This window comes from Chromohalobacter sp. 296-RDG (genome assembly GCF_029889885.1).
Lineage (GTDB): Bacteria > Pseudomonadota > Gammaproteobacteria > Pseudomonadales > Halomonadaceae > Chromohalobacter.
On record NZ_JARANY010000002.1, the window covers coordinates 57,430 to 115,100 of the forward strand.

Sequence of the window (57,671 nt, forward strand, 5' to 3'; positions counted from 1 at the left end):
GTCGCCCTTGGCATGACGTTGTTCATCGCGGGTGGAGGATTTTTCTCCTCGCCGCCGGGCGGCGCTTGACCGAAGATATTAAATCGCGTTTTATAAGCGTATTGTTTCGTTTCGGAAGATATATCTTTCGTGAATAAGGATGATATGCCCAAACGCGATACTGCCCAGCGTCGCCATGCCATGCTGGCCTACGTGAATGAGCAGGGTGAAACCAGCGTCGACACGCTCGCCCGCCACTTCGTAACCTCCGAAGTCACCGTGCGTAAGGATCTCGCTACTCTGGAGAAGAGTGGCCTGCTATTGCGCCGCTTCGGTGGTGCCGTACCCCTGCCCAGCGAGATATTGACCGAGGCCAATTCTCCGCTTTCGCCTCGAAAGATAGCGATCGCGCGGGCGGCGAGTGCGCGTATCCGTGCTCACAATCGCATCATCATCGACAGCGGTACCACCACCTCAGCGATGATCCCCGAACTGGGCGGACGCGAGGGGCTGGTCGTGATGACCAATGCGCTGTCGGTCGCCAATGCCCTGCGCGAGGTGGAGCCCGAGCCGGCGATCCTGATGACCGGCGGTACCTGGGACCCGCACTCCGAATCCTTCCAGGGTCAGGTCGCCGAGCAGGTGTTGCGTTTCTACGATTTCGATCAATTGTTCATCGGTGCCGATGGTATCGACCTGGGGCGCGGAACCACCACCTACAACGAATTGCTGGGGCTATCGCGGGTGATGGCCGAAGTCGCGCGCGAAGTCGTGGTGCTCGTCGAATCCGACAAGATCGGTCGGCGCATCCCCAATCTGGAACTACCGTGGGAACGGATTCATACCCTGATCACCGACGAGGGACTCGATGCGGATGCCTGTCGACACATCGAGGCACAGGGCATCGCCGTCATCCGCGCCGCGGTCAACGAATGAAGACAAGGAGTTCAATATGTGTGGAATCGTAGGGGCCGTCGCCGAGCGTCATGTGCAGGAAATCCTGCTTGAAGGTTTGCGTCGTCTCGAGTATCGCGGCTACGACTCGGCGGGCATGTCCGTGCTTTCCGACGATGCGCGCCTCAATCGTCAGCGTGCGGTGGGCAAGGTAGCGGCCCTGGAAGAGAAACTCGCCGACACGGCGCTCAAGGGGACCCTAGGTGTCGCCCACACGCGCTGGGCCACGCACGGTCGTCCCAGCGAGCAGAACGCGCATCCGCATCAATCCGGCGATAGCCTGGCAGTAGTGCATAACGGCATCATCGAGAACCACGAGGCGCTTAAAGCCGAGCTCGAAGCCCAGGGTTACGTCTTCACCTCCGAGACCGACACCGAAGTGATCGCGCACCTGTTGTCGCGTGAGTTCACCCTTTCTCAGGACTTGCTGCAGGCCGTGCAACGCAGCGTGGCACTGCTGGAAGGCGCCTACGCCCTGGCGGTGGTGCACCGTGCCGAGCCCGATGCAATCGTCGGTGCACGCAAGGGCAGCCCTCTCGTGGTAGGCGTGGGTATCGGCGAGGCGTTCCTGGCTTCCGACCCGCTAGCGTTATTGCAGGTCACCGACCGTTTCATCTACATGATGGAAGGCGATGTGGTGCGCCTGGCTCGGGGCGGTGAGATCGAGCTCTTCGAGGCGAGCGGCGATCGAGCCGAGCGTCCGGTGACCATCTTCGAGCATGGCGACAGCGTGACCAGCAAGGGCGGCTATCGTCACTTCATGCTCAAGGAAATCCACGAGCAGTCCCAGGTGATCGCGGCCACGCTGGAAGGACGTCTCGGCGATCATCAGGTGCTGGTCAACAGTTTCGGGGCGGAAGCCGCGTCGCTGTTCGAGGGCGTGCGCCAGGTGCATATCATCGCCTGCGGCACCAGCTACCATGCGGGCATGGTGGCGCGCTACTGGATCGAGAAACTGGCCGGCGTGCCCACTCAGGTCGAAGTGGCCTCGGAGTATCGCTACCGCGAGGTCGTAGTGCCCGAAGGCACGCTGTTCGTGACGCTGTCCCAGTCCGGCGAGACCGCTGATACTCTGGCGGCGCTGCGCTTCGCCAAGCAGCGTGACTATCTCGGCAGTCTGGCGATCTGTAACGTGCCGGGCAGTTCGCTGGTGCGGGAGTCGGATCTTACTCTGATGACGCAGGCAGGCCCCGAGATCGGCGTCGCCTCGACCAAGGCCTTCACCACCCAACTGGTGGCGCTGATGCTGTTGGCCCTGGCGCTGGGCCGTGTGCGGGGCGCCAATGGCGAGCATGCACCGCTGGTCCAGGGACTTCGCGAGCTACCTGGAGTGATCAACCAGGTGCTGGCCCTGGATGGCGAGATCGAGCAGTTGTCGATGGCGTTCGCCGAAAAGCACCATGCGCTGTTCCTAGGACGCGGCGCGCATTTCCCGATCGCCCTGGAAGGGGCGCTAAAGCTCAAGGAAATCTCCTATATTCATGCCGAGGCCTATCCAGCGGGCGAACTGAAACACGGTCCCCTGGCGCTGGTCGATAGCGAGATGCCGGTGATCGCCGTGGCGCCCAACGACGAATTGCTCGAGAAGCTGAAATCCAACTTGCAGGAAGTTCGCGCGCGCGGTGGCGAGTTGTTCGTGTTCGCCGATGAGGGCATTCGCCTCGAAACATCCGAGCATCTGCATGTACTGCGTGTGCCGGCGGTCAGCGAGGCGTTGGCACCCCTCGTCTACACGATTCCGCTGCAATTGCTGGCTTATCATGTCGCCGTGCTCAAGGGCACCGACGTCGATCAGCCGCGCAACCTGGCGAAGTCGGTGACGGTGGAATGATGCGACATTTTGTCGGCTGGGCTATTGTGAGATGAAAACCTGAATTCAACTAATAAGTGCAGCACCTGCGGTATCCAGGGCCCCTGAGTATTCCCCCAGGAAAACCTGTGCCGGTGTCCGATAGCCGAGCTGTTTTCGGGGACGATCATTCAGCTTATTGACGGTTCTTCTCAGCTCGACTAGCGTGACCAATCTGGACTGCTTGTGTCCCTTGAGCACCGTATCGCCTTCCCAGTGGCCAATCGTGAGTCGATCATCCACCTCAGCGCAGCGGTGCTCGATACCGACTCGGTTCGGAATCTTGCCGAGTCCGGCGCTCTTGGTCTGTGCACGGTACTTGCTCCGCCGCTTGGGCTGTCGCAGGCATCGCCACAGGTCGTCACCCCGCGCCTTGTCATCCCAGATCAACGAATAGATCCACTGATGACTCACATAAGCGCCGTTGGCGTTGGCCATGAAGCCACTGATTTGCTGAGGGCTCCATTCGTTAGCCAGTTGATCAGTCACCCAGCGCATGAGGCTGGGGAGTCGCTTTGTCACTTTCCAGGTAGTGCGCCGCCGCCGATCACTGAGGCCCTGAGCCTGGCGGGGATCGTAGCCATCGGGAGAGGCATTACGGCGCAATTCGCGACTGACGGTGCTGTTGTGAATGCCAAGCGCTCTGGCGATCTGCCGCTGGCTCATACTGACACCTTGTTGGGCGTGAATCTGGTATCGTTGGGTCTGGGTCAGCTGTCGGTATCCCATGCTCTGCTTCACTTTGGTAGGTAAGGTCGAGAAGGGTACCGGCGCTGACCCTCCTTTCTCTACCTGGCGGTCCAAAGTGCTGCGGTTATTCTATGAATCCAGGTCGCGAAGCCTACAGGTACACACCAAACTCTCCCGCCATTTCCGCAAGCTTGTTGTGCAATGCCGCTAGCAGTTCGGCCTTAGCCGAGCCGGCACGATGGATCATGCCGATCTGTCTGAAGACCTGGGGCTCGCCAAAAGGCAGGGTCAGCATGTCGCGACCGTTCTCGCGCACCGCGATATCCGGCACGATGCTGGCGCCGAGCCCGGCCGCTACGCATTCTACGAGGGCAGGTACCGTATCGATCTCGGCGATATCCTGAATGGCAATGCCGAGACGAGCTAGCTCGTTATTGATAAGCGCTCCGAGCGGTACGTTGCTGCCGAAGCGCACGAAGGGCAGGGTTTCCAGCAGCTGTTTGACCGGCATCGGCGGCGTGCTAGGTGGCGCGATCACTACCAGCGGCTCGCGAATAAACGGCGACCATAGCAGGTCGCGTGAGACCCCCGAGTGCTCAGCGACCACCGCCAGGTCCAGCCGGTCGGCGTTGACATCGCTGATCAGCGTCGACGACATCCCCACCCGCAGGTTCACGTTCAGCTCCGGAAACTCTTGGCGTAGCGCCACGATGGCCTTTGGCAGCAGCCCGATGGTGCTGGTGCGCACCGAGCCAATATTGAGGGTACCGGTCATCTTTTTTCCGGATAGCACACCCCGGGTCTCATCCACCAAAGCCCGCACCTGTCGAGCTGTCTCCAGCATCTTCAGCCCCTGCAGATTGAGCGTCGGTGGGCGCGACTCTCGATTGAACAGCTTGGTGTCGAGCTCCTGCTCCAGTGCATAGACCTGCTGGCTGACTGCGGAGGGCGTCAGGTTCACCACCGCGGCCGCTCGCGCGAATGTGCCGTGTTCGGCGATCGCGATGAAGGTACGAAGCTGGCGAGTATCCATGCATTTTACCGATATATGAAGTTATTCTTCACATAAGAGCAAAATATATTCGCTTTTGTAAACCTATCTTTCCTGTAACATAAAAACAGTTCAAAAAAAGATAGCAACCAGCGATGCCACGCCGAGCTACTCCCGGTGCGGCTCGACGCTGATTAGGGAGGATCTAACTTGGCGACGAACCCGACGATTCTGGTAACAGGCCCTTACCTTGCCAAGAGTGCGAAGGACATGGCCGAAGCCGCGGGATTTACCGTGGTCCATACCCCCTCGTATCCCTCCGAGGATATGCTTGTTGCATTTATTGAGCGTCACGATCCGCTCGGCATCGTCTCTCGTATGGGGCAGTTCACCGCTGGCGCCATAGCGGCAGGCCAATCCTTGCGCGTGATCTCGAAGCACGGGGCCGGTGTCGACAATATTGACGTCGATGCGGCTACCCGGCACGGCGTTCAGGTCATCCGCGCCGCTGGCGGGAACGCCGTATCTGTCGCCGAACACGCTGTCGCGTTGATCTTCGCCACCGTCAAGCGATTGATGCCGCTGGACAAAGGCATGCGTGCGGGGCGCTGGGAGAAGGCCGAATTCCTCGGTCGCGAGTTGTCCGGTATGCGCCTGGGCCTGATCGGCGGCGGTGCCATCGCCGCCGCCGCGGCTAAGCTAGTGGAGGGCATGGGCCTAGATGTGATGGTCTACGACCCCTACGCATCCGCGGACGCCATCGAGTCCATGGGTGCCTGCAGCATCGAGCGTCTCGAAGACATGCTTCGCCAGTCCGACATCGTCAGCCTGCACTGCCCGCTGACCGAGGACAACACACACCTGCTCAACGCCGAGACCCTCGCCCTGATGCCGGTCGGCAGCTATGTCGTCAACACCTCTCGCGGTGGCCTGATCGACGAGGCTGCGCTTCTGTCCGCTCTGGAAAGCGGCCACCTCGCGGGCGCGGGACTCGATACCTTCGAGCAAGAACCCCCCTCCGGCGTGAGTTCCTTGGCTTCCTGCGAACAAGTCATCCTCACACCGCATATCGCTGGCGTCACCGAGGAAGGGGGAACCCGCGTCGGAGAGCTGGCTATCAAGGGTATTGTCGACTTCCTCGCCGGCAATGTTCTTTCAAAAGCGCGCCAGGTCAATGCTCTGGTAGCCGCTACCGGATCCTAGGCAGCCCAATCAACACAAGAAACCCTCTTCAGGTGTTCATCTCTCGGAGGAGTGATGCAATGACAGTCGGAAATAGAATTCTTCAGCGCACGCGTCGTGTCAACGTCGAAATCGTGAAAGCTTTCTCGGAACTACCCGTTGCAGTGGTTAGTGATAGCATGTCCCGCGTATTCGCTGGCGGCTCAGGCCTTCGTCCCATGCATCGCGATGGAAACTTAGCCGGAGTCGCGCTTACGGTCCGTACTCGCCCCGGTGATAACCTGATGCTGCATAAGGCGATCGACATGGCGGAACCCGGTGACGTCATCGTCTGCGATGCTGGCGGAGACACCACGAATGCCTTGATGGGCGAGCTGATGCTTGCTTACGCGGTCAAGAAGGGTGTGGCAGGTTTCGTTCTTAATGGCGCGCTTCGCGACCTGGACGGTTTCCGCGAGACCAATCTACCTACCTTCGCCTCTGGAGTGACTCATCGTGGCCCTTACAAGAACGGCCCTGGTGAGGTCAATACACCGATCAACCTGGGGGGCATGGTCATCGAACCGGGTGACCTGATTCTCGGCGACGCCGATGGCGTAGTGGCGGTGCCCTACGACGCCGCCGCGACAGTGCTCAAAGCCGCACAAGCGAAGCAAGCCGCCGAAGATAAGCAGATGGCTGTTATCCAAGCGGGCCAAAACGATCGCTCCTGGGTCGACAAGGCTCTCGAAGCTACTGGCTGTAACCTAGGGGGCTAAAATTGCGCCTGCCGAAAGCCGCAATACCGCTGATCAATGCTCGCCTTCGTATGTACCTCGTGGGCAACGCGGCTTCGGCAGTTGGCACCTGGGCACAACGTGTGGTTTTGCTATGGCTCGCTTGGGACATCACACAATCCAGCTTCATGCTGGGGTTAATGGCGATGGCCGATCTTCTACCATCGGTTATCGTAGCCCCCTTTGCAGGTTCTCTAGTCGATCGACAAGATCGAATTCATCTAGCACGTCGACTACAACTCCTATCGACGGCTCCCTCTTGTATAATGCTGATGGCAACAATGGCCGGGCTTGTCAGCCCGGCATTATTGCTTTTGGCAGCAGGGTTGACTGGAATTCTGAACGGCTTCGACCACCCAACACGCATGGTCGTCGTCGGCAGCATCGTTACCAAGGAAGATGTGCCAGGTGCGGTGGCGATCAACTCGATGGTGTTCAACCTTGCGCGAATGCTGGGGCCGGCAGCAGCTGGTCTAGCCCTGACATGGGGAGCACTCTGGTCGATCTTCATATTCAATGTTATTAGTTACCTTCTTTTCTCACTGATACTGTCACGGCTTGCCTGTCAGAAACCCTCTGGAAACGGGCAAGAGGACAACGTTCCGGACAACCCGGCTGGTGACAATCCCCAAAGTTCGTATTGGTCGGCGATTCGTCATGGCCTGACGGGACAGCATAAGCTCTTGTTGTTGTTCTTCGCACTCATGGCGTTGATCTACCGGCCCATCTTCGAACTGTTACCCGCGTTTGCCGATCATGTCGCCGTAGGGGACGCCAGCGCAAGGGCCTTTTCTTGGATGACTTCGGCTCAAGGACTGGGGGCGATGATCGGAGCGCTGTTGACCTCAATACTCCTGACAAGAGGCACGCCACTTTCATTGACCATAGGTTTCGGCCTCTCGGCAGCCCTGGCATGCGGACTCTTTTTGATGAGTAACGTGCTGTGGACAGCATTATTGAGCCTTACCTTATTGTCGGGAGCTATCCTTGCGAATGGAATCTGCACTCAAGTTGTTCTGCAAACGCAAGTTCCAGATTCGATTAGAGGCAAGGTGCTGTCACTTTACACAATGATTTTTCGTGGCCTACCAGGCTTGGGAGCTATGGCAGTCGGGGTTTTCTCCGACGAGTCATCTGAACGAATCATCTTTGCCTTGGGCAGCCTACCGATACTGATAATGTTGCTGATCCTCCTCTCGGCTCTTCGGAAAGAAAGCAGAAGAACATCACGTTGCCATCCCCACGACAATTTCAGGCATTAGAAAAAGCTTTACAGTAAGGAGAAAAGAATAAATCAGTTGACAGTCCATGGAGCATCTTCATGCACAGGAAAAGCTAAGACCCTGAGATAAATCAAACTAGCTGCGGCCAGCGAAACCCTGCCTTAGGCGCATACTCTTGGTAGCCCATTCCGGGATGCGAGGCTTAAATTCCACTCAGGTGATACCCGCCTCATGGCCCAACTACCAACAGACATCTCTAACACATCTCCTCGCTTTAAAGCTTCAGCCAGATCACAAGCTCACAAAGAAAGACTAAAGTCGCATATACAAAATCGACAAAAACCGTTCCGCGAATAAAGAATTCCTGCATCTTTCTTCAAGAAAATCGCGCTTTATACAGAATGTCTTTTCATGTTCAATTATTTACAGAGCACGCTTGCCGGCGTTGCAAAGGCCCGCAGCACGCGGCTTTCCGGTCTTCGACCAACGTCTAGTGATCCGTCAAAGCGTGAATCCAACGTCACATCCTGCTGTAACGCCAACCCTTCGAACGACAGCCACATCAACAACGATTAATGAGATAGGGACATGAAAAACGTCACGCACACTCTGGCCTCAAGCCTGATCATCATGAGCGCCGCCGCGGCAGGCAGTGCCCAGGCCGCCGACTGGACGGGCTACACCTACTCCTCGGTCTCCACCACGGCAGCCGTGCAAGGCATGGAGCGCATCACCGAGCGCGTCGATTCCGAGACCGACGACCTGTCGATCACGCTGCACCTGGGCAAGACGCTGCAGATCGCCTCCAGCGACATCACCCAGGCGGTGGGCGACGGCTTCATCGACTTCTCGGCCGACCTGTTCTTCTCCGGCAACGTTCCCATCGCCCGAATCCTCAATCTGCCGATGCTGATCGAGAACGACGAGGAGTGGGACAAGGCCTACGCGGCTATGACGCCCTACCTGGAGGAAGGCTTCGAGGAGCAGGGAGTCACCTATCTGGGCGCCTACCGCTACCCGCAGCAGGTCATCTTCACCTCGTTCGAGATCGACTCCCTCGACGACCTGGAGAACCACAAAATCCGTGTGACCTCCCCCGAGCAGGGCGCCTTCGTCGAGGCCTTCGGCGGCTCGCCGATCACCCTGTCCGGCTCCGAGGTGCCGACTGCGCTCGAGCGCGGCGTGATCGACGGCGTGCTGACCGCCAGCGCCGGCGGCGCCAAGAACTGGCACGAGTTCCTCGACTACAACTATCGCCTGCCGGTGAACTACGCCTACAGCGCCGTGATCGCCAACACCGATGCCTACGAGTCGCTGAGCGAGGCCGACCAGGAGACCCTGGCCACCATCGTCAGCGAAGAGACCGCCAACATCACCGAGGCCTTCCTGATCAACGAGCAGGCCCAGAAGGAATCCCAGGCGGAAGCGGGCATGACCATCATCGAGCCCAGCGATGCAGACATCGACAAGGCTCAGGACGCCCTTGCCTCCTTCTGGGAGCAGTGGGCCAACGACGCCGGCCCGGAGCATGAGCAGGCGCTGCAGGACGTGCTCAACGCACTCGACAAGTGATCGAACCGTCAGAGGACCGCAACGTGTCTGACTCCCCGCATGAAACAAGACAAGGGCCGACCTCCGCCGGCCCCGTCTTTGACGCCCTTGCCGCTTTAGTGCGCCTTCTTGCCGGCCTGGGGCTGATAACCCTCACCACCCTGATTGTCGCCGAGATCGGCTCGCGGCTGTTCTTCAGCAGCTCCCTTCAGGTGGTGGAAGAACTCTCGGGTTACCTGGTCATCGCCACCACACTGTTCGGCTCCAGCCTAGCGATCCGCAACGACGCGCTGTTCCAGGTCAGCTTCCTGTACGGCGTCCTGCAGCCTCGGGTTAGGCAAGTGCTCGGCCTTCTCTACATCGCGCTCGCCATCGGCATCTGCGGCGTGCTGATCTGGTACTCCTCCCAACTGGTGATGAGCTCGTTCTCCCGCGGCAACGTGGCCCCCACCGCCCTGATGACACCGCTGTGGATGCCGCAGCTGCTGCTGCCGGTGGGCCTGTCCGTGATGACCCTGTTCCTGTTCGAACGCGCCCTGCTCCAGCTCGGCATCGGAGGAAAACGCTGATGGAAGCGATAATCACCTTTTCCGCCCTGCTGCTGCTGATCATCGGCGGCTTGTGGGTGCAGTTCGCCGTCGGGGCCGCGGCCCTCGGCTACCTGTGGCTGATGAAGGGCTTCGCCGGCTGGAAGGCCCTCGGGCTCGTCAGCTGGGGCGCGGCCAACAGCTTCACCCTGGCCGCCATCCCGCTGTTCATCCTGATGGCCGAGATCCTGCTCGGTAGCGGCCTCAGCGGCCGGCTCTACAACGGCATCGCCCCCTTCATGCGGCGCCTGCCGGGCGGGCTTCTGCACACCAACATCATGGGCAGCGGCATCTTCGCCGCCGTGGCAGGCGGCAGCGCCCCAACCGCCGCGGCCATGTCGACCGTGGCCCTGCCGGCGCTGTCCGCACGCGGCTATCAGAAGCGCATCATCGCGGGCTCGCTGGCCGCCGGTGGCACCCTGGGCATCTTGATTCCGCCCTCGATCACCATGATCATCTACGCCACCTTCACCGAGACCTCGATCGCCAAGCTGTTTGCGGCCGGGCTGGTGCCGGGCATCCTGCTGGCGGCCTGCTACAGCCTTTTCATCGCCGCCCGCTCGCTGGCCAATCCCTCGCTGGTGCCGCGCGACACCACCAAACTGGCGCTCGGCGACTACCTGAAGGCGGCGCTCGACGTGGTGCCGTTCATGATCCTGATCGGCTTCGTGCTGGGCAGCATCTACGCTGGCATCGCCACCCCGACCGAGGCCGGCGCCGTTGGCGTGGTCGGCGCGATCATCATCGCCGCGGCCTACCGCCGCCTGAACCTGGCCATGCTGCGCAAGGCCGTCTCCCGCACCCTGGTGATGAGCGGCAACGTGCTGTTCATCGTCTTCATCTCGATGATCTTCGCCTATGCCACGGCGCTGTCCGGCGTCGGCGAGGATCTGGTCAGCTGGGTGGCCGAGACGGACATGTCGCCGTTCATGTTCCTGATCCTGCTGATGGTGACCTTCGCCATTCTAGGCTGCTTCATGGAAGGCCTGGGCATGATCGCGATCATCGTGCCGGTCATCTTCCCGGTGCTGATGGCGATGAACATCGACCCGGTGTGGTTCGGCGTGTTCGTGGTGATCCTGGTCGAGCTCGGCCAGCTGACCCCGCCGCTGGGCATCATCCTGTTCGTAGTCGCGAGCTCGGACTCCACCGTCAAGGTCGAGGACGTGGTCATGGGCGTGCTGCCCTTCTTCCTGATCATCCTAGCCTTCTTGGTGCTGCTGATCTGGTTCCCCGACATCGCCCTGTGGTTCCCCACCCTGACCTCTGGAGGTTGAACATGGCATTTCCCCATCCCGACCCGGCCCTGATTGAGGCCGAGGTCTTCACCGAGTTGCCCACGACGCTGAGACGCACCGGCCAGCGCTCCTACTGGGCGGATCGCAACCGGCGCGGGGCGGTGGTCGACAGCTTTATCGAGGGCCCGTCCTTCGATCTCGCGGGCAACCTTTGGTTCATCGACATTCCCTTCGGGCGGATCTTCCGCGCCGCCCCGGACGGATCCGTCGAGCAGATCGCCGAGTACGACGGCCAGCCCAATGGCCTCAAGATCGACGCCGCTGGGCGCATCTACATCGCCGACTTCCGCAACGGCATCATGCGGCTGAACCCGGACATCGGCGAGGTGACCACAGCGCTGGGCGATGCCGACACCGAGGGCTTCAAGGGCTGCAACGACCTGCACTTCGGCCCCGACGGAGCGCTGTACTTCACCGACCAGGGCCAAACCGGTCTGCAGGACCCCAGTGGCCGCGTCTACCGTTGGCACCCTGACAGCGGGCGGCTGGACTGCCTGATCGACAGGGTGCCGAGCCCCAATGGGCTGGTGCTCGACAAGACTGGCCACGCGCTCTACGTAGCGGTGACCCGGGCCAATGCCGTGTGGCGCCTGCCGATCTCGGACAGCGGACGCGTGATCAAGGCCGGGCTCTTCCTGCAGTTCTCCGGCGGCCGCGCGGGGCCGGACGGCCTGGCGCTGACCGAGGACGGCGGCGTCATCGTCTGCCAGACGGGCATGGGCTTGGTGTGGGTGCACGATGCGCTCGGCGTGCCGATCGCGGTGGTGAAATCGCCCCGCGGGCTCGGCACTACGAACTGCGCCTTCGGCGGCCCGGACAACCGCACGCTGTTCATCACCGAGTCCGACTCTGGCACCATTCTACGCGCCGAGCTGCCCGTCGCCGGCTTCCCCATGGCCTCCGGCTGGGGCCAGTGATTTCCCGGAGCCACGCGAGCTCGCCACCATGATTCTGAATCTCGACGACTACGAGGCCGCCGCCCGGCGGCGGCTTCCCCGTCCGCTGTTCCAGTACGTCGCCGGCGCCGCCGAGACCTCGGCGGCCTTCGCCGACAATTGCGACGCCTTCGATGCGTTGAAGCTGGTGCCGCGGACGCTGCGCGGAGTGGAAGGACGCAACACCCGGCGGCGCCTGTTCGGCCACGAGTGGTCGGCGCCGTTCGGCATCGCGCCGATGGGCATAAGCGCGCTGATGGCACTCGACGGCGACAACGTCGCCGCCAGGGTCGCCGGGCACGAGGGCATCCCCTACGTGCTGAGCGGCTCCTCGCTGACCCGTATGGAGGAGGTCGCCACGACCAATCCCCGGGCCTGGTTCCAGGCCTACGTGCCCGGTGAGGAGGAGCGCATCGCGGCGCTGATCGAGCGCGTCGCGGCCGCGGGCTACAAGACGCTGGTGCTCACCGCGGACACCGCCGTGCTGGCCAACCGCGAGAACAACCTGCGCGCCGGCTTCTCGACGCCGCTGCGCTTCACCCCGCGCATGCTGTGGGATTTCGGCACCAAACCGCGCTGGGTGGCCGGCACCTTCCTGCGCACGCTCCAGCAGCGCGGCATGCCCCACTTCGAGAACTCCGACGCCCGGCGCGGTGCGCCCATCGTCTCGCGCCAAGCCGCCCGGGACTTCGGCCGCAAGGATCATCTCAACTGGGAGCATGTGCGGCGGATTCGCGACCAGTGGAAGGGCCGGCTGGTGCTTAAGGGGCTGCTGTCCCACCACGACGTTGCCATGGCACGCACGCTCGGCTGCGACGGCGTGGTGCTCTCCAACCACGGTGGGCGACAGCTCGACCACGCCATCTCCGCGATGCGTGCCTTGCCGCTGGCGAAGGCCGAGGCCGGCGACATGGCAATCATGCTCGACGGCGGCATTCGCCGCGGCACCGATGTGGTGAAGGCCCTGGCGCTGGGCGCCGACTTCGTCTTCATCGGCCGCCCCTTTCTGTTCGCCTCCACGGTCGGCGGTGAGCAGGCACTTGGCCAGGCGGTCCAGATCATGCAGAGCGAGATCCACCGCAACCTGGGCCTGCTGGGGCTGCGCTCGCCGGATGAGCTCGATGCCTCGGCCGTGCTCGACCCGGCTTGCGAGCCCTGGCCCCCTCACTCCTCGACGACGGGAGACGCTCGTGTTGCCCCGACATGACCACCAGGATGGCACAGACGCTGCCGACGAGCGGCCCTGGCGCCAGCGCCCCGACGTGGCCACGCCGAACCCGCCACCGCGGCCGGACTGGCTCGCCCGAGTCAGTGAGCCCTCGCTGGTCCCGGAGCAGGAGATTGTCGATGCCCACCACCACCTGTGGGACCGGCGGGGCTTTCGCTATCTGCTCGAGGAGTTCGCCGAAGACATCGGCGACAGCGGTCATCGGGTGACCGCCTCGGTCTACGTGCAGTGTCGGACGATGTACCGCGCCGGCGGCCCGGAGGCCTATCGCCCGGTCGGTGAAGTCGAATTCGTGCGCGGGATCTCCGCCCAGGCGCGCAGCGGTCACTACGGCCCCACCGACGTAGCCGCAGGTATCGTCGGCCATGCCGACCTGCTGCTGGGCGCTGACGTCGCGCCGGTGCTAGAGGCACTGATGGAGGCCGGCGGCGGGCGCTTTCGCGGCGTGCGCGTGCCGGTCGCCGCGCATCCCGACCCGGCCGTGCGCTCCAACCCCGTGCCGGCGCCGGAGGGGCTGATGGTCAGCACAGCCTTCATTCAGGGCGCGCGGGAACTGGCCCGTCGCGGCCTGTCGCTGGACGTATGGCCCTACCAAACCCAGCTCGACGAAGTGGCCACCCTGGCGCAGCGCGTGCCGGAACTGACGATCGTGGTCAATCACGCCGGCGGACCGCTGGGCGTCGGGCCCTATGCCGCTCGCAGCGGCCATGAGCCGCCCCATCGCCAGGCTTGGCGCGACGGCCTGGCAAGGCTGGCCGAGCACCCCAAGGTGATGCTGAAGATCGGCGGCTTCGGCATGCCGATCATGGGCTTTGGCTTTGACACCGGCGCTGAGCCACCGGACTCGCGGCAGCTCGCCGAGGCCATCGCCCCGGACGTGGACGCCTGTATCGAACGCTTCACACCGCAGCGCTGCATGCTGGAGAGCAACTTTCCCGTCGACAAGGGTGGCTTCTCCTACGGCGTGCTGTGGAACGCCTATCACCGCCTCACCGGCTCCTGGAGCCAGCAGGAGCGCGACGCCGTGTTCCGCGATACGGCCACCCGGATCTACCGGCTGCCCGCCGGCCCCGAACACCTTCGATGACCGCCACCGGTACAGCCATCGTTACAACGATCTCAACAACAACCGAAACAACAACAATGGAGTACGCCAAGATGACACAACGACTACTCAAGCTGTCCCTCGCCGCTCTTGCCTCGTCCTCGCTGCTGGCCGGTGCCAGCCTGGCCCAGGCCGACTACCCCGAGAAGCCAATCAGTCTTGTGGTCGGCTATTCCGCCGGCGGCGGCACGGACGTCATGGCCCGCACCGTCGCCAATCATCTGGAGGAGTATCTGGGTGACGACGCCACGGTGGTGGTCAAGAACATGCCCGGCGCTGGCGGCCAGATCGGCTTCTCGGCCCTGGCTTCGGCCAACCCGGACGGCTACACCATCGGCACCATGAACCTGCCGGCAGCCATGGCGCTGACCTACGACCGCGATGCCGACTACGACCTGAACAGCTTCACCTGGCTGGCCAACGTGGTCGCCGACCCCAACACCCTGGTGGTGCCAAAGGACTCGGGCATCACCTCGGTGGAGGAATTGATCGCCGCGGCCCGGGATATCGACGGCAAGATGCCGGTGGGGTTATCCGCGCTGGGCGGCAATGATCACTTCTCCGCCATCCAGTTCGCCGAGGCGGCCGACATCGAGCTGAACTATGTGCCCTTCAACGGCGCCGCCCAGGCCCGCAGCGCGTTGATGGGCGGCCATGTGGCCATGGGCACCATGGCCTTCAGCCAGACCGTGGGCTTCGAGGATGGGCTGCGTGTGCTGGCCGTGCTGTCCGACAAGCGCCTGGAACAGGCTCCGAACATACCGACGGCCAGCGAGCTCGGTTTCGACATCGAGATGGGCTCGTTCCGCGGCCTGGCCGCGCCGGCCGACCTGCCCGACGATGTCCGCGCCACGCTGCTGGGTGCCCTCGATGAGATGGCCGAAGACGCTGACTTCCGCACCGACATGGCCAAGCAGGGCAACCCGCTGAGTGTCATCTACGGCGACGACTACCACGACCTAGCGGAGGTCCAGGACGAAGTGGCGCGGCGTACCTGGGAAGAAACACCCTGGAAATAAGACGGCTCGACAGATAGAGGGCGGGCCCCGCCCTCCTCTTGCTCGATGTTCGGCTGCTTCTTTTCCCTCCGCTGGCGAGCGCTTTTCTTTCGCGCTTTTCTCTAGCCCTCTTCTCTCACCCGGTCGCTCATCTGCTTCGACACCCTGTTTTGTCCTTCGCTCGCGCCAACCGGCAGGGCTCCTGAGCGGCAGATACGCCTTCCATGCTCCCGGAACACCCCCAGACCATAGTCGTAAAGGCCGATATGGCGGCCTATGACGCCGCCAACAGCAAAGCCCGCTGTCATGGGGCTGACGCCGATCCCTCTCCATTAATACAGATAAACTTACGACAAAGTGAAAAACTATTCGCTTTGATCCAGTCATTCTGTACGGTTCACTGCGCCAAACAGGCCTACCGGCCTTCTCGACCATCCGTGAACGTCAACGGGAGTACAACAATGAATGCCAAGCTCACAAGCCTCGCCGCCGCCCTCTGTCTTGCCAGCGTCACCTCGACCCAGGCGCTCGCCGACTACCCCGAGAAAAAGATTGACCTGATCGTCGGCTATGCCGCCGGCGGCGGTACCGACGTCATGGCCCGCACCGTGGCTCCCTTCCTCGAGGAGTACCTCGGCAACGACGCCACGGTGGTAGTCAAGAACATGCCCGGCGCCAGCGGCCAGATCGGCGTGACCGCCGTGGCCCAGGCCGATCCCGACGGCTACACCATCGGCACCTACAACCTGCCCGGCATGATGGCGCGCACCCTCGACCGCGACGCCGACTACAGCGCCGACAGCTTCAGCTATCTGGCCAATGTGGTGAACGATCCCAACGTAATCGTCACGCCCAAGGGCAGCGACATCGACACTATGGATGAGCTGGTCGACGCCGCCCAGGAACGGGACGGAGCCGTCACCGTCAGCATGTCGAGCCTCGGTGGCGATGACCACTTCTTCCTGATCCGCCTCTCCGAAGCGACCGATGCCGAGTACACCATCGTGCCGTTCTCCGGCTCCGCACCGGCACGCAGCGCGCTGATGGGTGGCCACGTCACCATGGGCATCATCAACCTGTCCGAGGTGGTCAACTTCCGTGACGAGTTCAACGTGCTGGGCATCGCCACCGAAGAACGCTCCGATCTGCTGAAAGGCGTGCCGACCTTCAGCGAGCAGGGCTATGACCTGATCAACGGTTCGCTGCGCGGCTTCATCGCTCCCGCTGGCCTGCCGGAGGACGTCGAGTCCAGCCTGATCACCGCCTTCGAGAAGACCTACGAGGATCCGGAGTTTCAAGAGGCCATGCTCAAATCAGGCAACCCGGTCAATCTAACCACCGGGGAAGGCTTCGAAGCGCTCAACGCCGAGCAGTTGGAGCTGGCCGAGCGCGTCTGGAACACCTCTCCCTGGAAATAAGATGGCCGACCGGGGCCTTTCACTGCCCCGGCCTTGCAGGCTACGTCGCCACAATGCGTGACGCGACAAGACGGCCTCCTCGACGTGTCGACTCGCTCCATGGAGCAGGGCGAACACTCTGTGAGCAAGACAGATAGGATCCATTATGAAACCGACAGCTTCCAAGCGTGCGCCACATCCCGACCTCATCGCCGGTATTGCCATCATGGCCGTTTCAGGTTTTCTGCTGTTACGCACGCCCGACATGCCGACCATGAGCTCGGTGCTGCCGATCACTATGCTGATCGGGCTGATCGGGCTCGCTGCGCTGCTGATCCTGCGGGTCTTCGTCGCCCATCGCAGCGAGCGCATGAAGGCACCACGCCACCGGATCTTCGATTCCAGGCCACGCTTTCTCGGCATCATCGCGTCCATCGGACTCTATGTGGGCAGCGTGAGCCTGATCGGCTTCTACACCACTACCGCGGTCATGGTGCCCATTGTGGCGTGGTGCTTCGGCTATCGCGACATCAAGCGGCTGCTGCTGGCCGACCTGATCTTTACCGGTGGCCTCGCGGTGATATTCGTCCTGCTGATGGGCCAGGACCTTCCCACTGAATTCTTCATCCGCTGACGGAGGGCTGACACATGTATGGAAGTTTGATTGATGCACTCCCGGCGGTGCTGTCACTCGGAAATTTTGCTGCGGTCGTGATCGGCGTCATCGCCGGCATCTGCATCGGCGCCCTGCCCGGGCTCAGCGCCACCATGGCGGTCTCGGTGCTGATTCCCTTCACCTTCGGCATGGACCCGCTGATCGCGCTTGGCATGATGGCCGGCATCTACAACGGCGCCATGTATGGCGGCTCGATTCCCGCGGTGCTGCTGCGCATTCCCGGCACTCCGGCCGCCGTGGCCACCAGCTTCGACGGCTACCCCATGGCCCAGCAGGGCAAGGGCGGCTACGCCCTGCAGGTCTCCGTGGTGTCCTCCGCCATTGGCGGCATCGCCTCGGCCATCGTGCTGATGCTGCTGGCCCCGCCGCTGGCCAAGGTGACGCTTCTTTTCGGCCCCTCCGAGGTCTTCTGGGTGGCCGTCTTCGGCCTGTCGGCCATCGTCTTCCTGCTTGGCGGTGACGTTCTCAAGGGTTTGATGAGCGCCTGCTTCGGTGTCTTCGTCTCGCTGATCGGCCTGGACACCATCTCCGGCTTTGACCGCTACACTTTCGGCCACCTGGAACTGCTCGACGGCATCAACATCGTGGTGCTGCTGGTCGGCCTGTACGCCCTGCCGCCAGCGATCGCCCTGCTGGAGGAGGTCATAGACGTCGACACCTCCACCGCTGGCAAGCTCAACACCGTCAGCATCTGGAAGGCCATTCCCAGCATGCTACGGTTCTGGAAGACTTGGCTGCGTTCCGCAGTGATTGGCGTGTTCGTCGGCATCCTGCCGGGCGCCGGCGGCTCGATGGGAGCCTTCCTCAGCTACAACGAGGCGAGGCGCGCCTCCCACAACCCTGACAACTGGGGCAAGGGCGAACCCGAGGGCGTAGCAGCCTCTGAAACCTCCAACAACGCCGATACCGCCTCGGCGCTGATCCCCGCCCTGACGCTCGGCATCCCCGGCACCGCAGTGGCGGCGGTGATGCTCGGCGGCCTGCTGATCCACGGCCTGCAGCCCGGCCCGATGTTGTTCCGCGACAACCCCGACATCGTGTTCGGCTTCATGTGGCAGTTCCTGTTCGCCGCCATCCTGCTGATCATACTCGGTGGCGCCCTGGCCACCAACAGCTTCGCCCAGGTGCTGCGCCTGCCGCGCCCGCTGCTCGGCGCCTTTATCATCACCTTGGTGCTGGTGGGTGTGTACTCGATCAACGGCCGCATGTTCGATGTCTACCTGATGCTAGGCTTTGGCCTGATCGGCTACTTCATGGATAAGTTGAAGTTTCCGTTACCGCCGGTGGTGCTGGGCCTGATCCTCGGCAGCTTAGCCGAGCAAAACCTGCGCCTGGCGCTGCGCATCGGCGGCGGCGAGTGGGGCGTGCTGACTGCCAGTACGACTTCCCAGGTCATCATCGCTATGATCCTGCTGGTGGTACTGATGCCGCTGATCTCCCGCGTACTGCGTCGCAATAAGCCGCAGCCTTCAACCTCCTGACGCCCGCCGGTAACCGCTGGCGATACAAGAGAGTGCGGTGACACCTGGTGCCCCATGCTCTTTTCCGCTTGGGAATGGGGCCATTTTCATTGAGTAAGTTACTCTGATCGTGGACAGGCAACCGCGAGAGGGTGCGAACTCATGACACTGCTAGAATTTGCAGACTTTGGAATGCTTGCAAAGCGACCGCTCCTACATGGCCGCTATGAGTGGCGATATCATCGCCTACCTGCGTGGGGACTACTCCTTGACCATTCCAGACCACTTTTCTTTCGCCGAAGCTCTGAGATTCGCGCCAAACTCGTCCCATCAGAACAAAACGACGCTGTTTGTGATGAGGTGGAGGCTTGATTACAAAAGGACTCCTTCTGCTCATGAGAAAGATATGCCCGAGACAGTCTTGCTGGAAGACTGCCCTTACTCGCTCGATGCAGCTTCTGCAACATTGCGAACTCGAACCCCCGAGGCTGGAGAGCTGTAGTAGTGGCACGATGCGCATGATGCTGGAAGCGAGGTTCCAAGCGCTCCTTGCGAGAGAGATGTTTGGCAAGCCGCTGAGCGGTTTTTTTGGGAGCCGAGAAGGTGCTAAACGCTGGGTACTGAGCCCCTGCAATTGCATTGAGTAACCGAACGCCGGCAGATGTGGCGCTTGAAGACCCCTCGGCCGCAGATTCTGAGTGTAACACCTGATCATTCCGATAAGGTGTTGCCCCATGTCTTACGTCGAACTCAGCATTGAAGAACGTGCCACCCTGCAGGTTAGCCGAGCCCAAGGCATGAGTATCCGGCAAGTCGCCGCCGTCATGGAGCGTTCTCCCTCGAGATATGCCGCGAGCTTCAGCGTAACTAGACGCCAGATGCGCGCTATTGTGTCCGCCATGCTCAGCAGCTGCATCAGCAACGGCGAGAGGTCTGCCGCCCCGAGCATAAGCTGCTGCCAGGCAGCGAGCGTTTGGAACTTGTCACTTACCTGCTGCGGCAACGGTTGTCTCCCGAACAGATTGCCGGCAGGCTCAAGACCATGGATATACCCAACCTCAAAGAGGCTTACGTCTGTCGCGAGACAATCTACGACGCGATTTATGCACTGCCTGTCGGGCAACTACGCAAGGAACTGATTTACTGCTTGCGCCAGGGAAACTCGACCTGCAAACCGCGCCATGGCGATGTTGACCGACGAGGCTAGATTCCCGACATGGTCAGCATTCACCTGCGACCGCCAGAAGTCGCGAAGCGTGAGATGTCCGGCCACTGGGAAGGTGATCTGATCAAGGGCAAGAATAGCGCGTCGGCCGTCGGAACGCTGGTCGAGATGAGTAGCGGCTACGTGATGCTGGCGAAGATGAACGACGCGACAGCCACGTCGGCTGTCGAGGGATTTAGTGCCGCCTTGAATCGGATGCCGATAACCGTGCGGAAAACGCTGACCTACGATCAGGGACGCGAAGTGGCCCGTCATGCGGAGATCACACAGAACACCGGCGTAGCCATCTATTTTTGCGATCCTCACAGCCCCTGGCAGCGAGGAAGCAACGAGAACATTAATGGCTCGATCCGTCAGTATTTACCCAAAGGCACTGACCTATCCGTGGTGACGCAGGATGAATTGGACGCCATCGCTTATGAGCTCAACATACGGCCTCGCAAGCGGTTCGACTTCAAGAACCCTATCGAGATGATGAACGCGCTAATGAAAAAATATCAGAACGGCCCATCGTCAATTCAATAACCGTGTTGCATTCAGAGCCTGTATCCGCCGAGAAATATGGTTAAAAAGTGACCAAATTTGTGTGTTTATGCAAGACTTGGGATGAATCTTTATTTTAATTCCACAGCTATTTTGTTAGCGTGCTATAAAATACATCCTGGTTCTTAACGCCGGGCGCCGCGTTCGGCGGCGATCAAGGAGTCTTACATGCCTGCTCAGTTTCCTCAGGCCCGTCTGCGGCGCCTGCGGCGTACGTCGTCGCTACGCGATCTGGTACGCGAAACCTCTCTTCGCCCGGAGAATTTGATCTATCCGATCTTCGTGGAGGAGGGTGCGGACGACTTCGTACCCATCGAGGGAATGCCGGGGCAGTACCGCATTCCGGAAAACCAGTTGGCGGAGGAAGTGAAACGCCTCAGTGCGTTGGGTCTCAAGGGCATCGTGCCGTTCGGGATTTCGCATCACAAGGACGCCAGTGGCAGCGATGCGATGGACGACAATGGCCTGGTGTCGCGCATGGTGCGCATCATCAAGGCGGCCGATCCCGAGATGATGGTGATTCCGGATGTCTGCTTCTGCGAATACACCACGCACGGCCACTGCGGCATCCTCAAGGGTGACACGGTCGACAATGACCTGACGATCCGTAATCTCGGCGTTCAGGCGGTCGCGGCTGCCCGGGCGGGGGCCGACATCATTGCGCCCTCGGCGGCACAGGACGGCCAGGTGGCAACGATTCGCGCGGCGCTGGACGAGGCTGGTTTCGAGGATATCCCCATCATGGCGTATTCCACCAAGCTGGCCTCGGCGCTGTACGGGCCTTTCCGCGAAGCGGCGGGCACCGAACTCCAGGGGGATCGCAAGACCTATCAGATGGACCCCATGAATCGTCGCGAGGCGCTGCGTGAGTCGCTGGCGGACGAGGCCGAGGGCGCCGATTTCCTGATGGTCAAGCCGGCGCTGGCGTATCTCGACATCATGGCGGACATCCGCCGCAACAGTTTGTTGCCGTTGGTGGCGTATCAGGTCAGCGGCGAGTACGCGATGATTCGCCTGGCGGCGCAACAGGGCGTGATCGATGAGGCGGCGGTGATCCGTGAGACGCTGGGTTCGATGCGTCGCGCCGGTGCCGACCTGATCATGACCTACTTCGCCCCCCAGTTGCTGGAAGAAGGGCTATAGAAGTTGGAAGAAGGGCTGTAAGGCGTTACGCGGGGGCCGTGGTGTCCCAGCGTGCGCCGGTGAGCTCGCATGAGACGTCCCAAAGGCATTTCTCGACCGCTGAATCGCGTGTGTTGCGGGCGCGGTGCGCCACTTTGGGTGCGCCACGGGTCTCGCCGATACCGTCGGGCCCGATGTAATCGCCGGGGCCGACGCGATCGCTGAGCGCGGCATGCAGCGTGGGGCGGGCGCCCTCGGCGGCGGATTGGCTGATCAGCGGCAGACCAAGCTTGAAGACACTACCGATGAAAGGACGGCTTTTTACGCCGTGGTCGAACAGCGCGGTACGCGACAATCCGGGATGGGCAGCCAGGCTCTTGAGTCCCCAGTCTTGGGCATCGCTGTGTTTCTGCAGTGCCTGGGCGAACAACAGCATGGCGAGCTTGGATTGCCGGTAGGCGCGCCAGGGGTCGTAGTGCGTCTCGCCGTTCAAGTCATCGAAGGCGATACGGCCGCCACGATGGGCGAGGCTCGAGAGTTGTACCACGCGGGGCGCCGTCGTGGCGGTAAGCAGTGGCAGCAACTCGCTGGTGAGCAGGAAATGGCCCAGATAATTGATCCCCCACTGGCGTTCGAAGCCGTCCCGTGTGCGCTCGAGGCGCGGCAGGGCCATGATGCCGGCGTTGTTGATCAGTCGTTCCAGCGAAGACTCGGTCTGCGTCAAGCGCCGGGCGAAGTCGCGTACCGATTCGAGGCTGTCGAGGTCGAGCGGCTCAGCGTGCACCTCGGCATGCGGCGCATGGACGCGAATGGCGTGGCAGGCCAGCTCGCCTCTTTCCACGTTGCGTGCGGTGACGATCACGCGATAGCCCTGCGCGGCCAGGCCCTTGGCGGTCTCGAGTCCTAGCCCGGCGGTAGCGCCGGTGACCACGGCCAACGGGGTCGTGGTGTGGCGATCTTCACTCATGCGTTTTCCTCTCTTGGCCCGATGATCGGCTCATTTCGGCATCAGTACCCACAGGCGACCCTCCTGCTTCATGCGTGCGGCGCGTTCACCGGCCGCTTCGCCGTGTCCCCAATAGAAATCCGCGCGTACCGAGCCTTTGATGGCACTGCCGGTATCTTGGGCGACCATCAGACGTTGCAAGGGTTCTTTCGAGAGCGGCTGTGTGGTCGACAGGAAGATTGGTGCGCCCAGCGGAATGCGTGAGGGATCCACGGCTAGACTGCGTTCCGCGGTCAGGGGCACGCCGAGGGCGCCGATGGGCCCCTCAGTGTGGGGATGGTCGCTATCCAGCTCTCGGAAGAACACCATGCGCGGGTTGACGGTCAGCATTTCTTCCACGCGTTCGGGATGCCGCTTGGCCCAGGCCTTTACACCGGGCAAGGTCGCTTGGGAAGCGTCGATTTCCCCGCGTTCGATCAAGGCGCGATTGAACGAGCGGAAGGGCTGATTGTTGGATCCCGCGAAGGCCACACGCATGGTGCCGCCGTCGTCCAGCCGGACACGTCCCGACCCCTGGATCTGTAGGAAGGCGGCCTCGACGGGATCGTCGACCCAGACCAGTTCCTGACCGCTTAGGGCACCGCTTTCCAGCAACGTGCGCTGCGTGGCACGTACACGCTGCGGCGCCGCTTGCCAGGCGTTGGGGAAGCGATAGAGCGGCGTCTGATAAGGTCCGTGGCGCTCACGCGCGCCATGCAGAATGGGCTCGTAATAGCCGGTGATCGTGCCCGTGGTGGAACCATCGTCGTTAGTGAGGCGGTAAGGCTGAAAGCGCATCTCGAAAAAGCGCGTGATATCGCGCTCATCGAGCGGATCGACCTGCTGGGCATCATCGCAGACCGATGTCCAGCGAGGTTTCTTGGCAAGCTGCGGACAACTGGCGAGAAACGCGCTCCAGGCGGCGATGACGTGATCGTCACGCCAGCCGGGCAGTGCCTGCCATTCCATGGGTCGCATGCGCTCGGACGCTACCGGCGATGGCGTGCTCGGTGCGGGCGGCTGAGAGCTGCACGCTCCCAGTACCAACAGCGGCAACAACCACGCCGTGCGTGCCAGTAGGCGCAGGGTGTGAGCGGCATCGATGATCGGTCGCGACAATGGCATGAACAAGCAAGGCACCTTGGCGGTCGACTCCCGGAATGAGTGTCGCCAGCGATGATGCCTTGCCGAGGCGAGTCGTGCCAGTGGCATCTTGTTTCAACCTTTCACGTGGAACACATGCAGACGCGAGAGCGAACTATGTCGGGACGTTGGGGTACCCTTTACCCTTGCGACGTCGCAGATGGAGGCATGACATGACACAGGAAACGGGCCCGATGAGGCTGCTTCATGCAGCGCATCATGGCGGCGAGATGCAGGCGATACAATTGCGAGGCGCGTCATGACGGAGGATCGGCCACGTTTGTTCCTGGGTTTGCCGATGTGGGCCAACGGCGAATGGTGCGGCAGTCTTTACGCGCAACACACGCCACAGGAGGGCATGCTGCACGATTACGGTGCCGTGTTCACTAGCGTGGAAGGCAATACGACCTTCTACAGCGGGCCGCCCAAGGCGGCGACCATCGCCCAATGGGCGCGTCAGGCACCGGCGGATTTTCGTTTTTGCTTCAAGCTGCCGGCGCGGCTCACGCATGAAAAGCGCCTGGTGGGCGTCGCGGAGGAGCTCGAGACGTTCTTTGCAGCGCTAGCGCCGTTACATGACCGGCTAGGACCGACGATGGTGCAATTGCCGCGTGATTTCGGGGCTCGGGAACTGCCAGCGTTGGAGACATTGTTGAGAGACTGGCCGTCGGCAAGCCCTTGTGCCGTGGAAGTGCGTCATAGTGATTTTTTCCACAAAGGGGCGGCAGAGCAGCAATTGAACCGCTTGTTGATAACTTTGGGGATGGATCGGGTCATGCTCGATGTGAGGCCGCTTTTCGCCACGCCCGCAGGCACCGATACGCGCTTGATAAAGGCGCAGGGTGAAAAGCCGAAACGCCCGTTACACGTGATTTCCACGGCAAATATGCCTATCGTGCGTTTCATCGGGCATTCTGATATGGCCATCAACGAGCGACTTTTCACTCCTTGGTGTGAACGCCTGGTGTTGTGGATAAAACAGGGGAAAACCCCTTTCTTGTTTGTGCATACGCCGGATAACCGGCAAGCGCCACAATTGGCGCGACGCTTCTATGCACGCCTGGCCGAACGCGTCGAATTACCGCCTCTCGAGGCCTTTCCCGGCGAGCGGCAGAGCGCGCTTTTCTAACCGCGGTGATAACGCCATGGCGGGGTATGACGTGTCGTCGATGGCTTGATGCTATAACGCGAATGGTCTTGGCTAAAACTTGCCGCTAAAATGGCGCCTCTCTGTGGGCGACGTCGAGGACAGTCGTCTCTTCAATCGGTGTTTATCGACACCCTTACGGTGACTGACATCGCTGCGAGCGGTGCGGTTTCCTTGTTGATCGGTGGTCAGATCCCAGCCGCTCGCAAGGACCTGTCATGCTCCATGTCGCGGTGTGCGATCCATGCCCGGGGACGTGGCAACAACAATACAACGTCATCATTTTATTGATCGATGGCGCCACGCAATTCAGGTGAAGCAATGTCTTACAAGTCTCATTCGCACGCGCAGTGGTCCTCTCGTATGGCCTTTGTGCTGGCCGCCGTCGGCTCGTCGGTCGGTCTGGGCAATATCTGGAAATTCCCCTACATGACCGGCGAAAGCGGTGGCGGCGCTTTCGTGCTGGTGTATCTGATCTGCATCTTCCTGGTCGGCTTGCCGATGTTGATGTCCGAATGGTTGCTCGGACGCCTGGGCCAGAAGAATCCCATCTCGACGATGGGCGACATCACACGGCGTCTCAAGCGTAGCCGGGCCTGGGTGTTGATTGGCGTGGCCGGGATTCTCGGCGCCTACTTGATTCTCTCGTTCTATAGCGTGATCGGTGGCTGGGCGCTGGCGTACATTCAAATGGCGGTGGTCGATACTTTCAGCGAGCTGAATAACGATAGTGTTGGCACCTTGTTCGGCAATTTGCTGGCAAGTCCCGTGGAATTGCTGCTCTGGCATAGCCTGTTCATGATCATGACGATCGGTGTCGTGGTGGGTGGCGTTGCTGGTGGCCTGGAGCGTGCGGCGAAGACCCTGATGCCGGCGCTGGCGGTGCTGCTGGTGTTGCTCGTGGGTTACGCCGCAACCACCGGCGCGTTCGCCGAAGGGGCGGCTTACCTGTTTACGCCGGACTTCTCCAAGATCACCCGTGACGGCATTCTCGCCGCACTGGGGCATGCCTTCTTCACCCTGAGTCTGGGTATGGGCATCATGATGGCGTATGGCTCGTATCTCTCCGATGACGTCAACATCGGTCGCTCGGCGCTCATCGTCGTGGTCATGGATACGGTCATCGCCCTGCTTGCTGGACTGGCTATTTTCCCCATCGTATTCGCCAATGGGTTGGATGCGGCTGCGGGTCCAGGCCTGATCTTCCAGACCCTACCGTTAGCGTTCGGCAACATGGCCGGTGGTTGGCTGTTCGGGTTGCTGTTCTTCGTGCTTCTGGTGTTCGCGGCGTGGACCTCCGCGATCTCACTACTTGAGCCGCTGGTGGAATGGATCGAGGAGCGCTCGCCGCTGTCGCGCGTGGGCTCGACCATCGTCGCGGGACTGGCGACCTGGGCTTTGGGGCTGGCCACGGTGCTGTCGTTCAACGTCTGGGGTGATTTCGCGCCGCTGGGCATGTTCGACAAGTTCGCCGGCATGACCCTCTTCGACTTGCTCGATTACGTCACCAGCAAGCTGCTGCTGCCGCTGACCGGCTTGGCCACCGTGCTGTTCGTGGGCTGGTTCATGGGGCGTGACGAACTGCGCTCACAGCTCAATATGAGCGATGGTGCCTTCGCCCTGTGGCGCGTGGCGGTACGTTTCATCGCGCCCATCGGCGTGGTGATCGTCTTCATCAGCAGCCTCTGAGCGTCATTCAGTCATCCGGCGCGGGCGAATATTGCCCGCGCCGGGCTTGGAACGCCCTTCCAGGCACTCGATGAACGGGGAACTCTCTCCGCTCATCGAGTGCCTGTTTACTGCCAGTCGTCGTAATCGACGATATCGCGCTCCAGGCGCTTGAATTCCTGATGCAGCTCAATGCCGCGCCGCGCCCGCAGATAGCGTGTCGCGGCACTCTTCTTGCGCTGCTCATGCTCGAGCATTTCCAGGCTCATATGAATGTCGAGAAGCTCGCTTTTCAAGGATTGAAGATGTTCGGCATCGCGCATATCGAATCTCCCGATCGTCCTTATGACCGTCCTTATAATCGGCTTGGTGCCATAACCGAATTCTGCTTGGCATCATTACTATAACGCACTTGACAGAATTATGACGTCAAGGATGAAACGGGCGTTTTTCTCCCTTCAACGCCTGCGGCATACTAGAATCGAATCTGTTTTCACGTCGCTGCTGGTCAGCCAAGGAGTCGCGCCATCATGAGCAGTGCCCTGTTCGATGAGATGAGACGCCGCATGGAGTATTTTCGGCGCTCCGAGCAGAAGGTGGCGCGTTTCGTGTTGCGCCATCCCGAGGATGTTATCCACATGCGCATCGTCGATCTGGCCACCGAAGCCAAGGTCAGCGAGCCTACTGTGGTGCGTTTCTGCCGTGCGCTAGGGTGCAACGGTTTCCAGGACTTCAAGCTCAGGCTCGCGCAGATGCTGGCCACGGGCAGTCAGTTCGCGCAATTCTCGATGAACGATAGTGACAGCGTCGCCGAATTTGCCCACAGCATTTTCGACTCCACCGTGGGCACGTTGCTCTCGGTACGTGATCGGCTCGATCATGCCGCACTGGGCAAGGCGGTCAACGCCCTGGCCATGGCCAATCGCGTGGAGTTCTACGGTTTCGGCGCTTCCGGCGCGGTGGCCTTCGATGCCCAGCACAAGTTCTTCCGTCTGCAGATATCCACTGTGGCCTATTCCGACCCGCACATGCAAAATATGTCGGCGGTGACGCTGACACCGCGTGACGTGGTGGTCGCCATCTCCCAGACCGGACGCACCCGGGCGCTGGTGGCCAGCGTGCGTCTGGCTCGCGAGACCGGTGCCACGGTGATTGGCTTGTGTCCCAGTGACTCGCCGCTGGCCAGCGAGGTCACCCTGCCGCTTTATATCGACGTGCACGAGGATACCGAAATCTACACCCCGATGAGCTCGCGCGTGGCGCACCTGGTGATCGTCGACGTGCTCGCCGTGGGCGTGGCCAAGACACGCGGGCCCAAGCTGGCCGAGCAACTCCAATCGGTTAAGAAAAGCCTGGTGCCGCTGCGTTATCCCGATACCGACGACGACACCTAGCCACTCGGCAGATCGCGAGCGACCGAAGCCGAGACCGCTTGTGCTAAGCTGGGCGCTCATTTCGCAATGCCAAGATACGTGATCCATGGACGACGTTTCGCCGGGCGACGTTTCGCCGCTACTCGACTCGCTGAATACGGCTCAGCGCGAGGCCGTGAGCCACCCGCAGGGCAATTTGCTGGTACTGGCTGGCGCTGGCTCGGGCAAGACGCGCGTGCTGGTGCATCGTATCGCCTGGTTGTTGCAGGTCGAGGGGTTGTCGCCCTATGCGATTCTCGCCGTGACCTTCACCAACAAGGCGGCGCGCGAGATGCGCACGCGCCTCGAAGCGCTATTGGGCCTGTCGTTGCGCAATATGTGGGTGGGCACGTTCCACTCCATCGCACATCGCCTGCTGCGTACCCACTGGCACGATGCGCGCCTGCCCCAGCATTTCCAGATCATCGACGGTGACGATCAACTGCGCCTGGTCAAGCGCTTGCTCAAGGATCATCGCATCGACGCCGAGCGCTTCCCGCCCAAGCAGGTGCAATACTTCATCGGCGGCTGCAAGGAAGAGGGGCTGCGGGCCCACCAGGTCCAGACCCATGGCGATGCCTATATGGGCCAGATGGTCGAGCTCTACGAACGCTATCAGCTGGCTTGCGAACGCGCCGGTCTGGTCGATTTCGGGGAGTTGCTACTGCGTGGCCTGGAGCTTCTGCGCGACAACCCCGAGTTGCTGGCGCATTACCGCGAGCGTTTCGGTCATCTGCTGGTCGACGAATTCCAGGATACCAATACCCTGCAGTATGCCTGGCTCAAGCTGCTTGCCGGCGATCGCGCGGGCATGACCGTGGTCGGCGACGACGATCAGTCGATCTACGGCTGGCGCGGCGCCAAGGTCGAGAACATCCGCCGCTTCGCCGAGGAATTCCCCGCGACCACCACGGTGCGTCTGGAGCAGAATTATCGCTCGACGAGCGCCATTCTCGAGGCCGCGAACACGCTGATCAGCCATAACGCCGGGCGCATGGGCAAGGAACTGTGGACCGACGGTGTTCACGGTGAACCGATTTCGGTCTACGCCGGCTTCAACGACCTCGACGAGGCCCGCTTCATCGTTGACACCCTCAATGAGGAAGTGAACAAGGGCAGCACGCGACAGGACATCGCGATTCTCTATCGCTCCAACGCGCAGTCGCGGGTGCTCGAGGAGGCGTTGATCCGCAGTGGCGTGCCCTATCGCATATATGGCGGCCAGCGCTTCTACGAGCGCCTCGAGATCAAGAATGCCCTGGCGTATCTGCGCTTGATGCTCACGCGTGACGATGATGCCTCGCTGGAGCGCGTGATCAACGTGCCGGCACGCGGCATCGGTACGCGTACCGTGGAAGTGCTGCGCGAGCGGGCCCGCATCCAAGGGGTGTCGTTATGGCAGGCGTTGCATGACAGCGTCAGCGAGGGGGCACTCAAGGGGCGTGCGGCAAGTGCGCTCTCGGCATTTTCGGAGCTGATCGAACGGCTCGACAATGATACTGCCGGCATGGAGTTGCATGAACTGATCGAACATGTCCTGCATACCACCGGCTTGCTCGAGCATCACCGCAATGAAAAGGGCGAGAAAGGTCAGGCGCGTGTCGAGAACCTCGAGGAACTGATCAACGCGGCGCGCAACTTTGCTCAGGGCGATCCCTTCTCGTTGCAGGAAGTCGGTGAGGGAGCGGCCGCGCTGGAGCCGTTCCTGGCCGAGGCCGCCCTCAATGCCGGCGATCACGAGGCGGACGACTTCGAGGACAGCGTGCAACTGATGACGCTGCACTCGGCCAAGGGGCTGGAATTTCCGGTGGTGTTCGTCGCCGGTGTCGAGGAAGGCTTGTTTCCGCACAAGATGTCGCTGGAGGAGCCGGGACGTCTCGAGGAAGAACGGCGTCTGTGCTATGTCGGGGTGACGCGCGCCATGCGCAAGCTGTATCTGACGCATGCCGAGATCCGTCGCCTGCATGGCAAGGAAACCTTTTCGCGGCCGTCGCGCTTTTTGCATGAGTTGCCCGAGTCGTTGCTCGAGGAGGTGCGTTTGCGTGGCCAGGTCTCGCGGCCGGTTTCCACGCGGCCGAACCGCGGACTCTCTCAGCAGCAGAGCGTCTCGAACGATGACGATCAGCCGTCGTTGAGTCTGGGGCAGCGGGTCAGTCATCCGGTTTTCGGCGAGGGTGTGATCATCAATGCCGAGGGCGAAGGTGCCAGGGCCCGCGTGCACATCAGTTTCGAGGACGAAGGCGACAAATGGTTGGTGCTGGGGTTCGCCAATCTGACGCCGTTATGACTCGACGCGTGTCGCGCGACATTGCAGTGGACAACGAGCGTCTTACGCCTCGGGGACGGGGCGTATGCGACCGTTGTCGTCCAGTGCCACCATCACGAAGCGTGCCTCGGTGACCTTGTAGCGCTCCTCGGGACTGCGCTCGTGAGGTGGGCGAATCCACACCTCGACATCGACCTTGATCGAGCTGCGCCCAACCTCGCTGATTTGGGTGAAGATATTGACCATCGCGCCGACCCGTACCGGGCACAGGAAATCCATGCCCTCGGTGGCGACCGTGGCGGTCCGGCCGCTTGCCAGGCGCCCCGCGGCGAGTTCGGCGGCCTGGTCCATCTGTGCGATGAGCCAGCCACCGGGAATGTCGCCATAAAGGTTGGTGTCCTGGCGCTGGGTGACGAGCTTGAGCGTGAGTTCGCCCTGCGGGGTGGGAATATCGTCGAGTTCATGCATGGCGTGGGTCCTGGCGATTGTTGTTATCAAGCATCTTGGTTGTCGAGCATTGTTGTTGTCGACCGTAGCGCGGTTGCAATCGTTTCATAGTAAACGCCGTCGCGCCTCGACGACCAGTCGCCCGGCAAGGTGTATCGCGGTGGGGCAAGCATGACAACGGGGACGAGAGCATTGATAAGCAAAAAGCGAACATACCGGTACGGCTCAGTGAACTGGCGATGTCGCGTGGCGATGATGCTAGGGGCGTTGCTGTTGCCGATGATGGCGATGGCAGCGCCGTTGAGCGGCACACTGGGATCGGTCGGCTCGGATACGCTGGGCGGTTTGATGACGCAATGGGGGGAACGGCTCAGTGCGCGGCATCCCGAGGTACGCTTGCAGGTACAAGCCTCGGGCTCGGGGACTGCGCCGCCGGCGCTGGCCGAAGGAGTGACACGTATCGGCGCCATGTCACGACCCATGACGGAGGCCGAGCGTGCCGACTTCATCGCCCGCCAGGGCCACCCACCGGTGGCAGTGCCGGTGGCGTTGGACGCGCTGACGCTGTTCGTGCATCGCGACAACCCGCTGACCTCGTTGTCATTGGCCCAGGTCGAGGCGCTGTTCGCCGACACTCGCTTCTGCGGTCAAACGCCTGCTATCCGACGCTGGGGCACGCTGGGGCTCGACGGCGACTGGGCCTCACGGCCTGTGGCCCGCTTTGGCCGCAATACCGCTTCCGGATCGCATGCACTGTTCAAGCGGGAGGCTTTGTGCGGCGGCAATTTCCGCCGCGACGTCAACGAGCTGCCGGGCTCCTCGGCGGTGGTGGCGGCGGTTGGACGTTCCCGCGAGGCGATCGGCTATGCCGGCCTGGGTTACCCCACCGCGATGGTCAAGGTGCTGGCGTTGCGCGATGATCAGGGCACGCCGCGTCTGCCCACGCTGGATAACGTCGTCAGCGGGCGCTATCCGCTCACTCGCCCTTTGTATGTATACGTCAATCTGGCCCCGGACGAGCGCTTGCCGGCCCTGGAACGCGCCTTCTTCGATCTAGTGCTATCGCCCGAAGGGCAGGCCGTGGTGGCCCGGCAGGGTTTCGTGCCGTTGCCTGAACCGCGCTTGGCCGCCGCCAGGCGGGCATTGCGGTTGCCACCCCTTGCCGATGTCACGCAATCGTCATCAAACTGACGTAATCTGATGGTCTCACTTCATTGCAAGGCAATGCTTCGCCGCCGGGCTCGCCGATGACTAATCCCTCCACTGCCCCGCCTCGCCCGAATCGCCGCTTGCGTCAGCGTCTCGACCGTCTGGCGACCGGGGTGATTGCCGCCAGCGGTATCGGCGTGGTCGTGGCAGTGCTGGCCATCGGTGTGTATCTGACGCTGGCCGTACTACCGCTTTTCGACGGTGCTGAAGTGGATACCGGCGCTCCCTCGGCCGCCGACGAAGGTATGATGCATGCCGTCTGGTTGGCCGATGATGGCACGCGTTGGTTGACCCGAGACGGGCATCTGCGCGACGTCGAGGGCGAGATTACAACGCTATCAGCAAGCACCACGATCGCGGCAGTGGCCGAGGCAGGCAAGACGCAGCCGCTGGCCCTGGGGCTGGGCAACGGTGAGGTACGCCTGGTGCCCCGCGACGATCAAGGGCGGTTGCGATGGACCCAAGCCTCTACCATGAGCTTGTTCGAATCCCGCGGCGTGGCGGCGTTGACGCTACGTCATGCGGCTCAGGGCTGGGTTCTGGCGGGGCGCGATACCCAAGGCAAGGTGGCGGCCCTGTGGCATACCGATGAGGCTACGCGGCGTATCGCGGTGCCGGAGACGGCCGAACATATCGCGCTAGGCCACGCGGGCCGCCTGGCCATGACTCAAGGCACGCAATTGACGCTGTGGCAGTTGTCTCCCGATGGCGGCGGCATGGTGTCGGTGCGCACCGAGACCCAGGCGCCGGTGACGGCGTTGAGCTTCCTGCAAGGCGGACGCACGCTTATCGTCGGCGATGCCCAAGGCGGGCTGCGTCGTTGGCGACTCTCCCCCGACGCCACGGGCTGGCAAGTGCCCGAGACGTCATACTCAGCTCTGGGCGATGCCGCCATTCGACGCTTGATCGCCCTGCCCCAGCAGCGCCTGTGGCTGGCGCTGGACGACAGTGGCCGCTTGGGACTCTATCAGTCCCTGAGCGGCCAACGCTGGCAGGGTCAGGCACCCGAGGCCACGCCGCCGACGGCCGTATCGATTAATTCACAAGGCACGCAGGTAATGTGGCTGGGCGAGTCGGGCACGCCCCAGCGGTTGGCGATCGAGGCGCCGCATGCTGCGGTAAGCCCGGCGACCCTGTGGATGCCGCAGACCTATGAAGGCCACAGCGCTGCCCAGTGGCGCTGGGCGGCAGCCGTCACTGGCGATGAAGAGCCGCAATACAGCCTGGTGCCGCTGGCCTGGGGTACACTCAAGGCAGCGGCCTGGGCCATGGTGTTTGCCGTGCCGCTGGCGTTGGGAGCGGCGGTGCATAGCGCTTGTTACATGTCACGGCGCCAGCGTGCGCGTCTCAAGCCCGCCATCGAGCTGATGGAGGCGTTGCCCGGCGTGGTCATTGGCTTCGTCGCAGGATTTCTCGTGGCGCCCTTCGTCGAGCGCCACCTCGCCGGCACCCTGGCGCTTTTCGTGTGCGTGCCGTTGGGCAGCGTGGCGTGCGGCTGGCTATGGCGGATGTTGTCTCGACGCTGGGGATCGCGTCTACCCCCTATCGGTGCCGGCGTCGGGCTGATGGTGCCCTTGGCGCTGCTGTGCTGGGCGGCACTGGGTCTCTCGCCGTGGCTCGAGGCCTGGTGGTTCGGCGGTGATCTGCGTGCCTGGATGCACCAGCAGTGGGGCTGGGATTACGCGCAACGCAATGCGCTGATCGTCGGTATGGCCATGGGGCTGGCGATCATTCCCACGCTCTATTCACTGGCCGAGGAAGCGCTTTCCGGTGTGCCCCGCCCCTTGGCGGAAGGCTCTCTGGCACTGGGCGCGACACGGGCGCAGACGCTGTGGCGAGTCCAGTTGCCCGCCGCCGCGCCGGGAATTCTCTCCGCGGTCATGATCGGCGCGGGACGCGCCGTGGGGGAAACCATGATCGTGCTGATGGTCACCGGCAATACGCCGCTGATGTCACCGAGCCTCTTCGAGGGCCTGCGCTCGCTGGCCGCCAACCTGGCCATCGAATTGCCCGAGGCGGCGGTGGGTGGCACCCATTATCGTCTGCTGCTGCTCGGGGCGTTGCTGCTGTTCGTGTTCACCTTCGTCGTCAACACGCTGGCGGAAATAGTGCGCTGGCGGCTCAAGCGGCGGTATCGACGCTATGGGGGTGACGCATGAGGATACTTCGGTTGGGCAGTGACGGTGTCTGGCGATGGCTGAGCGGGGCCTGCGTGGCGCTGTCGCTATTGGCCGTGGTGGCGCTTTTGACGTTGGTCGTGACACGCGGACTGGCGCATTTCTGGCCTGCCGATATCGAGCAACTGACCCTCGAAAATGGACAGCAGGTCGCTGGCATCGCCCGTGGCAGCGAGGCCGGCGAACAACGCTATTTCACCGCCAATCGTGACCTCGACGGTCGAGTATGGCGGTGGATCGAGACGCAGGCCATCGAGACGCGCGAGACACCGCCGGAATTACTGTACGCCGAGCGTCGCGATTGGGGACCCTTCATCGGACGCCTGACGGCGGTGGAGACGCCCGCCGGTGAACGCCTGCAAGGCAACGAGGCCGAACGCCGCCTGCGCCAAGCGCTGGCAGGAAACACCGACGTCACGACGCTACATCTGCGTAACGTCGAGGGGCGCGCGGCTGAGGTGGCCTTCGCGCAGGTGGCGTCGCTTTCCTGGCCCAATCGCATGACTATCGGCGACAAGCTCGCGGCCTGGGGACACGGCGTGTGGCGCTTTCTCAGCGAGGCACCGAGCGATGGCAATACCGGGGGCGGCGTATGGCCGGCGATCTTCGGCACCCTGTTGATGGTGATGCTGATGTCGCTGGTGGTCACGCCGTTCGGCGTGCTGGCGGCGTTGTATCTCAACGAGGTGGCACGCCAGGGGCCGTTGACGCGCCTGATACGCATCGCGGTGCGTAATCTGGCCGGGGTACCGTCGATCGTCTACGGCGTGTTCGGGCTGGGCGTGTTCGTCTACGGATTGGGCGGCCGTATCGATAGCTGGTTCTTCGCCGAGCGCCTGCCGTCGCCGACTTTTGGCACCGGTGGGCTGCTATGGGCCTCGCTGACGTTGGCGCTGTTGACGCTGCCGGTGGTGATCGTGGCTACCGAAGAGGGCCTGGCGCGAGTTCCCGTGGCGTTGCGTGAAGGGTCACTGGCGCTGGGCGCGACGCGTTTCGAAACCCTGCGCCGGGTGGTGGTGCCCATGGCGCTGCCGTCGATGCTCACCGGAGTAATCCTGGCCGTGGCTCGTGCCGCCGGCGAGGTGGCGCCGCTGATGCTGGTGGGTGTGGCCAAGTTGGCGCCGGAGGTCCCCGTGGATGGGGAGTTTCCGTACCTGCATCTCGATAGCAAGTTCATGCATCTGGGCTATCACTTGTTCGATCTTGGCTTCGCCAGTCGCGATGCCGAGGCGGCGATGCCACTGGTATTCGCGACAGCGACGTTGTTGGTCGTCGTCATCGTGGTGCTTAACCTAACTGCAATAATCTTGCGCCATCATCTCAGGGCACGTCACCGTGCACTGGAGCATTCGTAGGAGGTTCGTCACTCTTGTCTGCCGCGTCTTTTTCCGCCGCCGAGACCCAGCGCTTGTCGTCGTTGGCGGTCGATTTTCCCTCGACGTCGAGCTGTTTCGACATCGAGGCCCTGTCGCTCGCCTATGAGGGGAAGCCGGCGCTGCGCGACTTGACGCTGCGCGTGCCGCGTCACCGCGTGACGGCCTTCATCGGGCCCTCGGGATGCGGCAAGTCGACGTTACTGCGCGGCCTCAATCGATTGCATGACCTCAACGACCAGGTCACGCGGAATGGACGCATTCGCCTCGAGGGCCAGGACATTCATGCCCGCGACGTGGATGTGGCCGAGCTGCGCCGCCGGGTGGGGATGGTGTTTCAGACGCCCAATCCGTTTCCCATGTCGATCTATGAAAACGTCGCCTACGGGATGCGTCTGCAGGGCGTCAAACGCAAGCGCGAACTGGATGAAATCGTCGAGTGGGCGTTGCAGTCGGCGGCGCTCTGGGAGGAGGTCAAGGCGGATCTGCACGCCTCGGCGTGGACGTTGTCGGGCGGGCAGCAGCAGCGTCTGGTCATCGCCCGTACCCTGGCAGTGCGCCCGGACGTATTGCTGCTCGACGAGCCGGCCTCGGCGCTGGATCCGATCTCGACACTCAAGATCGAGGAGCTGATTCGTGGCTTGAAGTCGCAACTGACGCTGATTCTGGTCACCCACAACATGCAGCAGGCGGCGCGCGTGTCCGACTACACCGCGTTTCTGCACGCTGGCGAGCTGGTCGAGTACGCCCCGACCGATACGTTGTTCACCAATCCGCGCTTACGGCGCACCGAAGACTACATCACCGGCCGCGTGGGTTGAGTCGCGGCGATTCCGACAAGCGGAGCAGTGTCATGGACATTACCAACGAGACGCATAGCCAGCACATTTCCCGTCAGTTCAACCAGGAATTGGAGCAGCTCAAGACCCAGTTGATGGCCATGGGCGGACTGGTCGAGAAACAGGTGCAGGATGCCGTCGAGGCGTTGCTCGAGGGCGATAGTCGAACCGCCGAGCGCGTGCGCGATAGCGATAACGCCGTCAACGACATGCAAATCCAGATAGACGAGGAGTGCACTCGGGTGCTGGCACGCCGGCAGCCGGCGGCCTCCGATCTACGCCTGGTGCTGGCGGTCATCCGCGCTACCTCCGATCTAGAGCGGGTCGGCGACGAGGCCAACAAGATCGCACGCAATGCGTTGACGCTCATCGAGTCGGACCGCCATTCGCGGGGCATGGTCGAGATTCGCCACCTGAGCGAGCACGTGCGCAAGATGCTGCGTGACGCGCTGACGTCGTTCGCGCGCTTCGACACGCGGCTGGCGCTGGAGGTGCTTCACGAGGATGAATCGGTCGATAATGAATATACCACGGCCACGCGCTCGCTGGTGACCTTCATGATGGAAGATCCGCGCGCCATTACCTCCATTCTCAGCGTGATGACGATCCTGCGGGCCCTGGAGCGGGTCGGCGATCATGCCGACAACTTGGCTGAACACGTCATTTATCTGGTCAAGGGGCTCGACGTGCGTCACACCGAGCCCGGTGAGCTGGACGAGTCGCTCGGGGAGTGATGCCGTTTTCTGGCAGTGGCTGCCAACAGCGCTTCGGCATGGGGCGGAGTCAGGGCGATGGAGAAGACATGGCCCTGAATACTGTGGCAGTGAAAGTCGCGCAGTAGTGTGACTTGGGCGACGCTTTCCACGCCTTCGGCAATGACCTGCATGTCGGCATCGCGCCCCAGCGAGACGATCGAGTGCACCAGCGAGGCTACTCGTGGGTCATCGCAGATGCGGTCGATGAAGCTCTTGTCGATCTTGAGTGTGTCGAACGGGATCCGCGTGAGGTAGGAAAGCGACGAATAACCGGTGCCGAAATCATCGATGGCGAACCCCACGCCACGGCGCTTGAGACGCTGCATGCTATCGATGATGGCCTCGGGGTCGTCGATCAACGAGCGTTCCAGCACTTCCAGGTTGAGCAATCGCCCGGGTAGGCGGTGGCGCGTGAGCAGTGAATCGATCAAGTCGGCGAAGGCGGGCCATGCGAGCTGCTCCTGGGAAACGTTGACGGATACCGGTAGCAGGGCGTGGCCTCGGTCGCGCCACGTGGCCAGTTGCTGGGTGACGGTGTGCAGGACCCAGGTATCCAATTGATCGCCGAGATCGATTTCCTCACTGATATCGACGATATCCTGGGGGCTGACTTGCCCCAGTTCGCTGTCATGCCAACGCAGCAAGGCCTCGAATCCTTTCAGGCGATAGCCGTGTATGGCGACTTGCGGCTGATAGTGTAGCCGGAAGCGGTCTTCGGCCAGTGCCGAAGCCGTACGGCGGCGCAGCAAGTTGCGCCGCGTCAGGCGTGGCAGGGACGTTGGCGTATCGAGGCGGAGGAGGGCGTCGCCGCGCTCGTTGTGGAGGCGCCGGCAGGTATGCTGCAGGGCGGAGAGGATGTCATCGGCATGGCCAAGCCGGGTGGCGTCCTGTGCCCAGATAACGCGCGCAGCGGCGGTGACGGTCTTGCCGGCGGCGAGATAGGGCGCCTGCAAGGTCTCAGCCAGTGTTGCCATGGTGTCGGCCATGCGCGCGGGATCTCCCTGGTAGAGCAGCACCCCGAGGCGTTGATCGTCGATGCGTGCCAAGTCGAAGATAAAACCGTCGAGGGCTTTCTCGACCCGCGCGATGCCGCGCATGAGCACTTCGTTGCTGGCCTCTAGCGAAAAGCGCGTACGCACCGCGCGCATGCCGTAAAGATCGATGGCCGCGACGCCACAGAACCTTGCGGTGTCCGGCAATGCCGCCAGGCGTGCCTGAATGAGTTGCTGAAAGCGTTGTTGCGTGGCGAGCCGGGTTTGCGGATCGAACTGGGTGCCGATTTCGGCGCGGGCGCGCTCGAGGTGCGTGATGACGTCGTCGCCGATCTCGTTTTCCACCAGGCGTGCCAAATCGAGCAATATCTCGCGCTGGTGGGCGTCGAAGTGCCTTGGGTGACGGTCGATAACGCATAGCGTGCCCAGCGGCAGGCCCGAGGCCATACGAATGACGGCGCCGGCGTAAAAGCGGATGTAGGGCGTGTCGGTGACCAGGGGATGATCGCGAAAGCGCGGATCGTTGGCGGTGTCCTCGATTACCAGCATTTGGCGCTCGAGCAGGGCGTGCGCGCAAAAGGCGTTGTCGCGGGAGGTCTCGCAGGCATCGAAGCCGAAGCGTGACTTGAACCACTGACGGTGGCGATCGATCAGCGTGATCAGCACAATGGGCACGCCGAAGACCTTCGCGGTCAGCCGGGTGATGTCGTCGAAACGCTTCTCGGGCGGTGTATCCATCAGACCAAGACGTTGGAGTTCGTCGAGGCGGCGCGCTTCATCACCATGATCGGGGGCGTCGGCCCCAGGGGCATTTGCCATGAGGTGTTCTCTTGTCGCGATGCCGGGCTGCGTCATTTACAGGCCGGGGAGGCACGTTAACGCTGCCGTGCAGGCATCCCAGTTTAGCTACGTTAGCATACCGCCGTGCCGCGCTTGGCCGCTATTCGCTGGGTTGCGCCGAAAGGCCGAGCGGGTCATGCGTTTTACTGAGCACGAAGCCTGAGAGCGCCTCATACTGGTATTAAATTTCTCATCAACCGCGGGAGATGGGCGCCGGGGCCGCCGCATGGCATGCTGCTGCTCAGGATCCGCGCTAACGTCTATCAAGGAATGAACCTCGATGCTGCATGCGTTTACTGCCATCAGTCAGGGCACACGGTTGGTTCTGTCGCCGGGGATGCGCCGCTTCGTCATTGCGCCGGTGGCAATCAATCTGCTGATCTACGCCGCCACGCTAGGTTATTTGTTCACGCATTTCGGCGGCTGGCTCGACTACTGGATGCTCAAGGTGCCGTCCTGGCTCGAGTGGCTGGAATGGTTGATCTGGCCGCTGCTGGTAGTGAGCCTACTGTTGGTGGTGTTCTTTTCCTTCACGCTGGTGACCAACCTGATCGCTGCGCCGTTTTATGGCTTTCTCGCCGAAAAGGTGGAATGGCGCCTGAGTGGGGCGCCGCCCAGCGATACGCGGGGGCTTTTCCGCGCCGGGGTCGACGCGCTGGGTCGCGAATTCGTCAAGCTGGGGTACATGCTGCCGCGCATGGCGCTGTTGTTCGTACTTGGCTTCGTGCCCGGCGTGAACGTATTCATGCCGTTCTTGTGGGCCGCCTTTTCGGCGTGGATGCTGGCGATTCAATACCTGGATTATCCGATGGATAACAACCAGGTGAGCTTTGGTGACATGCGACGACGCTTGCGGACGCGTTGGTGGCCGACGCTGACCTTTGGGGTCGGCATGTCGCTGGCGACGTGGATACCAGTGCTCAATCTGGTGTTGTTACCGGGCGGCGTGGCGGGCGCGGTGATACTCTGGCAGCAGTATTATCGTCATCTACCGGCTGTGACACGCTGAACGCTCTCGACGACACAGGAGACCCCGCATGCAAGATACGCAAGCGCCCTCGCAAGCGCCTTCTGTAGCGCCCGGCGGCTTCATTCGACGCCGCTGGGCGCTGGGCATCCTACTCGCGGCCGCCGTGGGCGCGTTTCTGGTGTGGTGGCTGGGCGCTCAGATGCGCGATTGGCTGGGGACATTGAGCACGCTTCAGGCGGGCATGCTGGCGAGTCTGGTGGCGGGGCTTTTCACGCCGCTGGGGGCGTTACCGATCATGGTGCTTCGCCACATTAGCCAGCGTCTCGAGGATGCCCTGATGGGCTTCGGTGCTGGCGTGATGTTGGCCGCCACGGCCTATTCCCTGGCCATGCCGGCCTACGAGGACTCGCTGGCGCTCACCGGCACCATCGGCTGGGCCCTGATGATCGTCTGCGGGGGGATCGTGTGTGGCGGTATTCTGGTCTGGGGGATGGACCGCTTCGTGCCTCATGAGCATTTCGCGCTGGGCAAGCAGGGTGGCGCGGATGCCTTGCAGATCCGGCGTATCTGGCTGTTCATCTTTGCCATCACCATTCACAACTTCCCCGAAGGGCTGGCAGTCGGCGTGGGCTATGCGCGTGGCGACATGGCCGCCGGGGTGGCGCTGACGCTGGGCATCGGCCTCCAGAATCTACCCGAGGGGCTGATCGTCTCCCTGGGGCTGCTGGCCATCGGCTACTCGCGTCCGATGGCATTGGGTGCGGCGTTATTGAGCGGTCTGGTGGAGCCTATCGGCGGGGTTATCGGGGCCTTTGCGGTGCATGTCGTCGATGTCTTGCTGCCCTTTGGCCTGGCCTTTGCCGCCGGCGCGATGTTGTTCGTGATCAGTCACGAGATCATTCCCGAGTCGCATCGCAAGGGACACGAACGCGATGCGACCTTCGGCGTGCTGGGTGGATTCATGCTGATGTTCATGCTTGACAAGGTGTTCTGACCCTCTCGTCTAAGCTGCTAAGTAATTGACAAACCTGCAATGAAAACTATTATGATTAGGTACAACCTGCCGTTGGTGCCACGTTGCATCAAGGCTCGACATTCGACGATAGATTGACAAGGAGGTATGTCGTGGCGCATCAACTACCGACGTTACCCTATGCTTATGATGCCTTGGAACCGCATATCGATGCGCTTACCATGGAGATCCATCACAGCCGTCACCATCAGACCTACGTCAATAATCTGAACGCCGCTCTGGAAGGCACGGATCTCGAATCGCTGCCGGTCGAAACCCTGATGGGTGAAATCGAGCGCGTTCCGGAAGCCAAGCGTCAGGCAGTGATCAACAATGGTGGCGGGCACGCCAACCATTCGCTGTTCTGGACGGTCATGTCGGCACAGGGTGGAGGCAAGGCCAAGGGCGATTTGGCCTCGGCTATCGAAAGTGAACTGGGCGGTGACGAAGCGTTTCGTGAAGCCTTCACGCAAGCTGCCCTCAAGCGCTTTGGCAGTGGCTGGGCTTGGCTGTCCGTTACGCCTGCCGGGCGTCTGGTCGTGGAAAACACGCTCAATCAGGATAGCCCGCTGATGCACGGCAATACGCCGATTCTGGGGCTGGACGTGTGGGAACACGCCTATTACCTCAAGTATCAGAACAAGCGTCCCGAGTACATCAAGGCCTTCTTCGAGGTCGTCGATTGGGACGAAGTGGCGCGTCGTTACGCCGAAGCCACTGCGTAAGCCTATCGGGAGTATGTCATGGGCCCGGCAATAGGCATGACGAACGATGTCTCAGTACCGGCCCAATGCCTGACCATGGCAGATTTCGGCGCTTTCGAGCGCCGTTATCGTTTGTATCACCGCTTCCCCTCCTTGAACCGCACCGACGCCGCGTTCACTCCGGTGGCCGAGGGCTGGGTCGATGAATGTCGTCCTGCCGTGGGTGTCAGTCTCGTCGGTTCGCGTCTCACGATCCACCATACCTACGAAACGCATGCCTTGGCCGACGCGCCTGCGCATGTGTCGATCATCGTCATGCTCGAGGGCAGCGCGGAACTGTCGCACGGTGAGCAGTATTTCGCTCTGGCACCGCGTGAAGCGCTAATGCTCACGCACGCCGGACATCAGACGTTGAGTGCGCGTCATGCCGGTGGGCAGCACCTGCGTGCGATCAATCTCACCTTGCTGGATGCCGCACGTACGTCGCACACGCACTTGGCTGCGCTACTGGTCGAATTGCTCGACAACACCACCAGTGGGGCGTGGCGCTTGTCCTTGCCCGAAGGCGTCTGGTTGTCGCTCGAGGATTGGCTGAATGCACCACCGGAGGAAGCACAGCAGCATGCCTTGCTCGGTGAGGGTCTGGCGCTGCAATTGATGGCTCACGGTTTGGCGGCCCGGGGAACCTCTCCTCAGCAGGATCGCCGCCTGGGGAGGCGTGACCGCCACCATTTGGCACGTGTGCGTGAATGCCTGCATGAACACCCTGAGGCGTCGCATAGCATCGAGTCCTTGGCGCAGCTGGCCTGCATGAGTCCCAGCGCATTGCGTGACAAGTTTCGCCAGGCGTATGGCCAGTCGGTCTTCGAATGTTTGCGTCAACGTCGCCTCGAGATGGCCCATGCGCTGCTCCGGGAAGGCTATAGCGTGCAGTACGTGGCGACACGGGTGGGGTATCGGCATGCCAGCAACTTCGCCACTGCCTTCAAGCAGCGCTACGGTCTATCGCCGCGTGCGTTACACCAGCGTCTACCCCCGGCTGGGGTCGTGATTACGCCTTAATGATGATAGAAGTTCCTCCGCGAGGTCGCTTGCAGCGTCGCGCATAGATTTTTCGGCATTGATCATAAGCAGAACGACTCTTAAAAGTTAATAATTCTCACTCTCCATAAGAAACGGGTCGACCGCGACCCGAGGACGAGAGCGAGGAGCCGTTTTCATGAGTCGCACATTGCATCCCCACTGGTTTTTCTGCGCGTGCCTGGCGGGCGTATTGTTCATGCCCACGACAACATGGGCGCAATCCGAAAGCGATGACGGCGAGGCCGTGGATCTGTCCACGGTGACAGTGTCGGGCGAGGCTGCCACCAAGACGCAGACGCCGATCATCGAAACGCCGCAGTCCGTTTCCAACATCGATCGCGAGGAGATGGATGAACGCGACACCCGCACACTTGGCGATGCCGTGAAATACACGCCAGGGGTATACTCCAACCAAGTGGGCGCATCGAACCGTTACGATTATCTCGTCATGCGGGGCTTCTCTGATGGAAGTCTCAGCAATACCTACCTCGATGGTCTGAAGGTGATGGGGGACACTAATGGCTACAGCTCGATGGTGATCGATCCTTACTTCCTGGAGAGTGCTGAAATCGTCAAGGGGCCGGCCTCGGTGCTTTACGGGCGCTCGTCTCCCGGGGGCCTGGTGGCGCTGACCAGCAAGCAACCGCAATTCGAGACACATCGGCAGCTGCGCTTTGGCGTGGGCAACAATAGCCAGCGCAGCGTGGCGTTCGATGTCACGGGGCCGCTGGATGATGAGCGACGTGCCGCCTATCGCGTGGTGGGCTTGGCAAGTGGTGCGGATACCCAGTTCGACTCGGTCGAGGAAGAGCGCTACGCCATCGCACCCTCGATGACCTGGGATGTCACCGACGATACGACCCTGTCGTTCATGGCCTATCTGCAAAAGGATCCGGAAGGCGGCTATCATTCCGGCGTACCTTACGAGGGGGCGGTGAAAAGCCACAATGGCCAGAAGATCAGCAATAACTTCTTCGATGGCGAGGAGGATTACGACAAGTTCGAGCGGACCCAGCGTATGTTCGGTTACAGCCTCGAGCACCGTTTCAACGATGCCTGGACCGCGCGCCAGAAGGTGCGCTATCTGAACGCCGATGTCGATATGGATCAAGTCGCCCAACAAGCCGAATACCTTTATGACGGTTCAAACAACTTGATAGGGCAGAATGTCTGGGTCGACGGGAATAGCAATGAACTCAAGCGCTCTTATTTTGGTGCCGAAGAGTCGCTCGAGGCCTGGACCATTGATAACCAGGTAGAAGCCAAGCTCCACAGTGGCTTCATCGACCATACTGTGTTGATGGGGCTTGATTATCAGAATCGCGAGAATGACGTTGTTTATAAGTCGGGCGCTTTTCCCAATATAAATCCGTTCGATCCGCAATATGGTGCAGATGTCGTGGGTGATATAACCACGACCAACGATGAGCGCCATGAGTTGACCCAGACGGGGGTTTACCTGCAAGACCAGATGGCCTTCGATCGCTGGCATCTCACGCTAGGCGGCCGCTACGACTGGGTCGAAATCAAGAACACCGATAATCTAAACGACAGCGAAAGCAAGCTAGACGATACCCAGTTCAGTGGCCGGGCCGGCGCACTCTATCTATTCGACAATGGTGTCGCGCCCTATGTCAGCTACAATACGGCCTTCACGCCGACCAGTTTTGTCGATGCCCAAGGCGATCTACTGGAGCCGATGGAAGGTGAACAGTGGGAAACCGGCCTCAAGTTCCAGCCGCCGGGCACTCAGGATCGCTATAGCCTCTCGCTGTTCCGCATCACGCAGGAAAACGTCGCCACCAAGGAGCAACCCACCGACCCTTATCGCTCCATCGGCGAGATCGAGTCGCAAGGCCTGGAGTTGGAAGCCCGCACGCAATTAACCGAGGGACTGCGTTTGCAGGCCGCCTATAGCTACACCGACATTACCTACACCAAGAGCGATGTGGATAGCGAAGAAGGCAGTCACGCCATCTACGCCCCGCGTCACCAGGCTAGCCTGTGGGGCCATTATGCCTTCCAAGGCGATACGCTCGCAGGTCTGGATGCCGGCCTCGGGGTGCGCTATTACGCTGATATCCAAGCGAATCGTGCCAACACCGAGCAAGTTCCCGATTACACGCTGGTCGATGCCATGCTGGGCTATGACATGAGCCAGATGGGGATGCCGGGCATGCAGGTGCAGCTCAATGTGGGCAACGTCTTCGACAAGGAGTACGTGGCCTCATGCAATTCGCTTCAGCACTGCTATTTTGGAGCGGAGCGGAATGTACGTGCGAGCCTGACCTACGACTTCTAGCCCCTGCCTAGCCATCGCTCGACGACTTTGCAGACAAGACCTTGGCACGATTGAATCGCGAGTGGTTTTCATTTACGCTTTCTGGCGTGGGTATCTGGCCCACGCCTTCCACTTGGCCTCGCCACAGGAAAGCTTTCGATGTCAGTGCTGCTTGATCGGTTTTATGCCGGTCCCTTGAAAGGGATGGATCGCAAGCTGGTCACCTGGGACCAGGCGCCAGCGACGACCTGGGCGGCGCGAGATGTATTCTCCGAGCCCGGGATGACACAGATCCTCAAGCGTTATGGCGCCGAGCATCAGCATGGCGATTCTCGCGCCGTGATCTCGCTGTGGTCGAAGTATTTCCTGGCGCTCACTACCTATCTGGGAGCGGCGCACAACCTGCTGGCGGAGCGACAATTACCGCTCGAGCTATCGCGTCTGGGCTTGGTACTCGGCGAGGATATGCTCATCGAGGCACTGGTCGTCGAAGACACCGGCACACCGCTCGTCGCCACTCAGGCCGAAACGCGCTTTCTTCCCATGATACGCGACACCTGGGGGCCGGCGATTGCCTGCATGGCCGAGCACACCGGTATCGCGCCCCGCGCACTATGGGGCAATCTCGGCCACTACTATGACTACCTCATCTCCCAGCTCTACACCTTGCCCGGTGGCCAGGCGCGGGCCGATACGGGCGGGCGTCTGATGACTCTGCGGGAATTGGCCGATGGTAAGCGCAATCCGCTGTTTCGCCCCATTCGCTATTCTGAAAGCAGTGAAGGTGACATCGAGTCCATCCGGCGTGTCTGCTGCATTCGCTATCTTCTCCCCGGACTCGGCTACTGCGGCAACTGCCCGTTGGCATGTCGCGAAAAGACTGAAACCCAACCGCCACGACGCGTGGCCAACGGCTGATATGTAGAGCAGGTGTTTTTCTGGCAACGTTAGTCGCTACCCACGGCACGCCGTTCTTTGGGGGCGGTGCGCACGCGCGTGGCGGGGAAGACACAGCGGAAAAGCGCGCCTTGGCCGGGGTGGCTGTCGATGTCGAGATGCGCGTCGTGGCGCAGTAGGACATGCTTGACGATGGCCAGCCCCAGGCCGGTGCCGCCGTTGGCGGCGCTGCGCCCCTTGTCGACGCGATAGAAGCGTTCGGTGAGGCGTGGCAGGTGTACCGGGTCGATACCGTCGCCGTCATCTTCGACCTCTACCGCAGCACCCTCCTTCCAGGCCTTCCAGCGCAGCGTGACAGTGCTCCCCGGCGGTGTGTAACGCACGGCATTGAAGACCAGGTTGGAAACGGCGCTGCGCATCTCGCCTTCGTCACCCAGCAGGCAATGGTCGGTGTGGATGTCCAGGGCTATCTCATGACTGCCCGCGCAGAGGTTGGCAGCGTCATCGCGAATGTTTTCCAGCAGCGTGGCCATGTCCAGCGGGGCCGGATCGTCGCGGGTCTCGTCGGTTTCCAGCTTCGACAACAGCAGTAGGTCCTCGACCAGGTTCTGCATACGCTGGGTCTGTTCCTGCATCTGGCCGAGGCCGCGCTGCCAGCGCGATGGTAGTTGATCGGCCTGATCGAGATAAGTCTCGAGATAACCGGTCAACACGGTGAGCGGGGTGCGCAGCTCATGCGACACATTGGCCACGAAGTCGCGTCGCATTTGCTCGAGGCGATGCAGTTGCGAGATGTCACGCGCCATGACCAAGCGCTCGTCGTCGCCGAACAGCGTGACCTGGTACTGCAGCGTCACATCATCGCGTATCGGCGAGGCCAAAGTCAGCGGTTCGCGGTAATCGCGGGCATTGAAATAGGCCACGAAGCGCGGGTCGCGCAGGAAGTTGGTGATGTGCTGGCCGCGATCATGGGGCGTTTGAAAGCCGAGCATCTGGGCCGCGGCACTGTTCCACCACTCTAGGTCGCCGTGATGGTCGAGCATGACCACGGCATCGCGCATTGCCTCGCAGGAGTCTTGTACGCGGCGGATGATATCGCGCAGGCGAGCCTGCGATTGACGCTGGATCTTCTGATACTTGTAGAGGCGATCGAACAGGTCGCCCCAGACCCCGGCGCCAACCGGTGGCGTGTCATGTGGATGTTGGGTCAGCCAGACATACAGGGCACGCAAATGGCGAAGATGCAGGTAGACGTAGAGGCCCAGACCGGCGGCCAGCCCCCAGCCGGGTTCGCCGAAGAGCCCCCCGAGGACACCGAGACCGATGACGAGGTACGCCAGACGCCACAGTTCATTGGTCCAATAGTACACGTGCGCTACTCCTTGGTGGAGAAGCGATAACCGGTGCCGCGTACCGTCTGGATGAGGTGTTGGTGGTCATCGCCGAGCACCTTGCGCAGGCGGCGAATATGCACGTCGACGGTGCGCTCTTCGACGTAGACATTGCCACCCCAGACCTGGTCGAGCAACTGGCTGCGGGTGTAGGCGCGTTCCTGATGCGTCATGAAGAACTGCAGGAGCCGATACTCGATGGGACCCACGTCCAGCGCCTCGCCGTTGGCGCTGACCCGGTGGCTGACGGGATCGAGACGCAAGCCGTCGATTTCCACCGTGTCCTCGACCCCGGTGGGCGTGGTACGTCGCAGCACGGCCTTGAGGCGTGCCACCAGTTCCCGCGGCGAGAACGGCTTGGTGATGTAATCATCGGCGCCGGCTTCCAATCCCTGAATCTTGTTGTCTTCCTCGCTCTTGGCGGTGAGCAGGATGATCGGCAGCTCGGCGGTGGTGGTATCGCGCTTGAGACGTCGCGCCAGTTCGATGCCGCTGGTGCCAGGCATCATCCAGTCCAGCAGCAGCAGGTCGGGTTGATCGTCGACCACCATGGCGTGCGCCGCCTGGGCGTTGTCGGCTTCCAGCACGCGGTAGTCGGCCATTTCCAGCGCCACCGCGATCATTTCGCGGATGGACGCCTCGTCATCGACGATGAGCACTGTCTTGGCGGTCATGGGCGTGGGCCTCTTGCGGATCGCGATGAAACGAATCACTCATGAATGACATCGGCATGACGATTACAACGCGCTAATGTGACATTTTCGTGACAATCGCGCTCTTTACCTATAGTTCATAGCGTCATATAGGCCATAACGCCAGGGCGATGCCCGCGAAGGTCACCAGCCCGGCCCAATGATTGTTGAGGAAGGCGCGGAAGCAAGGGTCGCGCTCACGATAACGAATCAAGTAGTGCTGGTAGACGAAAATCGCCACCATGGCGGCCAGCCCCAGCCAGAAGAACCCGCCAAGCGCCAGATGTAGGCCGATCCAGGCGAGCAGCACCACGGTCAGGGCCTGCAACAACCCGATGATCAACCGGTCGGCGCGGCCGAACAGGACCGCCGTGGATTTGATCCCTACCCTGAGGTCGTCGTCGCGGTCGACGATGGCGTATTCGGTGTCGTAGGCCACCGTCCAGGCGATGTTGGCGGCCAGCAGTAACCACGCCTCGAGCGGTACCTGGTGCTGAATGGCCATGAATGCCATGGGAATACCCCACGAGAAGGCCGCCCCCAGCACTACCTGCGGGAAATGCGTATAGCGCTTCATGAACGGATAGGTGGCCGCCAGCGCCAGCGCCGCGAATGACAGCAGCACGGTGGGCAGATTGGTCAGGCAGACCAGGCCGAAGGCAATCACCACCAGTATCGTGAAGGTGGCCTTGGCTTCCTTCTCGGAGATGCGCCCGGTGGCCAATGGCCGGTCACGCGTACGCTTGACGTGGCCATCGAAATGTCGGTCGGCGTAATCGTTGACCACGCAACCGGCGGCACGCATCACGTACACGCCGATAACGAAGATCAGCAGCGTGCCGCGCTCGGGTACGCCCTCGGCCGCCAGCCATAGCGCCCACAGCGTCGGCCACATCAGAAGCCAGGTGCCGATGGGGCGGTCCAGACGCGTCAGGCGCAGGAAATCCGGCACGCGGGCCAGGCCGGTGGGGCGCGCGGCGTCGGATGAATCGGCGGACATCGGGCTCTCCTATGGAAACGTGCCTGTGAAAACGTGAATGGTCAGCTTAGCGCGATGACAACGCGAGGTCAGCGTCCATGGCGTCGAGAAAGAACTCCTGGACGAGAATCGATGTACGCCCCAAGCGCAGGACGGAGCGCCGTCCCCAGGGCGCGGCGCGACCGTGTGCCGTGACGAGCGTGGGAGTCGGCGACCGAATGATCTCGATAGGGCCGCGTTCCAGGCCGGGTTGGCGAAACAACCAGCTGCCCAGCGAACGTGTTCCCAGCGACTGCAGCCGCACGCCGTGGAGCGACGTTAGCGGGGCCACCGAACGTGCCGCGACCCACGGTGTTTCGCCCAGCATCAGCATGACCTCGCGCCGCCAGATACGGGCTCGGGGGTCGAGCCCCAGCGCCCGGGCTTCGTCGCGCCGGGGGCGGCTGATTCCCTGAGCGAGCAGCCGTACTCCGAAGGGCTGTGTGCTGGCAGCGCGCAGGCGTGCGGTCAGCGAGTCGCGCGAAGCTACCCAACGCCACCAAGCGGGGCTCATGCGGGGGCGCTGGGCGGCGGCCGGCAGCCAGTGTGGGCTAGCGCTGAAACGGTTGTGTGTCATGCGTAAGATCAGGCTCAAAGTACATTAGTGTATCATGCGTGTACGATGCGTTATTGCAGCGTCCGCGCTGTCGTATCGCCGCGTCGTCACCCTTCTTCATGCGTAGCAAGAGGCGCCAATGAGCGACCCTTTGATCATCGTCGGCAGCGGCATGGCCGGTCTGGGACTGGCCCGGCAGGTACGTGCTCGCGATGCCCGGCGCGCCATCACTCTGATCACTGCCGATAGCGGCTCTGACTATTCGAAACCGCTTTTGTCCACGGGCTTTGCCAAGGGAATGCACCCTGAGCGTTTGGTGATGCGCTCCCCCCTCGAGGTGGCCGATGCGCTTCAGCTGACCATGCGTACGCACACGCGGGTCGATACCATCGACCCGCGATCGCAGACGCTGGCTATCGGTGCGGAACGCCTGCCCTACGGCGAACTGGTCTTGGCCACCGGGGCAGCGCCCAGCGTGCCCTTCACGGTGGCGTACGACGTGCGCGATCGCGTCTTCACCATCAACGATCTCGACGACTATCGGCGTTTTCATGCCGTCTTGTCGCGCCATGGCGGCACTGCGCGCGTGGCGATCGTCGGCGCCGGACTGGTGGGCTGCGAGTTCGCCGACGATCTGCTTGCCGGGGGCCATCGCGTGGCACTGGTCGCCCCTGAACAAACGCCGCTGACGCGTCTTCTGCCGCTGCCGCTGGGCCAGGTGCTGGGGACCGCTCTGGGCAAGGCGGGCGCCGACCTGCGCCTGGGACGTAGCCTCGCACAGCTCCATCGTGATGACGAGGCAGTCTCGCTGGTGCTCGACGATGGCGAGGTGTTGTCCGCCGATCTGGTGTTGATTGCCACCGGCCTCTCGCCGCGTACCGCGCTGGCCGATACCGCCGGGCTCGCCGTTTCCGAGTCCGGTATCCAGACGGATCGTTACCTGGCGAGCGCGCAGCCGGGCATCCATGCATTGGGTGATTGCGCCTGTGTGGCGGGGCTCAACGCCATGTACGTGCAACCGCTGCAGGCCAGCGCCAAGGCGCTGGCGGCGACCCTGACCGGGACGTCGACGCCGGTCGCTTACGGCGCCTGGCCGGTATTGGTCAAGACCCCGTCGTGCCCGGTGGTGTCACTACCGCCGCGCCAAGCACCGGCACGTTGGCGGATCGAGGGCGAGGGTGACGATCTCAGTGCGCTCGCCGAGGATGAAAACGGCCATTTGCTGGGGTTTGCATTGACAGGGGCTTGCGTACGTCGGAAAGTCGAGCTGGCGCGGATCGCCCCGCCGTTGCTACCCTAGCTTAGGTCGTCATGCTGGTGGGTACCGGTATGGCGCATCAGGTGGGTAGTGTCAGCGCTGCGCCGATGGCGTGGTGCTCGTTTCGCTCATTGAAAAACAACAAGCGATATCAAAGAGATGTCGCATTCGTTGCCAAACCAGGAGGGCTTTATGCGCAAGCCAGAACTCGCTGCGGCGATCGCTGATCGTGCTGATCTTTCCAAGGACAAGGCCAGTCAGGTCCTTAATGTCATTCTCGATGAGATCACAGGTACCGTCTCCAAGGGCCAGGATGTCTCGCTGATCGGGTTCGGTGCCTTCACCGTACGCGAGCGTGCCGCGCGCACCGGCAAGAATCCGCAGACGGGCAAGCCGCTGACCATTCCGGCGAGCAAGACCGTGGCGTTCAAGCCCGGTAAGGCGCTCAAGGACGCCGTGAAGTGAGTGATGGCACGGAGTGTTCGGGCCATCTATCCACCGGCGCTCCGTGCAATTGCTTCTCCTTTCCCTTCTTTTTCCAAGTGGCGAGGCGTGCATGAAACTGCGTCTGATGCTGTGGCTGTTGGGTGTCATGCTCAAGCGTGCTCGACGTCGCAATCCGCGTTTTCAGCAAAGGCTCTCGGACATGCAGCGCTTCGATTGGGGCGTCGCCACCGAGGATCTCAGCCTCGCGCGCCATTACCGCATGCGCCCCGAGGCCATTGAGGACGCGCCGAGCTTACCTATCGATCTTGATCTGGAATTGCGCTTTCGCGATGCCCGTGCCGGCGTGGCGTTTCTCAAGCGCCCCACCGCGCGTGCGTTCTTTGACGGTTTGCAAAGCGGTCGTTTGCGTCTGGTCGGTGATTCGCGCGACCTGGATCGGCTACAGGGATTGCTCAAGCACTTGCGCTAGTATCCGCCACACGATGTAAGTCGCCCTGGCTCGGTCGGGTTCGTTATACTAATGTCGTAGTGTCGTGCATTGTACGACTTCCTGGCTTGTTATCGTCCGACCGAGAGATATGCTGCCGACGTCGTTGACTCAACCGCTCAGACGCCTCTGGACTCTCGAGTCCTTTGCTTACAGCTTGCGTGTGTTCATCGCTCTGGCCGGCGTCATGGCGCTGTGCTGGTATCTCGACGACATGGGCAAGTTGATCCCGCTGTTCCTGGGCATCATCGCCAGTGCCCTGGCGGAGACCGACGATACCTGGCAGGGGCGTCTGCAGGCGTTGTTGGTGACCTTGGTGTGTTTCGCCGTCGCCGCAGTGTCGGTGGAGCTGACGTTTGCGCATCCCACGATCTTTGCAGTGGGCCTTGGGGTGTCGAGTTTCGGCATGACCATGCTTGGTGCCGTGGGACAGCGCTATGCGACCATCGCCACCGCGACCCTGATTCTCGCCATCTACACCATGATCAGTCTCGAGCAGCATGGCGGTGTGGCGCTGGGCGAGCTGTGGCGCGAGCCGTTGTTGCTGGTCTCGGGTGCGGCCTGGTACGGGGCGATCTCGGTGGTGTGGTGCGCCTTGTTTTCGCGCCATCCACTCAGGTTGAGCCTGGCGCACGTCTTTCGCGAGCTGGGCGTTTACTTGCGCCTCAAGTCGGCGCTTTTCGAGCCGCTGAGAGGGCTGGATATCGAGCAGCAGCGCCTGGCGCTGGCCCAGCAGAATGGCCGCGTGGTGGCGGCGCTCAACCAGAGCAAGGAAATGATCTTCCGACGCCTCGAAGGCCAGCGAGGGGGGCGCAAACTCAATCGCTACCTGCGGCTTTACTTTATCGCGCAGGACATCCACGAGCGGGCGAGTTCCTCGCATTATCCGTATGGGGAACTGGCCGAGGCATTCTTCCATCACGATATCCTCTTTCGCGCCCAGCGTCTGCTCGATCAGCAAGGGCGTGCCTGCAAGGCCTTGAGTCGTGCGTTGCTTCTCGACCGCCCCTTCGATCACGGTCCCAGTGCCCAGGCGCTGGAAGATTTCAACGCATCCCTGAACAACCTGCATGCCCAGGGACGCGACGAATGGCGTGACCTGCTGAGCTCGCTGTCGGCCTTGGCCGATAACCTCGCCACGCTGGAAGACAAGCTGGCCGGTGCCGACAATCCCGATGCGCGAGCCGATCACGAGGACAGCAGTCTGTTCGACCGCTCGCCCCGCGGGCTGCGCGACGTCGCCGAACGTCTCCAGGCACATGTCAGCCTGGCGTCACCGGTGTTTCGCCATGCGCTACGCTTGAGTGTGACGCTGGTGGTGGGCTATGGCTTGCTGCACTGGATTCATCCCACCCAGGGGTACTGGATCCTGCTCACCAGCGTGTTCGTGTGCCGGCCCAATTTCGGCGCCACGCGGCGTTTCCTGCGCCAGCGTATCCAGGGCACGGTGCTGGGGCTGGTCGCCGGTTGGGCGCTGATCACGCTGTTTCCCACCGAGCCTATCCAGGCATTGATCGCGGTGGCCGCCGGCGTTGCTTTTTTCGCCACTCGTGCGCATCACTACACGCTCGCGACGGCCGCCATCACGCTGATGGTGCTGTGCTGCTTCAATCAGGTCGGCGATGGCTTCGTGCTGATCTGGCCGCGTCTGTTCGATACCCTGCTGGGCGCCGCCATCGCGGGTCTGGCGGTGCTGGTGATCCTGCCCGATTGGCAAGGGCGCGGGCTGCACCGCCAGGCGGCAGCGACACTCGAAGCCAGTGCGGCCTATCTGCGCGCGATCCTCGACCAGTACGCGCGTGGCAAGCGCGATGATCTAGCCTATCGGTTGGCACGGCGCAATGCCCATAACGCCGATGCGGCGCTTTCCACGACGCTGGGCAACGTACTGCTGGAGCCGGGACATTTTCGCAAGGACGCTGATATCGGGCTGCGTTTTCTGGTGCATTCGCACACCCTGTTGAGCTATCTCTCGGCACTGGGCGCCCATCGCGGGGCAGCCGGCGCTGCGTGCGACGACAACACTGAGGTGACGGCAGCGGCCGATGATGTGGCCGAGACATTGGCGCGCGTGGCACGCCAGCTCGCTGCGGGCGAAACGGTCGAACCGTACCAGGACATCCTGACGCGGCATGCCGGCTTGCTGGAGGCGTCCGCCGCTGAAGAAACGTGTGATGAACGTCGCTTGCTGCAAAGCCAGCTGGCGTTGATCAGTCGCCAACTCGTCACGTTGAGCGAGGCGGCGGGGCGTTTGTCGACCCAGGCCTCGCGTGAATGACGGCGTCGCAGGTAAGTCACTGCTATCTGGGGATAATCGACGTCACGAAACGTGACCGATAGTGTTGTTCGATCTTCAAAAAAGCAACGAGGTGGTTACGTCGCTTGGGGGCGAGACGTCTTACTGTGCACGCATGGAAGATGCCAAGACCCAATTTGCCCAACGCCTGCGCGAGGCCATGCAACAGGCCGGCTATGCGCCCAAGCCCGCCGTGCTGGAGCGCGAGTTCAATCTGCGCAATCCGGGGCGCCCAGTGACGCTGCACGGTGTACGCCGGTGGCTGCGTGGCGAGACGCTGCCCACTCAGGAAAAGCTCGTGATTCTCGCCGATTGGCTGAAAGTGCCACCGGCAACCTTGCGCTTCGGTGCACCGGTGCAGCACCGCGTCCACGAGAGCGATCATCTGTGGGAAGCGCTGAGTTATCGCGAGCGCGAGACCCTGGAAGCTTTCGCCGGCTTGCCGCCGAGTCAGCGCGCCATTGCCCGCGAGGTCATCATGGCGCTGGCCAAGGCAGGCAAGTGGGAACGTCAGGCCTGTCAGACCGAGGATGACCCCGCGTCGTCATGATGATCGGGGCGCTTGTGTTGCCCGACTGGGCTCATACCTGCCCGTAATGCCCGGCGTCTTCGCCTAGCCAACGGCGGATCAAGGGCGTGGCGGCCTCCGGCGCCTCGTCGAGCAGTGCGCGCGCCAGGGGGCTGATGGTGTCGAGTAGGTCACGGTCGCGCTCCAGATCGGCGATCTTCATCTGCGCCAGGCCCGTCTGGCGAGTGCCGAGTACCTCGCCGGGGCCGCGCAGCTCCAGGTCCTTCTCGGCGATACGAAAGCCATCAGTAGTATCGCGCATCACGCCCAGGCGTTCCCGCGAGTGCTGTGATAGCGGCGGATGATACAGCAGCACGCAGAAGCTCTCGGTGGCGCCGCGTCCCACGCGGCCACGTAGCTGATGCAACTGCGAGAGCCCCAGGCGCTCGGGGTTTTCGATGATCATCAAGCTGGCGTTGGGCACGTCGACGCCGACCTCGATCACCGTAGTGGCGATCAGAAGATCCAGCTCACCTGCCTTGAATGTCTCCATTACCTCGGCTTTTTCCGCCGCTTTCATGCGCCCGTGCACCAGGCCGATGGCCAGGTCGGGCAGCGCCTCGCCGAGGTGCTCATGAGTCGCCTCGGCGGCCTGGCAGGTCAAGGCTTCGGATTCCTCGATGAGCGTGCACACCCAGTAAGCCTGATGGCCCTCGGCGCAGGCGCGGCGAATGCGCTCGACCACCTCGGGGCGACGCTCGTCGGGGACTGCCACCGTCTTGACCGGCGTGCGCCCGGGCGGTAACTCGTCGATCATCGACAGGTCGAGATCGGCGTAAGCGCTCATCGCCAGTGTGCGCGGAATCGGTGTGGCGGTCATGATCAACTGATGCGGCGTGAGGCCCCCGGCTTCGCCCTTCTGGCGCAGCGCCAGGCGCTGATGAACGCCGAAGCGGTGCTGTTCGTCGATGACTGCCAGGCCCAGGCGCTGAAAGTGCACGTCGTCCTGAAACAGCGCATGCGTGCCCACCGCGACCTGGATACGGCCATCGGCGATGGCCGCCTTGGTATCCAGGCGTGCCTTGCCCTTGAGCTTGCCCGCCAGCCAGCCGACCTCGATGCCTAGCGGCGCGAACCAATCGCGGAAGTTACGATAATGCTGCTCGGCGAGGATCTCGGTAGGTGCCATGATGGCTGCCTGACAGTCACCGGCGATGGCCGCCAGTGCTGCCATGGCGGCGACCACGGTCTTGCCGGAGCCGACGTCGCCCTGGACCAGGCGCAACATGGGGGTGGCGCGCTCCAGATCGTGGCCGATCTCGTCGAGGACACGGCGCTGCGCGCCGGTCAGCGAGAATGGCAGCTGGGTCAGGAAACGCGCCTGCAGGCTACGCCCGCCGCCCAGTGCGGGCGCGCTGTCGGTCTGGATGCGCAGGCGCACCTGTCGCAGGCTGAGCTGATGGGCGAGCAGTTCTTCCAGCGCCAGACGTCGCTGGGTCGGATGACGCCCTTCGGCGAGACGTTCCACCGGCGCCTCGGGGGGTGGTTCGTGGAGGTAGCGCAGCGACTCGAGCAGCCCCGGCAGGCGAAAGCGTTGGCCCAGGGCACCGGGAATCCAGTCCGGCAAGGCGTCGGGCGCGGCGTCGAGTTGCTTGAGTGCCTGCTGGATCAGGCCGCGCAGGCGTGGTTGGGTCATCCCCTCGGTGGTGGGGTAGATCGGCGTCAGGTGTTCCTCGACCGGGGCATCTTCCTGATGCAGCAAACGGTACTCGGGATGATAGATCTCGAGGCCCGTAGCGCCGGCGCGGGCTTCGCCGAAGGCACGCACGCGCAGGCCACGCGTGAATTGCTGTTGCTGTGCGGGCGAGAAGTGGAAGAAGCGCAGGCTGAGAATACCCGAATCATCCTTGAGACGCACCAACAGGCTACGCCGCCGTCCTTTGACGATATCGGCAGCGGCGATATCGCCCTCGACCACGGCTTCGGTGCCGGCGCGCAGCGTGCCAATAGGCGTGATACGCGTACGGTCCTGATAGCGCAATGGCAGGTGAAAGAGCATATCGGCGATGCTGACGATGCCCAGCCGGGCGAGCTTGGCGGCCAGCGCTTCGCCCACGCCGGTGAGTTCGCTGACCGGCGCATCCATAGCCTTCATGTCAGTGCTCATGCCGCCTGGATACGCTGTTGTTGGCACGTCTCGATGGCCTGGGTCAGGGCATCGATGGCCTTGGGCCTGGGGAAACTGGCACGCCAGGCGATGGCCACCGTACGGCTGGGCACGCTATTGGCGAAGGGCCGGCTTTCGAGCAGCCCCGATTCATAATGGCCGGTGCCGATGGCCGATTTGGGTAGCACCGTGATGCCCAGTCCCGAGGCCACCATGTGGCGAATGGTTTCCAGCGAACCGCCCTCGGCGATCAAGGTGTTACCGGGATTGTTGAGTTGATTGTTGATGGCGGGGCAAGCCTCGAGGATTTGGTCACGAAAACAGTGTCCCTCGCCCAACAGCAGCAGCTTTTCCTGGAGCAGCTCTTCCTTGGCGATAGCGGTCTTGCGTGTCCATGGATGGCCGGCGGGTAACAGTACTTCGAAAGGCTCTTCGTAAATCGCCTTGGTCAGCACATCCGGCTCGGTGAACGGCAGGGCGACGATCACGGCATCCAGTTCACCGCTGCGCAGTTTGCGGCGCAAGTCCCCCGTCAGACCCTCTTCGATGTACAGTGGCATCTGCGGGGCATGATGCGACAGCTCGGGAATCAGGTGCGGAAACAGGTAAGGTCCGATGGTGTAAATCGCCCCGATGCGCAGTGGGCTCGCCAGTTGGTCCTTGCCTTCGGTGGCCATTTCCTTGATGAGGCCAGCTTGTTCCAGCACCCGATGCGCCTGAGCGACGATCTTCTCGCCTAGCGGTGTGACCTGTACGGTGGATTTGGAACGCTCGAACAAGGCGATGCCCAGCTCGTCTTCCAACTTCTTGACGGCCACCGAAAGTGTGGGCTGGGAAACGTAGCAGCGCTCGGCAGCGCGCCCGAAGTGGTGCTCTTGAGCC

49 protein-coding genes and 1 pseudogene (1 of these 50 running past the window's edge) are annotated in these 57,671 nt (G+C 62.1%); 37 read left to right on the forward strand and 13 right to left on the reverse strand.

Translation table 11 applies throughout. The annotated features are described in order from the left end of the window. The first annotated feature begins 129 nt into the window (after window positions 1-129). Both OP495_RS01580 and glmS read left to right on the forward strand, forming a co-directional pair. Window positions 130-915 carry a DeoR family transcriptional regulator gene (locus OP495_RS01580; protein WP_280566700.1) on the forward strand — a complete coding sequence of 262 codons (786 nt, stop codon included), beginning with the start codon at window positions 130-132 and terminating at the stop codon, window positions 913-915. A gap of 16 nt (window positions 916-931) precedes the next feature. Then, window positions 932-2,764 carry a glutamine--fructose-6-phosphate transaminase (isomerizing) gene (gene glmS, locus OP495_RS01585; protein WP_280562432.1) on the forward strand — a complete coding sequence of 611 codons (1,833 nt, stop codon included), beginning with the start codon at window positions 932-934 and terminating at the stop codon, window positions 2,762-2,764. Between the two features lie 45 nt (window positions 2,765-2,809). Here the strand turns inward: glmS and OP495_RS01590 are convergent, their stop codons facing one another. Together OP495_RS01590 and OP495_RS01595 are read right to left on the reverse strand one after the other, a co-directional pair. Continuing rightward, the gene (locus tag OP495_RS01590) at window positions 2,810-3,511 is read right to left on the reverse strand and encodes an IS30 family transposase (protein ID WP_280566702.1); all 702 of its coding nucleotides are present in this window, start codon (window positions 3,509-3,511) and stop codon (window positions 2,810-2,812) included. 112 nt (window positions 3,512-3,623) lie between these two features. After that, window positions 3,624-4,505 (reverse strand): LysR substrate-binding domain-containing protein, encoded by an 882-nt coding sequence (locus tag OP495_RS01595; protein ID WP_280566705.1) that lies wholly within the window; start codon window positions 4,503-4,505, stop codon window positions 3,624-3,626. A 168-nt stretch (window positions 4,506-4,673) separates the two neighbouring features. Between OP495_RS01595 and OP495_RS01600 the strand changes: the two genes are divergently transcribed. The 15 genes and pseudogenes from OP495_RS01600 to hemB all read left to right on the forward strand — a co-directional run bounded on the left by OP495_RS01600 (window position 4,674) and on the right by hemB (window position 21,790). After that, the gene (locus OP495_RS01600; RefSeq protein ID WP_280566708.1) at window positions 4,674-5,666 is read left to right on the forward strand and encodes a hydroxyacid dehydrogenase; all 993 of its coding nucleotides are present in this window, start codon (window positions 4,674-4,676) and stop codon (window positions 5,664-5,666) included. Window positions 5,667-5,725: 59 nt separating this feature from the next. After that, window positions 5,726-6,403: an RraA family protein gene (locus OP495_RS01605; RefSeq protein WP_280566711.1), complete on the forward strand. Its 678-nt coding sequence runs from the start codon at window positions 5,726-5,728 to the stop codon at window positions 6,401-6,403. Window positions 6,404-6,405: 2 nt separating this feature from the next. Then, window positions 6,406-7,683: an MFS transporter gene (locus OP495_RS01610; protein WP_280566714.1), complete on the forward strand. Its 1,278-nt coding sequence runs from the start codon at window positions 6,406-6,408 to the stop codon at window positions 7,681-7,683. A 549-nt stretch (window positions 7,684-8,232) separates the two neighbouring features. Next, entirely contained in the window at window positions 8,233-9,216 is a 984-nt protein-coding gene (gene dctP / locus OP495_RS01615; protein WP_280566716.1) for a TRAP transporter substrate-binding protein DctP, read from the forward strand. A gap of 23 nt (window positions 9,217-9,239) precedes the next feature. Continuing rightward, window positions 9,240-9,764, forward strand: a complete 525-nt coding sequence (locus OP495_RS01620; protein ID WP_280566718.1) for a TRAP transporter small permease — start codon at window positions 9,240-9,242, stop codon at window positions 9,762-9,764. Next, a complete protein-coding gene (locus OP495_RS01625) occupies window positions 9,764-11,059 on the forward strand; it encodes a TRAP transporter large permease (RefSeq protein WP_280566721.1) in 1,296 nt (431 codons plus the stop codon). Before OP495_RS01620 ends, OP495_RS01625 begins: the two co-directional genes overlap by 1 nt. A 2-nt stretch (window positions 11,060-11,061) precedes the next feature. After that, a complete protein-coding gene (locus OP495_RS01630; protein ID WP_280566722.1) occupies window positions 11,062-11,997 on the forward strand; it encodes an SMP-30/gluconolactonase/LRE family protein in 936 nt (311 codons plus the stop codon). 28 nt (window positions 11,998-12,025) lie between these two features. Next, window positions 12,026-13,222: an alpha-hydroxy acid oxidase gene (locus OP495_RS01635; RefSeq protein WP_280566724.1), complete on the forward strand. Its 1,197-nt coding sequence runs from the start codon at window positions 12,026-12,028 to the stop codon at window positions 13,220-13,222. Beyond that, entirely contained in the window at window positions 13,206-14,330 is a 1,125-nt protein-coding gene (locus OP495_RS01640; RefSeq protein WP_280566726.1) for an amidohydrolase family protein, read from the forward strand. The genes OP495_RS01635 and OP495_RS01640 overlap by 17 nt, the downstream gene beginning before the upstream one ends. Before the next feature lie 71 nt (window positions 14,331-14,401). Next, window positions 14,402-15,367 carry a tripartite tricarboxylate transporter substrate binding protein gene (locus tag OP495_RS01645; RefSeq protein ID WP_280566728.1) on the forward strand — a complete coding sequence of 322 codons (966 nt, stop codon included), beginning with the start codon at window positions 14,402-14,404 and terminating at the stop codon, window positions 15,365-15,367. Window positions 15,368-15,807: 440 nt separating this feature from the next. After that, entirely contained in the window at window positions 15,808-16,764 is a 957-nt protein-coding gene (locus OP495_RS01650) for a tripartite tricarboxylate transporter substrate binding protein (RefSeq protein ID WP_280566731.1), read from the forward strand. A gap of 145 nt (window positions 16,765-16,909) precedes the next feature. Then, window positions 16,910-17,377, forward strand: coding sequence for a tripartite tricarboxylate transporter TctB family protein (locus tag OP495_RS01655; RefSeq protein WP_280566734.1), 468 nt, complete (start codon window positions 16,910-16,912; stop codon window positions 17,375-17,377). Window positions 17,378-17,391: 14 nt separating this feature from the next. Beyond that, window positions 17,392-18,900 (forward strand): tripartite tricarboxylate transporter permease, encoded by a 1,509-nt coding sequence (locus OP495_RS01660; protein WP_280566736.1) that lies wholly within the window; start codon window positions 17,392-17,394, stop codon window positions 18,898-18,900. A gap of 713 nt (window positions 18,901-19,613) precedes the next feature. Next, window positions 19,614-20,629, forward strand: a pseudogene (locus OP495_RS01665) (IS30 family transposase). 186 nt (window positions 20,630-20,815) lie between these two features. Next, on the forward strand, window positions 20,816-21,790 hold the full coding sequence (hemB, locus tag OP495_RS01670) for a porphobilinogen synthase (RefSeq protein WP_280566737.1): 975 nt from the start codon (window positions 20,816-20,818) through the stop codon (window positions 21,788-21,790). A 25-nt stretch (window positions 21,791-21,815) separates the two neighbouring features. Here the strand turns inward: hemB and OP495_RS01675 are convergent, their stop codons facing one another. Both OP495_RS01675 and OP495_RS01680 read right to left on the reverse strand, forming a co-directional pair. Continuing rightward, the gene (locus OP495_RS01675; protein WP_280566738.1) at window positions 21,816-22,736 is read right to left on the reverse strand and encodes an oxidoreductase; all 921 of its coding nucleotides are present in this window, start codon (window positions 22,734-22,736) and stop codon (window positions 21,816-21,818) included. Window positions 22,737-22,766: 30 nt separating this feature from the next. Beyond that, window positions 22,767-23,879, reverse strand: a complete 1,113-nt coding sequence (locus OP495_RS01680; RefSeq protein ID WP_280562435.1) for an MltA domain-containing protein — start codon at window positions 23,877-23,879, stop codon at window positions 22,767-22,769. Window positions 23,880-24,156: 277 nt separating this feature from the next. Here OP495_RS01680 and OP495_RS01685 point away from each other — a divergent pair, with 277 nt between their 5' ends. Together OP495_RS01685 and OP495_RS01690 are read left to right on the forward strand one after the other, a co-directional pair. Beyond that, a complete protein-coding gene (locus tag OP495_RS01685) occupies window positions 24,157-25,026 on the forward strand; it encodes a DUF72 domain-containing protein (RefSeq protein ID WP_280562436.1) in 870 nt (289 codons plus the stop codon). 339 nt (window positions 25,027-25,365) lie between these two features. Continuing rightward, window positions 25,366-26,733, forward strand: a complete 1,368-nt coding sequence (locus OP495_RS01690) for a sodium-dependent transporter (RefSeq protein WP_280566739.1) — start codon at window positions 25,366-25,368, stop codon at window positions 26,731-26,733. 107 nt (window positions 26,734-26,840) lie between these two features. Here the strand turns inward: OP495_RS01690 and OP495_RS01695 are convergent, their stop codons facing one another. Further along, window positions 26,841-27,035, reverse strand: a complete 195-nt coding sequence (locus OP495_RS01695) for a hypothetical protein (RefSeq protein ID WP_280562439.1) — start codon at window positions 27,033-27,035, stop codon at window positions 26,841-26,843. Between the two features lie 207 nt (window positions 27,036-27,242). Here OP495_RS01695 and hexR point away from each other — a divergent pair, with 207 nt between their 5' ends. Continuing rightward, a complete protein-coding gene (gene hexR, locus OP495_RS01700; RefSeq protein ID WP_280566740.1) occupies window positions 27,243-28,106 on the forward strand; it encodes a transcriptional regulator HexR in 864 nt (287 codons plus the stop codon). 85 nt (window positions 28,107-28,191) lie between these two features. Beyond that, window positions 28,192-30,411 carry a DNA helicase II gene (gene uvrD, locus OP495_RS01705; protein WP_280566742.1) on the forward strand — a complete coding sequence of 740 codons (2,220 nt, stop codon included), beginning with the start codon at window positions 28,192-28,194 and terminating at the stop codon, window positions 30,409-30,411. A 42-nt stretch (window positions 30,412-30,453) separates the two neighbouring features. Here the strand turns inward: uvrD and OP495_RS01710 are convergent, their stop codons facing one another. Next, complete coding sequence (locus tag OP495_RS01710; RefSeq protein WP_280566745.1) at window positions 30,454-30,858, reverse strand: acyl-CoA thioesterase; 405 nt, start codon at window positions 30,856-30,858, stop codon at window positions 30,454-30,456. Between the two features lie 231 nt (window positions 30,859-31,089). On the opposite strand from OP495_RS01710, the gene OP495_RS01715 reads away from it, so the two are divergent. From OP495_RS01715 to phoU, 5 genes are all read left to right on the forward strand, one after another. Further along, the gene (locus OP495_RS01715) at window positions 31,090-32,028 is read left to right on the forward strand and encodes a phosphate ABC transporter substrate-binding protein (protein ID WP_280566882.1); all 939 of its coding nucleotides are present in this window, start codon (window positions 31,090-31,092) and stop codon (window positions 32,026-32,028) included. A 56-nt stretch (window positions 32,029-32,084) separates the two neighbouring features. Continuing rightward, entirely contained in the window at window positions 32,085-34,205 is a 2,121-nt protein-coding gene (locus OP495_RS01720) for an ABC transporter permease subunit (RefSeq protein ID WP_280566748.1), read from the forward strand. Then, a complete protein-coding gene (gene pstA / locus OP495_RS01725) occupies window positions 34,202-35,578 on the forward strand; it encodes a phosphate ABC transporter permease PstA (protein ID WP_280566750.1) in 1,377 nt (458 codons plus the stop codon). The genes OP495_RS01720 and pstA overlap by 4 nt, the downstream gene beginning before the upstream one ends. A gap of 62 nt (window positions 35,579-35,640) precedes the next feature. Beyond that, the gene (pstB, locus tag OP495_RS01730) at window positions 35,641-36,417 is read left to right on the forward strand and encodes a phosphate ABC transporter ATP-binding protein PstB (protein ID WP_280566883.1); all 777 of its coding nucleotides are present in this window, start codon (window positions 35,641-35,643) and stop codon (window positions 36,415-36,417) included. A 32-nt stretch (window positions 36,418-36,449) separates the two neighbouring features. After that, on the forward strand, window positions 36,450-37,169 hold the full coding sequence (gene phoU / locus OP495_RS01735) for a phosphate signaling complex protein PhoU (RefSeq protein ID WP_280562445.1): 720 nt from the start codon (window positions 36,450-36,452) through the stop codon (window positions 37,167-37,169). On the opposite strand, the gene OP495_RS01740 is transcribed toward phoU, so the two are convergent. Further along, the gene (locus tag OP495_RS01740; protein WP_280566751.1) at window positions 37,127-39,001 is read right to left on the reverse strand and encodes an EAL domain-containing protein; all 1,875 of its coding nucleotides are present in this window, start codon (window positions 38,999-39,001) and stop codon (window positions 37,127-37,129) included. The genes phoU and OP495_RS01740 overlap by 43 nt on opposite strands. A 301-nt stretch (window positions 39,002-39,302) precedes the next feature. On the opposite strand from OP495_RS01740, the gene cysZ reads away from it, so the two are divergent. The 6 genes from cysZ (at window position 39,303) to fhuF (ending at window position 45,990) form a co-directional block, all read left to right on the forward strand. Beyond that, the gene (gene cysZ / locus OP495_RS01745) at window positions 39,303-40,031 is read left to right on the forward strand and encodes a sulfate transporter CysZ (RefSeq protein ID WP_280562447.1); all 729 of its coding nucleotides are present in this window, start codon (window positions 39,303-39,305) and stop codon (window positions 40,029-40,031) included. Between the two features lie 28 nt (window positions 40,032-40,059). Beyond that, entirely contained in the window at window positions 40,060-40,986 is a 927-nt protein-coding gene (locus OP495_RS01750; RefSeq protein WP_280566753.1) for a ZIP family metal transporter, read from the forward strand. Window positions 40,987-41,117: 131 nt separating this feature from the next. Beyond that, window positions 41,118-41,729 (forward strand): superoxide dismutase, encoded by a 612-nt coding sequence (locus OP495_RS01755; RefSeq protein WP_280562449.1) that lies wholly within the window; start codon window positions 41,118-41,120, stop codon window positions 41,727-41,729. A gap of 36 nt (window positions 41,730-41,765) precedes the next feature. After that, window positions 41,766-42,770, forward strand: coding sequence for an AraC family transcriptional regulator (locus OP495_RS01760; RefSeq protein WP_280566755.1), 1,005 nt, complete (start codon window positions 41,766-41,768; stop codon window positions 42,768-42,770). Between the two features lie 217 nt (window positions 42,771-42,987). Next, window positions 42,988-45,093: a TonB-dependent siderophore receptor gene (locus OP495_RS01765; RefSeq protein ID WP_280566885.1), complete on the forward strand. Its 2,106-nt coding sequence runs from the start codon at window positions 42,988-42,990 to the stop codon at window positions 45,091-45,093. Window positions 45,094-45,231: 138 nt separating this feature from the next. Continuing rightward, on the forward strand, window positions 45,232-45,990 hold the full coding sequence (fhuF, locus tag OP495_RS01770; RefSeq protein ID WP_280566758.1) for a siderophore-iron reductase FhuF: 759 nt from the start codon (window positions 45,232-45,234) through the stop codon (window positions 45,988-45,990). A gap of 29 nt (window positions 45,991-46,019) precedes the next feature. Here fhuF and phoR read toward each other — a convergent pair whose 3' ends face one another. From phoR to OP495_RS01790, 4 genes are all read right to left on the reverse strand, one after another. After that, window positions 46,020-47,339 carry a phosphate regulon sensor histidine kinase PhoR gene (gene phoR / locus OP495_RS01775; protein ID WP_280566759.1) on the reverse strand — a complete coding sequence of 440 codons (1,320 nt, stop codon included), beginning with the start codon at window positions 47,337-47,339 and terminating at the stop codon, window positions 46,020-46,022. A gap of 5 nt (window positions 47,340-47,344) precedes the next feature. Further along, the gene (gene phoB / locus OP495_RS01780) at window positions 47,345-48,034 is read right to left on the reverse strand and encodes a phosphate regulon transcriptional regulator PhoB (protein ID WP_280562453.1); all 690 of its coding nucleotides are present in this window, start codon (window positions 48,032-48,034) and stop codon (window positions 47,345-47,347) included. A gap of 124 nt (window positions 48,035-48,158) precedes the next feature. Beyond that, on the reverse strand, window positions 48,159-49,052 hold the full coding sequence (gene ubiA / locus OP495_RS01785) for a 4-hydroxybenzoate octaprenyltransferase (RefSeq protein ID WP_280566761.1): 894 nt from the start codon (window positions 49,050-49,052) through the stop codon (window positions 48,159-48,161). 46 nt (window positions 49,053-49,098) lie between these two features. Next, window positions 49,099-49,647 carry a chorismate lyase gene (locus tag OP495_RS01790; RefSeq protein ID WP_280566762.1) on the reverse strand — a complete coding sequence of 183 codons (549 nt, stop codon included), beginning with the start codon at window positions 49,645-49,647 and terminating at the stop codon, window positions 49,099-49,101. A gap of 118 nt (window positions 49,648-49,765) precedes the next feature. Here OP495_RS01790 and OP495_RS01795 point away from each other — a divergent pair, with 118 nt between their 5' ends. From OP495_RS01795 to OP495_RS01815, 5 genes are all read left to right on the forward strand, one after another. After that, entirely contained in the window at window positions 49,766-50,926 is a 1,161-nt protein-coding gene (locus tag OP495_RS01795) for an FAD-dependent oxidoreductase (RefSeq protein ID WP_280566765.1), read from the forward strand. 150 nt (window positions 50,927-51,076) lie between these two features. Then, a complete protein-coding gene (locus OP495_RS01800; protein WP_040240342.1) occupies window positions 51,077-51,349 on the forward strand; it encodes an HU family DNA-binding protein in 273 nt (90 codons plus the stop codon). A 91-nt stretch (window positions 51,350-51,440) separates the two neighbouring features. Next, a complete protein-coding gene (locus OP495_RS01805; protein WP_280562457.1) occupies window positions 51,441-51,800 on the forward strand; it encodes a hypothetical protein in 360 nt (119 codons plus the stop codon). Window positions 51,801-51,909: 109 nt separating this feature from the next. Beyond that, window positions 51,910-54,096 (forward strand): YccS family putative transporter, encoded by a 2,187-nt coding sequence (yccS, locus tag OP495_RS01810; RefSeq protein ID WP_280566767.1) that lies wholly within the window; start codon window positions 51,910-51,912, stop codon window positions 54,094-54,096. A 133-nt stretch (window positions 54,097-54,229) separates the two neighbouring features. Beyond that, entirely contained in the window at window positions 54,230-54,664 is a 435-nt protein-coding gene (locus OP495_RS01815) for an XRE family transcriptional regulator (RefSeq protein WP_280562459.1), read from the forward strand. A gap of 31 nt (window positions 54,665-54,695) precedes the next feature. On the opposite strand, the gene recG is transcribed toward OP495_RS01815, so the two are convergent. Next, on the reverse strand, window positions 54,696-56,777 hold the full coding sequence (gene recG / locus OP495_RS01820; RefSeq protein ID WP_280566768.1) for an ATP-dependent DNA helicase RecG: 2,082 nt from the start codon (window positions 56,775-56,777) through the stop codon (window positions 54,696-54,698). A gap of 8 nt (window positions 56,778-56,785) precedes the next feature. Next, a protein-coding gene (locus OP495_RS01825; RefSeq protein WP_280562461.1) for a hydrogen peroxide-inducible genes activator crosses the window boundary here: on the reverse strand, window positions 56,786-57,671 show its 3' portion. It continues 35 nt past the right edge of the window; the window shows 886 of its 921 coding nt (coding positions 36-921); the start codon falls outside the window, past its right edge; it ends in the stop codon at window positions 56,786-56,788.

Bases quoted from the DNA above. Each gene is read 5' to 3' on its own strand.
- glmS (WP_280562432.1), top strand. From the start codon at position 932: ATGTGTGGAATCGTAGGGGCCGTCGCCGAGCGTCATGTGCAGGAAATC.
- OP495_RS01590 (WP_280566702.1), bottom strand. From the start codon at position 3,511: ATGGGATACCGACAGCTGACCCAGACCCAACGATACCAGATTCACGCC.
- OP495_RS01595 (WP_280566705.1), bottom strand. From the start codon at position 4,505: ATGGATACTCGCCAGCTTCGTACCTTCATCGCGATCGCCGAACACGGC.
- OP495_RS01605 (WP_280566711.1), top strand. From the start codon at position 5,726: ATGACAGTCGGAAATAGAATTCTTCAGCGCACGCGTCGTGTCAACGTC.
- dctP (WP_280566716.1), top strand. From the start codon at position 8,233: ATGAAAAACGTCACGCACACTCTGGCCTCAAGCCTGATCATCATGAGC.
- OP495_RS01625 (WP_280566721.1), top strand. From the start codon at position 9,764: ATGGAAGCGATAATCACCTTTTCCGCCCTGCTGCTGCTGATCATCGGC.
- OP495_RS01630 (WP_280566722.1), top strand. From the start codon at position 11,062: ATGGCATTTCCCCATCCCGACCCGGCCCTGATTGAGGCCGAGGTCTTC.
- OP495_RS01635 (WP_280566724.1), top strand. From the start codon at position 12,026: ATGATTCTGAATCTCGACGACTACGAGGCCGCCGCCCGGCGGCGGCTT.
- OP495_RS01645 (WP_280566728.1), top strand. From the start codon at position 14,402: ATGACACAACGACTACTCAAGCTGTCCCTCGCCGCTCTTGCCTCGTCC.
- OP495_RS01650 (WP_280566731.1), top strand. From the start codon at position 15,808: ATGAATGCCAAGCTCACAAGCCTCGCCGCCGCCCTCTGTCTTGCCAGC.
- OP495_RS01655 (WP_280566734.1), top strand. From the start codon at position 16,910: ATGAAACCGACAGCTTCCAAGCGTGCGCCACATCCCGACCTCATCGCC.
- OP495_RS01660 (WP_280566736.1), top strand. From the start codon at position 17,392: ATGTATGGAAGTTTGATTGATGCACTCCCGGCGGTGCTGTCACTCGGA.
- hemB (WP_280566737.1), top strand. From the start codon at position 20,816: ATGCCTGCTCAGTTTCCTCAGGCCCGTCTGCGGCGCCTGCGGCGTACG.
- OP495_RS01675 (WP_280566738.1), bottom strand. From the start codon at position 22,736: ATGAGTGAAGATCGCCACACCACGACCCCGTTGGCCGTGGTCACCGGC.
- OP495_RS01680 (WP_280562435.1), bottom strand. From the start codon at position 23,879: ATGCCATTGTCGCGACCGATCATCGATGCCGCTCACACCCTGCGCCTA.
- OP495_RS01685 (WP_280562436.1), top strand. From the start codon at position 24,157: ATGACGGAGGATCGGCCACGTTTGTTCCTGGGTTTGCCGATGTGGGCC.
- OP495_RS01690 (WP_280566739.1), top strand. From the start codon at position 25,366: ATGTCTTACAAGTCTCATTCGCACGCGCAGTGGTCCTCTCGTATGGCC.
- OP495_RS01695 (WP_280562439.1), bottom strand. From the start codon at position 27,035: ATGCGCGATGCCGAACATCTTCAATCCTTGAAAAGCGAGCTTCTCGAC.
- hexR (WP_280566740.1), top strand. From the start codon at position 27,243: ATGAGCAGTGCCCTGTTCGATGAGATGAGACGCCGCATGGAGTATTTT.
- uvrD (WP_280566742.1), top strand. From the start codon at position 28,192: ATGGACGACGTTTCGCCGGGCGACGTTTCGCCGCTACTCGACTCGCTG.
- OP495_RS01710 (WP_280566745.1), bottom strand. From the start codon at position 30,858: ATGCATGAACTCGACGATATTCCCACCCCGCAGGGCGAACTCACGCTC.
- OP495_RS01715 (WP_280566882.1), top strand. From the start codon at position 31,090: ATGATGCTAGGGGCGTTGCTGTTGCCGATGATGGCGATGGCAGCGCCG.
- OP495_RS01720 (WP_280566748.1), top strand. From the start codon at position 32,085: ATGACTAATCCCTCCACTGCCCCGCCTCGCCCGAATCGCCGCTTGCGT.
- pstA (WP_280566750.1), top strand. From the start codon at position 34,202: ATGAGGATACTTCGGTTGGGCAGTGACGGTGTCTGGCGATGGCTGAGC.
- phoU (WP_280562445.1), top strand. From the start codon at position 36,450: ATGGACATTACCAACGAGACGCATAGCCAGCACATTTCCCGTCAGTTC.
- OP495_RS01740 (WP_280566751.1), bottom strand. From the start codon at position 39,001: ATGGCAAATGCCCCTGGGGCCGACGCCCCCGATCATGGTGATGAAGCG.
- cysZ (WP_280562447.1), top strand. From the start codon at position 39,303: ATGCTGCATGCGTTTACTGCCATCAGTCAGGGCACACGGTTGGTTCTG.
- OP495_RS01750 (WP_280566753.1), top strand. From the start codon at position 40,060: ATGCAAGATACGCAAGCGCCCTCGCAAGCGCCTTCTGTAGCGCCCGGC.
- OP495_RS01760 (WP_280566755.1), top strand. From the start codon at position 41,766: ATGACGAACGATGTCTCAGTACCGGCCCAATGCCTGACCATGGCAGAT.
- OP495_RS01765 (WP_280566885.1), top strand. From the start codon at position 42,988: ATGCCCACGACAACATGGGCGCAATCCGAAAGCGATGACGGCGAGGCC.
- fhuF (WP_280566758.1), top strand. From the start codon at position 45,232: ATGTCAGTGCTGCTTGATCGGTTTTATGCCGGTCCCTTGAAAGGGATG.
- phoB (WP_280562453.1), bottom strand. From the start codon at position 48,034: ATGACCGCCAAGACAGTGCTCATCGTCGATGACGAGGCGTCCATCCGC.
- ubiA (WP_280566761.1), bottom strand. From the start codon at position 49,052: ATGTCCGCCGATTCATCCGACGCCGCGCGCCCCACCGGCCTGGCCCGC.
- OP495_RS01790 (WP_280566762.1), bottom strand. From the start codon at position 49,647: ATGACACACAACCGTTTCAGCGCTAGCCCACACTGGCTGCCGGCCGCC.
- OP495_RS01795 (WP_280566765.1), top strand. From the start codon at position 49,766: ATGAGCGACCCTTTGATCATCGTCGGCAGCGGCATGGCCGGTCTGGGA.
- OP495_RS01800 (WP_040240342.1), top strand. From the start codon at position 51,077: ATGCGCAAGCCAGAACTCGCTGCGGCGATCGCTGATCGTGCTGATCTT.
- OP495_RS01805 (WP_280562457.1), top strand. From the start codon at position 51,441: ATGAAACTGCGTCTGATGCTGTGGCTGTTGGGTGTCATGCTCAAGCGT.
- yccS (WP_280566767.1), top strand. From the start codon at position 51,910: ATGCTGCCGACGTCGTTGACTCAACCGCTCAGACGCCTCTGGACTCTC.
- OP495_RS01815 (WP_280562459.1), top strand. From the start codon at position 54,230: ATGGAAGATGCCAAGACCCAATTTGCCCAACGCCTGCGCGAGGCCATG.
- recG (WP_280566768.1), bottom strand. From the start codon at position 56,777: ATGAAGGCTATGGATGCGCCGGTCAGCGAACTCACCGGCGTGGGCGAA.